Annotated in this window: 34 protein-coding genes; 13 read left to right on the top strand and 21 right to left on the bottom strand. The window is 61.3% G+C overall.

All coding sequences use genetic code 11. The annotated features are described in order from the left end of the window. The first annotated feature begins 239 nt into the window (after positions 1-239). The 4 genes from K1X71_15245 to K1X71_15230 all read left to right on the top strand — a co-directional run bounded on the left by K1X71_15245 (position 240) and on the right by K1X71_15230 (position 8,497). Positions 240-1,574 carry a DUF1501 domain-containing protein gene (locus K1X71_15245; GenBank protein ID MBX7074501.1) on the top strand — a complete coding sequence of 445 codons (1,335 nt, stop codon included), beginning with the start codon at positions 240-242 and terminating at the stop codon, positions 1,572-1,574. Between the two features lie 167 nt (positions 1,575-1,741). After that, positions 1,742-4,264 carry a PPC domain-containing protein gene (locus K1X71_15240; GenBank protein ID MBX7074500.1) on the top strand — a complete coding sequence of 841 codons (2,523 nt, stop codon included), beginning with the start codon at positions 1,742-1,744 and terminating at the stop codon, positions 4,262-4,264. Positions 4,265-4,292: 28 nt separating this feature from the next. After that, positions 4,293-6,749, top strand: a complete 2,457-nt coding sequence (locus tag K1X71_15235) for a DUF1549 domain-containing protein (GenBank protein ID MBX7074499.1) — start codon at positions 4,293-4,295, stop codon at positions 6,747-6,749. A 17-nt stretch (positions 6,750-6,766) separates the two neighbouring features. Next, positions 6,767-8,497 carry a hypothetical protein gene (locus K1X71_15230; protein MBX7074498.1) on the top strand — a complete coding sequence of 577 codons (1,731 nt, stop codon included), beginning with the start codon at positions 6,767-6,769 and terminating at the stop codon, positions 8,495-8,497. Positions 8,498-8,576: 79 nt separating this feature from the next. Here K1X71_15230 and K1X71_15225 read toward each other — a convergent pair whose 3' ends face one another. The 5 genes from K1X71_15225 to K1X71_15205 all read right to left on the bottom strand — a co-directional run bounded on the left by K1X71_15225 (position 8,577) and on the right by K1X71_15205 (position 15,405). Then, positions 8,577-8,792 (bottom strand): hypothetical protein, encoded by a 216-nt coding sequence (locus tag K1X71_15225; GenBank protein MBX7074497.1) that lies wholly within the window; start codon positions 8,790-8,792, stop codon positions 8,577-8,579. 299 nt (positions 8,793-9,091) lie between these two features. Next, positions 9,092-11,341, bottom strand: a complete 2,250-nt coding sequence (locus K1X71_15220; GenBank protein ID MBX7074496.1) for a hypothetical protein — start codon at positions 11,339-11,341, stop codon at positions 9,092-9,094. An 8-nt stretch (positions 11,342-11,349) separates the two neighbouring features. Continuing rightward, complete coding sequence (locus K1X71_15215) at positions 11,350-13,479, bottom strand: BatA domain-containing protein (GenBank protein ID MBX7074495.1); 2,130 nt, start codon at positions 13,477-13,479, stop codon at positions 11,350-11,352. 3 nt (positions 13,480-13,482) lie between these two features. Next, a complete protein-coding gene (locus K1X71_15210) occupies positions 13,483-14,379 on the bottom strand; it encodes a DUF58 domain-containing protein (GenBank protein ID MBX7074494.1) in 897 nt (298 codons plus the stop codon). 69 nt (positions 14,380-14,448) lie between these two features. Continuing rightward, positions 14,449-15,405 (bottom strand): MoxR family ATPase, encoded by a 957-nt coding sequence (locus tag K1X71_15205; protein ID MBX7074493.1) that lies wholly within the window; start codon positions 15,403-15,405, stop codon positions 14,449-14,451. 281 nt (positions 15,406-15,686) lie between these two features. Between K1X71_15205 and K1X71_15200 the strand changes: the two genes are divergently transcribed. The 3 genes from K1X71_15200 to K1X71_15190 all read left to right on the top strand — a co-directional run bounded on the left by K1X71_15200 (position 15,687) and on the right by K1X71_15190 (position 19,812). Further along, on the top strand, positions 15,687-18,005 hold the full coding sequence (locus tag K1X71_15200; protein MBX7074492.1) for a DUF4159 domain-containing protein: 2,319 nt from the start codon (positions 15,687-15,689) through the stop codon (positions 18,003-18,005). Next, positions 17,998-18,681, top strand: coding sequence for a hypothetical protein (locus tag K1X71_15195; GenBank protein MBX7074491.1), 684 nt, complete (start codon positions 17,998-18,000; stop codon positions 18,679-18,681). Before K1X71_15200 ends, K1X71_15195 begins: the two co-directional genes overlap by 8 nt. A gap of 183 nt (positions 18,682-18,864) precedes the next feature. Continuing rightward, positions 18,865-19,812, top strand: a complete 948-nt coding sequence (locus K1X71_15190; GenBank protein ID MBX7074490.1) for a Gfo/Idh/MocA family oxidoreductase — start codon at positions 18,865-18,867, stop codon at positions 19,810-19,812. 10 nt (positions 19,813-19,822) lie between these two features. On the opposite strand, the gene K1X71_15185 is transcribed toward K1X71_15190, so the two are convergent. The 9 genes from K1X71_15185 to K1X71_15145 all read right to left on the bottom strand — a co-directional run bounded on the left by K1X71_15185 (position 19,823) and on the right by K1X71_15145 (position 29,411). Next, entirely contained in the window at positions 19,823-20,509 is a 687-nt protein-coding gene (locus K1X71_15185) for a DUF1080 domain-containing protein (protein MBX7074489.1), read from the bottom strand. Between the two features lie 439 nt (positions 20,510-20,948). Beyond that, a complete protein-coding gene (gene cysK, locus K1X71_15180; protein MBX7074488.1) occupies positions 20,949-21,905 on the bottom strand; it encodes a cysteine synthase A in 957 nt (318 codons plus the stop codon). A 161-nt stretch (positions 21,906-22,066) separates the two neighbouring features. Continuing rightward, entirely contained in the window at positions 22,067-22,351 is a 285-nt protein-coding gene (locus K1X71_15175; GenBank protein ID MBX7074487.1) for an antibiotic biosynthesis monooxygenase, read from the bottom strand. Between the two features lie 170 nt (positions 22,352-22,521). Further along, the gene (locus K1X71_15170; protein ID MBX7074486.1) at positions 22,522-23,565 is read right to left on the bottom strand and encodes a hypothetical protein; all 1,044 of its coding nucleotides are present in this window, start codon (positions 23,563-23,565) and stop codon (positions 22,522-22,524) included. Beyond that, entirely contained in the window at positions 23,565-24,830 is a 1,266-nt protein-coding gene (locus K1X71_15165; GenBank protein MBX7074485.1) for a PQQ-binding-like beta-propeller repeat protein, read from the bottom strand. Before K1X71_15165 ends, K1X71_15170 begins: the two co-directional genes overlap by 1 nt. A gap of 149 nt (positions 24,831-24,979) precedes the next feature. Continuing rightward, a complete protein-coding gene (locus K1X71_15160) occupies positions 24,980-25,387 on the bottom strand; it encodes a GNAT family N-acetyltransferase (GenBank protein MBX7074484.1) in 408 nt (135 codons plus the stop codon). Between the two features lie 12 nt (positions 25,388-25,399). Continuing rightward, positions 25,400-26,623, bottom strand: coding sequence for a hypothetical protein (locus tag K1X71_15155; protein MBX7074483.1), 1,224 nt, complete (start codon positions 26,621-26,623; stop codon positions 25,400-25,402). A gap of 159 nt (positions 26,624-26,782) precedes the next feature. Further along, positions 26,783-28,774 carry a patatin-like phospholipase family protein gene (locus K1X71_15150; GenBank protein ID MBX7074482.1) on the bottom strand — a complete coding sequence of 664 codons (1,992 nt, stop codon included), beginning with the start codon at positions 28,772-28,774 and terminating at the stop codon, positions 26,783-26,785. A 16-nt stretch (positions 28,775-28,790) separates the two neighbouring features. Beyond that, a complete protein-coding gene (locus tag K1X71_15145) occupies positions 28,791-29,411 on the bottom strand; it encodes an HAD family hydrolase (GenBank protein MBX7074481.1) in 621 nt (206 codons plus the stop codon). A gap of 102 nt (positions 29,412-29,513) precedes the next feature. On the opposite strand from K1X71_15145, the gene K1X71_15140 reads away from it, so the two are divergent. Together K1X71_15140 and K1X71_15135 are read left to right on the top strand one after the other, a co-directional pair. Then, positions 29,514-30,704 carry a glycosyltransferase gene (locus K1X71_15140; GenBank protein ID MBX7074480.1) on the top strand — a complete coding sequence of 397 codons (1,191 nt, stop codon included), beginning with the start codon at positions 29,514-29,516 and terminating at the stop codon, positions 30,702-30,704. A 46-nt stretch (positions 30,705-30,750) separates the two neighbouring features. Continuing rightward, positions 30,751-31,746 carry a 2-hydroxyacid dehydrogenase gene (locus K1X71_15135; protein MBX7074479.1) on the top strand — a complete coding sequence of 332 codons (996 nt, stop codon included), beginning with the start codon at positions 30,751-30,753 and terminating at the stop codon, positions 31,744-31,746. A 10-nt stretch (positions 31,747-31,756) separates the two neighbouring features. On the opposite strand, the gene K1X71_15130 is transcribed toward K1X71_15135, so the two are convergent. The 5 genes from K1X71_15130 to K1X71_15110 all read right to left on the bottom strand — a co-directional run bounded on the left by K1X71_15130 (position 31,757) and on the right by K1X71_15110 (position 38,238). Further along, complete coding sequence (locus K1X71_15130) at positions 31,757-32,131, bottom strand: VOC family protein (protein MBX7074478.1); 375 nt, start codon at positions 32,129-32,131, stop codon at positions 31,757-31,759. Positions 32,132-32,164: 33 nt separating this feature from the next. After that, positions 32,165-34,111 (bottom strand): biosynthetic arginine decarboxylase, encoded by a 1,947-nt coding sequence (gene speA / locus K1X71_15125; GenBank protein ID MBX7074477.1) that lies wholly within the window; start codon positions 34,109-34,111, stop codon positions 32,165-32,167. Between the two features lie 208 nt (positions 34,112-34,319). Continuing rightward, positions 34,320-35,018, bottom strand: coding sequence for an HAD family hydrolase (locus K1X71_15120; protein MBX7074476.1), 699 nt, complete (start codon positions 35,016-35,018; stop codon positions 34,320-34,322). Further along, complete coding sequence (locus K1X71_15115) at positions 35,015-37,084, bottom strand: site-2 protease family protein (protein MBX7074475.1); 2,070 nt, start codon at positions 37,082-37,084, stop codon at positions 35,015-35,017. Before K1X71_15115 ends, K1X71_15120 begins: the two co-directional genes overlap by 4 nt. After that, entirely contained in the window at positions 37,075-38,238 is a 1,164-nt protein-coding gene (locus tag K1X71_15110; GenBank protein MBX7074474.1) for a 1-deoxy-D-xylulose-5-phosphate reductoisomerase, read from the bottom strand. The genes K1X71_15115 and K1X71_15110 overlap by 10 nt, the downstream gene beginning before the upstream one ends. Before the next feature lie 212 nt (positions 38,239-38,450). On the opposite strand from K1X71_15110, the gene ftsH reads away from it, so the two are divergent. Further along, on the top strand, positions 38,451-40,637 hold the full coding sequence (gene ftsH, locus K1X71_15105; GenBank protein MBX7074473.1) for an ATP-dependent zinc metalloprotease FtsH: 2,187 nt from the start codon (positions 38,451-38,453) through the stop codon (positions 40,635-40,637). A gap of 14 nt (positions 40,638-40,651) precedes the next feature. Here the strand turns inward: ftsH and K1X71_15100 are convergent, their stop codons facing one another. Further along, positions 40,652-42,373, bottom strand: a complete 1,722-nt coding sequence (locus tag K1X71_15100) for a DUF1598 domain-containing protein (protein MBX7074472.1) — start codon at positions 42,371-42,373, stop codon at positions 40,652-40,654. 389 nt (positions 42,374-42,762) lie between these two features. Continuing rightward, a complete protein-coding gene (locus K1X71_15095; GenBank protein MBX7074471.1) occupies positions 42,763-43,164 on the bottom strand; it encodes a keratin-like protein in 402 nt (133 codons plus the stop codon). A 411-nt stretch (positions 43,165-43,575) separates the two neighbouring features. On the opposite strand from K1X71_15095, the gene K1X71_15090 reads away from it, so the two are divergent. The 3 genes from K1X71_15090 to K1X71_15080 all read left to right on the top strand — a co-directional run. Further along, positions 43,576-46,977, top strand: coding sequence for a fused MFS/spermidine synthase (locus K1X71_15090; GenBank protein MBX7074470.1), 3,402 nt, complete (start codon positions 43,576-43,578; stop codon positions 46,975-46,977). Positions 46,978-47,067: 90 nt separating this feature from the next. Then, positions 47,068-47,904 (top strand): SDR family oxidoreductase, encoded by an 837-nt coding sequence (locus K1X71_15085; GenBank protein ID MBX7074469.1) that lies wholly within the window; start codon positions 47,068-47,070, stop codon positions 47,902-47,904. A 46-nt stretch (positions 47,905-47,950) separates the two neighbouring features. Further along, on the top strand, positions 47,951-48,699 hold a 749-nt coding region (locus K1X71_15080; GenBank protein ID MBX7074468.1), incomplete at its 3' end, for a CoA transferase.

Genomic DNA, 48,699 nt, shown 5'->3' with positions numbered 1-48,699 from the left:
GACCGCACGTAAGTAAATTACGTCCCTCCCCTGGAAAACCAGCCTGGCCCCACCAAAGTATCCGCAGCTCATTGCTCGGGCATCGCGATCATCCGGTTGTGTGATCGCACCCACCATTTCCCGATCTGGGCTGCTGATTTCGAGCCGCGAAGCGCTCACTTAAGTTCCAGTTTGCGAACTCCGGCTTTCATACCAGCACCGAGATAATTGCAAGGAGTACGGTCATGCGCTTGCTCGGCATGCAGAACAAACATGCGCGCCCGGTTGCCAGCCGCTGCGGTGGCAACCGCCTAGGCCGACGCACGCTGTTAACCGTGGGCGCCGCCGCTGGGGCGGGACTTACCTTGGCCGATTTGCTGCGGCTCGAAGCGCGCGGCGAACAGAAGCAATACGACAGCATTCCCGCCAAGGCGAAGAGCATCATTCATATCTTCCTGCCGGGCGGAATTGCCCACCAGGAAACGTTTGATCCCAAGCCATACGCGCCCATCGAGTATCGCGGCGAGCTAGGGGTGACTCAGACCAAAATCCCCGGCGAGCCATTTTGCGACACGTTGCCGCAGACAGCGCAGTTGGCAGACAAGTTGTGCGTGATCCGCTCGATGACGCATGGCGAAGCCGCGCATGAGCGCGGCACGCACAATATGTTCACGGGCTACAAGCCAAGCCCCGCCTTGGTCTTTCCCAGTTTCGGCAGCGTGATCAGTCACGAGTTCGGTCCTCAGAACAATTTGCCGCCATACGTCTGCATACCGAACGTGCCAAACGAATTCGCCAGCACCGGCTACCTCAGCTCGTCATTCGCGCCATTTAGCTTGGGATCCGATCCTGCGGCTGCCGGCTTTCGCGTGCTCGACCTGAATCTCCCCAACGGCGTCGACGAGGCGCGATTTACGCGGCGCCGCAGCGCGCTGGAAGCAGTCAACGACTACTTCCGCACCAAGGAGAAATCGGATTCGCTCAAGGCGATGGACACATTCTATGATCGCGCCTACAGCCTGATCAGTTCGCAACAAGCGCGCGAGGCCTTCAATATCGAGGCTGAGCCGGCCGCGATTCGCGACGAGTATGGCCGCCACGACGCGGGACAACGCATGCTGATGGCCCGCCGCCTGGTGGCTGCCGGCGTCCGCTGCGTGACGTTGACCTATGGTAGTTGGGACATGCACACGGGCATCGCTGGCGGCATGCGCAGTCAAATGCCCGCATTTGATCAAGCATTCGCGACCCTCATTCGAGATCTGGATCGCTCCGGTTTGCTGTCCGAAACACTGGTCATGGTCTCGTCCGAGTTTGGGCGCACCCCCAAAGTCAATCGCGACGCTGGTCGCGATCATTGGCCCAAAGTGTTCAGCGTGGTACTTGCCGGCGGCGGAACCAAACCCGGCATCGTCTTTGGCGCGTCGAACGCCACTGCCAGTGAGCCTGAAAAGGACCCGGTGTTGCCGGCCGATTTGGCGACCACCGCCTATTACTTGCTCGGCATCATCGCCGACAAGGAGCTCATGGCGCCAGGTAATCGACCGATTGAGATTGTTGATGGCGGCAAAACGTTGCCGGGCATCATGGTCTAGCTTGTAGTGAGCTGGCCCGGATGCCGCTCAGTCCGACGGTCCTACCCGCCAGCACGGCGCGCACGAACGACGATGGACGAGCGTTCGCCGCGGCCACTGGCATATTGACGGCAACGGTGCGAACCAACGGTCGCGCCGCCCGATTGCCTACTAATCTGGGACATGTCATGCCTGCAATCGCACGAGTTCTCGTTTACCTCCTAGTTGCGCTCGTGTGCTGCCAGCAAGTGGCGCGAGCGGCTAGTCCCAGTATCGGCATCAGCGCACCGGTAGGAGGGCAGCGCGGAACTGAGATCGAAGTCGCGTTCAATGGCGCCAACCTTGGCGACGGACAGGAGGTGATGTTTTACGAGCCGGGCATCACCATCAAAGACGTTCAGGTCGTCAACGAAAATCAAATCAAGGCAAAGCTGACGATTGCGCCGGAGTGTCGGCTCGGAATCCATGATTATCGTGTCCGCACTGCGACCGGAATCAGCAATCTGCGAACTTTCCATGTCGGCGCGCTGCCAGAAACGGTGGAAGCAGAGCCGAACAGCGATTTCGCCGCGCCGCAAGCGATTGCTTTCAATTCCACCATCAATGGCATCGTCGAAAACGAGGATGTCGACTATTTCGTGATCGAAGTCGCTAAAGGGACGCGGATCAACGCCGAGTTGGAAGGCATCCGGCTAGGCAACTTCTTCTTCGATCCCTATGTGTCGATCATGAACGCCGGGCGATTTGAGTTGGCCGGCTCCGACGACGCCGCGCTGTTGCGACAAGATTGCATCGCGTCGCTTGTCGCGCCGGAAGACGGCAAATACATCATTCAAGTGCGTGAAAGCGCCTTTGGCGGCAATGGTTCGTGCAATTACCGGCTTCATCTGGGCGCATTTCCAAGACCTCGCGCAGTTGTGCCAGCGGGAGGAAAACCGGGATCAACACTCGAAGTTCGCTATCTGGGCGACATCGCCGGAGAACGCGCGGCGACAGTGACGTTGCCGACCGAGCCATCGACCGACTTTGGCCTGTTCGCTCAAGATGAACAAGGTATTGCGCCGTCTGCCAACGTGTTCCGACTGTCAGACCTAGAGAACTTCATAGAGACGGAACCGAACAACGCTCAGGCGCAAGGCAACCCCTTCGCCGCGCCGCTGGCGCTCAACGGCGTAATTGCCGAACCCGGCGATGTGGATTGCTTTAAATTCAAGGCGACCAAGGGGCAAGTGCTGGACATTCAGGTCTACGCGCGGCGAATTCGCACGCCGTTGGACCCCGTGCTGTACGTGTTGGCTTCCAATGGCGGCAACGTGGCGGGCAGCGACGACAGCGCCGGACCAGATAGCTATCTTCGCTTCACGGCGCCGGCCGACGACGAATACACAGTGATGCTGCACGATCACTTGCGCAAGGGGGGCGTTGACTATGCCTATCGTGTGGAGCTGACGGCGGTGCAGCCGGCCTTGACGATGGGACTGCCCGAGCAATCGCAGTTTGTCGATATCGTGGCGCCAGTTCCGCGCGGTAACCGCTTCGCGTTCATCTTGAGCGGATCGCGGGCTGATTTTGGAGGGGAGCTCGCGGTTGAGTTGCGCAACCTGCCTGCCGGCGTGCAGATCGAAACCGTACCGATGGCCGCCAATCAAACAACGGTTCCCGTGCTGCTGACCGCCCCAGCCGACGCGGCCATTGCGGGCTCGCTGGTCGATGTAGTGGGACGCTGGAACGATCCCAATCAGAAGGTGGAAGGACAGTTGTCGCAATTGACCTCGCTGATTCGTGGTCAAAACAACGTGCGCATGTGGGACCGGGAAACTCGCCGCATGGCGGTGTCGGTGGCGGAGGAATCGCCATTCTCAATCGAGGTGATTGAGCCAAAGGTTCCGCTCGTGCGCGGCGGAACCATGAACCTCAAGGTTGTCGCTCATCGCAAAGATGGCTTCACTGCGCCCATCGCGGTGCGCATGTTGTACAACCCGCCCGATGTCGGCTCGGCTGGCACAATCACCATTCCAGAAGGGCAGAACGAAGCGTTGATACCGCTCAACGCGGGCGGCGGTGCGGAAATTCGCCCATGGAGAATTGCTGTGCTGGGAGATGCCGGCACGGCGCGCGGCACGGTCTCGGTGGCGTCGCAACTGGCCACATTGCTCATCTCGGAGCCCTACTTTGGCTTTACTTTCCAGGCCGCCGCGGTGGAGCAGAACCAAGAGACAGACATCGTAATTCAAGTTAGCAAGAGCAAGGACTTCGAAGGGGCGGCCAAGGTGGAGTTGCTTGGTTTGCCTCACGAGGTGACCACAGAGCCGAAGGAAATCACAAAGGATTCGACAGAGTTGGTTTTCCGTTTGAAGACAACCGCCAATTCGCCCGCGGGTAAACATCCCACGCTGATCTGCCGTGCGACGGTGACAGAAAACGGTGAACCAATTACGCACATGTTAGGGACGGGCGAATTGCGCATCGATACGCCGCTCCCTCCCAAAGCTGATGCGCCGGCTGCGCCTGCCGCGGCGGCGCCCATGCCGGAGCAGCCACCCGAAAAGCGGCTGACGCGTCTCGAACAGTTGCGTCTTGATCGAGAAAAGGCAAAAGCCGAACGCGCCGCCGCTAAAGCTGCTGCTGAAGCGGCGCCCGCGACTGATGCGCCACCCGCCGCGGAGTCGCAACCGGCTGCTGCGGCGCCGGCGGAGCCTCCCAAAAGCTAGTTGCCACTGCACCCTTGGCGAATAGGCAATGACGATGAAAAACTTTCGGTTCCACAACTGCCATTGGGGCGGCGCTGTGCTTGGCGCCGTGTTCGCTCTTTGTCCCGTCGTGGCCCTGGCAGCGGAGAAAGCGATCACTCGAATCGACGTGTTTCCACCCGATGTGCAGCTCACCACCAATCGCGATCGTCAATCATTCATCGTGGTTGCGACTCGATCGGACGACGTAACGCTCGATGTGACTAGCGAGGCGAAAGTCGCGGTCGCCAACCCAGCGCTTGTGAAGCTCGAAGGCGCCACCTATTTTCCCCTCGCGGATGGCGCTACCGAGGCGACGATTGAATACGGTGGATTTTTGGCCAAGCAGCCCATCTCGGTCGCCGCCGCAGCGCAAGATCGAGCCGTTAGCTTCAAGCTGGACGTGATGCCGATATTCTTGCGCGCCGGCTGTAATACCGGCAGTTGCCATGGCGCGGCGCGCGGGAAGGACGGCTTCAGACTTTCGCTCTTTGGCTACGATCCTGACGGAGATCATCATCGAATTACGCACGAGAGCAGCACGCGTCGAATCAATCTCGCGAGCATTGAAGAGAGTTTGCTCATCGAGAAGACGATTGGCGCCGTGCCGCATACGGGTGGCAAGCGATTCGAGAAAGACAGCGAATACTGCGAGACGTTGCTGCGCTGGCTGGAAGCCGGCGCCGCCAACGATGCGGGTCCTGTGCCGGCGGTGACTAGCGTGGATATCTATCCGCCGCATGCGGTGTTGGAAGGTGAGGGGACGCAGCAGCGTTTCATCGCGCGGGCAAAATACGCCGATGGCACGGATCGCGATGTGACGCACTTAGCCGTGTTTCTTTCCAACAACGACAACTCGGCCGTCATCGACCAACATGGAATGGTGACCGCTGGCGCGCGAGGCGAGGCCTTTGTAATGGCGCGCTTCTCCACGCACACGGTCGGTAGCCAGGTGCTGACGTTGCCCAAGGACTTGGAGTATTCTCCGCCCAGCGAAGCGCCGGCTAACTACATCGACGAATTAGTGAACGCCAAACTGAACAAGGTTCGTGTATTGCCGAGCGCGATTTGCGGCGACGAAACCTTTTTACGCCGCGCGACGCTCGACATTATTGGCGCCGTGCCGACGGTTGAGGAATATCAAGCGTTTGTCGCCGACGCTGACCCGCAAAAGCGCGCCAAGCTGATTGATCGCTTGCTCGAACGCAAAGAGTTTAGCGAAATTTGGGCAATGAATTGGGCGGAATTGTTGATGATTCGTTCGACGCTGACGGTCAGCAACAAATCCGCGTTTCTGTATTACAACTGGCTGACCGAGCAGATCTCGAACAATGTGCCGCTGAACAAGATGGTGCAGGATCTGATTTCAGCGACCGGTGGCACATTCAAGAATCCGCAAACCAACTTCTATCAAATTGAGACCGACACACTGAAGTTGGCCGAGAATGTGGCGCAAGTGTTCATGGGTATCCGCACGCAATGCGCGCAGTGCCACAACCATCCGTTCGATCGCTGGACCGTGGAAGACTATTATAGCTTCGCGGCCTTTTTCGCTCAGATTGGACGCAAGCCCGGGGAAGACTACCGCGAGATCATGGTCTTCAATTCCGGGGCCGGCGAGGTGAACCATCTGGTGACCGGCAAGCCAATGCCCCCTAAGTTCTTGGGCGGAGCGCAGCCGGATGTAACCGGCAATGATCGGCGCGATGTGCTCGCCGCATGGATTGCTTCACCGGACAATCCCTATTTCGCGACCAGCATCGCGAACCGCGTGTGGGCGCATTTCTTCGGCATCGGCATCGTGGAGCAGGTCGATGACATTCGCATCAGTAATCCAGCGAGCAATCCGGAGTTGTTTCAAAAGCTCGGCGACAAGTTCACGAGCTACAACTACGACTTCAAGCAACTTGTGCGCGATATATGCAACTCGAACGCCTACCAGCGATCAACCGAGAAAAACCCGAGCAATGAAACAGATACGCGCAACTTTGCCAGCGCGCGTTTGCGTCGTATCAAGGCCGAAAACCTCTTGGATTGCATCAGCCAGATCACCGAAACCAAGGATAAATTCACTGGTCTGCCGCTTGGCGCGCGGGCCACGCAAATCGCCGATGGGGCCTCGTCGACCTATTTCTTGACGACCTTTGGACGATCGCCGCGTCAGACGGCGTGTGCATGCGACGTGAAGACCGACCCGACGCTGTCGCAGGCCTTGCATCTGCTCAACGGCGATACCGTTCAGGAAAAGATTCGCTCTGGCGGATTGATCAAGAAAATGATCGATGCCGGCAAGACTCCCCCGCAGATCATAGAGGAGCTTTGCGTGCGCAGCCTGACTCGAAAGCCAACGCCTGCGGAAACGGAAAAACTGTTGGCGGTTGTGACGCAATCGCCCGATCCGCAGCAAGGGTTAGAAGACGTCTTTTGGGCGCTGCTCAACTCACGCGAGTTTATTTTTAACCACTAGGTAATAACGTGACGGACATGAGTTGCAGCCGTGCGATCGCGACTTGGGCCTTGCTAAGTGTGATCCTATCAGTGGGCGCCGCAGCGCAGGCGGATGACGCCGCCAAGGTGACGTACGACGATCACGTCAAGCCGATCCTGCGCGAGCATTGCTTCACCTGTCACAATCAAGGCAATGCCAAGAGCGATCTGTCGCTCGATAGCTATGCCGGGATCATGAAGGGGGGCGCCAGTGGAGAAGTCGTGCTCGGGGGCGATCCCGACAGTTCCCGGTTGTGGGCGCTGGTGAGCCATGCGGAGGAGCCGAAGATGCCTCCTATGCAGGACAAGCTCGCTATGGCCAAGCTCGATGTAATCAAGGCGTGGATTGTCGGCGGCGCGCTTGAGAACTCGGGATCGGTGGCTAAGAAATCGAACAAGCCCAAGATGGATCTGGGAATGTCCGCCGGCGCGGCGCGTCCCGCAGGTCCGCCGATTCTGCCCGAAGGACTATCGCGCCAACCCTTTTTCTATACGCCTCGCGCAAGGGCGTTGACGGCGCTGGCCGCGAGCCCTTGGGCCCCGCTAGTCGCAGTGGCCGGTCATAAGCAGATTGCGCTTTATCACACCGACAACGGACAATTGCTCGGTATCTTGCCATTCCCGGAGGGAGTGCCGCACATTCTGAGGTTCAGCCGCAGTGGCGCCTTGTTGTTGGCCGGCGGCGGGCATGGCGGACAGAGTGGCAAAGTGGTCGTGTTCGACGTCAAGTCTGGCGATCGCGTGTTCGAAGTCGGGGATGAACTCGATGTGGTGCTCGCGGCCGACATCAACGAAGACCATACGCGAATCGCCCTCGGAGGGCCAAACCGAGTGGTGCGCGTTTTCGATACGGCCGATGGATCGCTGGTGACGGAGATTCGCAAGCACAACGAATGGGTGACTTGCATTGAGTACAGCCCTGACGGTGTGCTGCTTGCCACGGGCGATCGCAACGGCGACCTGTATGTGTGGGAAGCAGAAACGGCGCGCGAGTACCAAGCGCTGAAGGGACACTCTGCGGCGATGACCGCTGTTAGTTGGCGAGATGATTCCAACGTTCTCGCCAGCGCCTCGGAAGACGGAACGCTGCGGCTCTGGGAGATGCAAAACGGGCAACAGGTCAAGAGTTGGAATGCGCACGGCGGGGGAGCGTCGTTTGTGTCCTTCGCCCATGACGGGCGTTTGACATCGGCGGGCCGCGACCGCCAGGTGAAATTGTGGGATCAGAATGGAGCGCAGCAGCAAGCTTTTGAAGCGTTTGCGGATTTGGCGTTGCGGTCGGTGTTCACGCACGACGGGGCGCGTGTCATTGGCGGCGATTGGACCGGACAGGTGCGTGTGTGGAACGTTTCGGATCAGAAACAAGCGTTGGCGCTGGCGATGAATCCGCCCACGTTGGAAATGATCGCCCAACAAGCGGCGAGCGACGCGGCCCAAGCACAAGCGGAAGCCGAGAAGGCTGCGGCCGAATTGGCGGCCGTCGAGCAGTCGTTCGTTCAGGCCGATGCAGCGGCTAAAGCTGCCGCCGCCGCGCTTGCTCAAGCTCAAGCAGCGCTAGAACTCGCCAATGCGGAACGCGCCAAGGTGGAGCAAGCAAAGGCGACGGTCGCGCAGAACGTGGCCGCAAAAAACGAGGCCGCCAAGGCGGCTGCGGAGCGAGCCGTAAGCGCCAAAGCGGAAGCTGAGGCATTGAAATCAGCGCCTCAAACGGCTCAAGCTGGCACATGAAGCAAATTCATGGGCGCATGAAAAAGCCGTGCTACGATTGCCGCAGCACGGCTTGAATCGGTCCAATTCAATCCGGCGACTACTCACGTGGGCGAACAACGCCGGTCAGGCCGCTGTAGTCCGAGCGATCTTCCGGATGCCACAGCGGTAGGCCCAGCTCGATGCGGCGAGCCAGGATAGCCAGCTTTTCGGGAGAACCGGCCGGTGCGTCGGTGGCAATGAAATCATTGTCGACGTGGGGCGCGTAATCCTCGTCGTGCCCACATTGCAGGATGGCCTCAAATACGTTCCGCATTTCTCTGTTACCTTTGCGTTGGGAAATGATGGAATGGATCAATCTGTATTTTGTTGCTGTCGCAAGCGCGCACGCTCAGCCTCTGGGCGTTACCAGCCATGGTCGCCTGAGTGCTGAAGCACGCCTGTTCCTAGGTAGGACGTCCGGCCGGAGGAGGGGTTTCCGGCGTGGAACAGACGGGTGCTGAGCGCGGACAAGGTGTGTTTGGTCTGCGGACTTCCTATTTTTGCTGCGGAAAAACCGAAGTCAATAGTTGTCTGGGAAATTTTTCACAATCTCATTGACAATAAAATTGGTCACTAAACCAAACCCCATCGCTTGCGAAGCCACCACTCAACGCACAGCAGGCCAACAAGGCCGAGAAAGTAAGGCCAAGTGTCCCACGGAGTATGTTTAGCAAGGACTTCCACCTCAGCATCCGGCCGATCGGCGCCAAGCCGTTCGAAAAAGTCGAATAGCTCGTCGGGCACCATAGCACGTCCATCGGTCATTGCGGCCAGGCTGGCTAATAGGGACGGATCGGCCGCCGGATTCTCCAATTCCAAGTCTTGCTCATAGACTAAGAACCGCACGCTGGCGGTCCCCAGGTTCTTCGCGCCACGTTGGGCCTGCACTGTCAGGGTATAATCTCCCGCCAGATCGGTTTCGTAGAAGCTGCCGATATATTTCTCGCCTTGCCGCACTAGTCGTACTTGGCGCTTGGCGCCGTCGGGCAGCGTCAATTCGGCGTTAAGTTGCGCGTCGGTAGTCGGTTCACTATCTTTGGCTAGTACGCCGGCCTCAAACTCGACGCGCGCCCCTCTTTGAAATCGTCGCTGGGCGAGTTGAACCCAGACACTGCCGTCTTGCTGCTCCTTTTTGGCGAGCCACAATATGAGTTGTCGCCAGAATCTTTGATGCTGATCCTCAAAGCCCGCCATTGCCCAGTGCCAGGTGGAGTCGCCAGCAAAGGCCAGAACACGGCCATTGCCCGGCGTTTGAGCGACCAGGAGCGGCGCTCGGCTAGCATCAACGGATTCCGCCAGGACATTGGCCAGCGGGCTCAATCCACGAAACCGGTTGGCGCCATCCAGCGGCGGCAGTTTGGCCCATAGAGCATGGTTTTCTTCTCGCTGGCCGAGCAATAACAGTCGCGACGCCTCCCCCTCAGCCGTGGGCCGCATCTTCATTGGTCCCGGCAGGTGCAAGTCGACCGCCACATCTTCACCAAAGTTCTGACGTTCCAGGTTGCTCATTTGAATGGGCAGCACCTCCGCCAGGGGGGTCTTCTGATATCCACCTGGGCCAAAACTGTGCAATCCGCCGAGCATAATCAACCCCGCGCCGGCACGCACCGTTTCGGCGAGCCGGGCCAGTTCGGGCGCTTCGAAGATGGAAGAATCCAAATCGCCGAGAATATAGACATCGTATTTCCCCGGCTCGAAACGACTGGCCAGATCGGACGGCCGAGTGTCCTTGGACTGGGCATCGAGCCACAAATAGTCGATCCGCAGATCAGGGAAGGCTTGTAGCGCGCGGCGCAAGAACTTGGCTTCCACGGGATGCGCGCCTTCCAGGTACAGCACGTTGACTCCACCTTTACGAACTGTGACGAAGGTCGACAGTTCGTTGTTGGCAGGAGCTGCGTCGCCCGAGGGAGGCTGAGCCCGCACCGTGACCTTGTAGTCGCCCGGTGTTTGCGGCAAATACGTCAGCTCGATTGGCAGTGGCTGACCGTCGGCCTGAGCAATAATTTCGCGTTTGGCGACTGTGGTCATCTTGCCGGGCGCCGTTTCAAAGAGCATCTCGATCGGCACTTTTTGATTCGCGAAGCCATGTGTCTTGGCCGAGGCAGTAATGGCCAATTCGTTCTTCACAAAAACATCCGCCGGAGTTTGCAAGCCAGTGAGCGCGACATCGCGGGCCGACGCTTGGCTGCGGGCTTGCCCAAACGCGACGGTGTGCAACGGAAATCCCAAGTCGGCGAGTTGGCGCGCGGGAATCTGCGGAGCCAGATCGTTAGGCGTTAGCGCGCGTTGCGCCCCATCGCTGAGAAGAACGATCCCCGCTAACCGCTTGCCGGCCTCGCGTTTGAGCACCTCGGCCAGCGCGGCGCCGATTGCGCTTTCTGACCCATCTGCCTTGGCCCCCAGGTCGAGTTTGCCGTTATCGATGGCGACCGGGCGGGCGCTGGTGTCGAACGTGTAGAACTTGACCTCAAAATCCTGCTGCAAGCGGGTCAAAGCGGGGGCCGATTTGCCAAGCAGCAACTGCATCGCTTGCCAGCGTGTTTGATTTCCGAAGACGTCGGCGACCTGCATGCTGCGAGAGCGATCGACCAACACCACCAATGTGCTGGCCTGGCGCTTTGTGGTGGTATAGACGATTGTTGGCCGCAGCAGCGCAAGCACAAGCAGGATTAGCGTGCCGACGCGCAAAGCGAGCAGCGTTTTTCGTCGTCGGCCAGTGGCCTTGGAACTTAGCGGAGCAGCGATCAGCAATCCGACCAGCAAGGCCGCCAGCGCCGCCACCAGCCCATATCCGCCAACAGGATAAAAGAAGATTTGCACGCCGCTTGCTACTCCTTTCGGTAGAAGCGGTTGGCGGCCACTTGCTCGGCGCCCAGGCAAAAGGCGACCAGCACGATCAGCCAAGGATAGAGCTCTCGGCCAATGCGGCCGCTGGCGACCGCGCGTTGCATATCAGCCGCGCCGCGCGCGAGCTGGAAATCGTGATCGCCGAAAATCTGCTTTAGCTCGTTAGGATCCACGCGATCGAGCGAAGTGGCGTTGGCGGCAAGATTGACGCTGAATCCCAGATCGAGCCCGTCGTCGCCACCGGCGCGAATCCGATATTGACCAGGCGATTCCGTCGCGGAGAGGACGATGGCCTGTTCGGCGGCGGGCGCGGCGCCTCGGATCTGTTCACCGGTCGGCGTGGAAAGCAGATAATTAGAGACGTGTTGTTCGGAACGCAGATGAATGCGAACTGGCTGGCCGGCGATGAAATTCAGTTGGCTGTCGCCGGCTCCTGCCAGATAAAGAGCCAATTCGTTCGAGAGCATAAAGAAGGGCCAGGGGCGCAATCCTGTGAGCAGGCGGCTCCAAGGCGTGGGCTTTTTGTCCGGACGATCGCTGATCGACGTGTTCAGCGCTACGATGCGTCCACGGCCAAACGGGCGCTCAATTAGCGCCAAATCCTGATTGGCGTACTTAGCGAGCGGCATGGCGCCTTCAGCCAACTCCAACCATTTCCAATAGTGATAGATAGGAAACGCGTCCCAAGGGATTTGATCGCGCAGGGGTTTGAATGCGGCCAGCGCCGGGTGATCGGAGCCATGGAGCGAAAGGTGTGTCGGCCCGGTCGCCATGGGGCCCAACTTACCTGGCAACAGCGTAGCGGCGTTCTGTTGGAACGCGTCGATGGGTTGCGCATTTTCGCCAAGGAACAAGGCCACTCCACCCCCAGTCTGCGCGTAGTCGGTCAGGCGTTGCCAAACTCCGACCGGCAGCGCCGGCGGGTCCAGCACGAACACCGCGGCGTAGTCGGCAAGTTCCAGGCCTTCTAATTCACTGGTGTCGACAAGCCGACATTGAAAGCGGGCCAGTCCGAGCTTGCGGAACCTCTCGGGAGCCAATGCCTCGCTGAGGTAGCCACCGTGCAGCGCCGCTGGCTTGCTCGCGGCAATCAGCACCTTCCAAGCTGGTTGAACTTCCAGCGAAAAATAGCGAGTGTCGTCGGCAGGCAGGCCGTCGCTACCTTGAATTCTCACTTGGCCTTGGTGCGTGCCTGGCGCCAAACCGGCAAGCGTAAACTCCGCGCGCTGGGCTTGCCCCTCAACAAGGTCGACGGTGATCTCGCTGCGCTTTTGAGACTTTCCATCGGCATTGACTAACTCCAGGGACAGCGTCCGGCTGTCGGCAGGGCCGCGCTCGAGGACATCGGTGGTAATGGTCACGCCGCCATTCTGCGAGGCAACTTGCGACGACAAACGCAGTTCGCCCAGCGCCACATTGTTCGGTTTGGCCACTCCAACATCGACGATGTAGACCGCCACATCGCGCCGCGCGGCCAATTTTTTCGCCAACGCGCCGCGCGTGTCTTCGTGCCAGCCGGCGGCAGCCAGGTCGCTAAAGACGTAGATTTCTTTGCGCGGCAATTGCGACTCTCCGAGCAGTCGCAGCGATTCTGTCACGCCAGTCACGATACTGTGCGGCGCAGGCGTCAGATCGAGCCGCACGACACGTTGCCGCGCGGCGCCCAGGTCGACCTGAAATGCCGCGGGCTGGCCGCGACTATCGACGATCGCAATTTGGCTCTCGTTTGGCACATCGGCCAAGACCTCTGCGGCGACTTGCTGAGCGACCTCAAGACGGGTTTGGTTCTCGCTGCGATAGCCCATGCGCGGGGCGGTGTCGAAGACAAGCGCCGCGGCGATCGGACCTTGCACGCCGCCTACCGGCCCAGCGGCGCGCATCGTGGGGCGCGCGAGCGCGAGCGCCAACAGGCAGATTGCCGCGATTCGCAGGGCCAATAACAGCCAGTGCTGTATGCGCATGCGCCGCTGGTTTGCCTCTTTTCGCAGTCGAATGAAACGCAGCGCCGGGAATTCGATGCGTTTGGGCTTTTGTCGCATCAACAGATGAAGCACCAGCGGCACGGCCGCCAGCGCAGCGCCGCCGAGCAAGGCTGGATGGAGGAAATCCATAGCTCAGCCCCTCGACTTCCGGTTGACAAGATACTCTGTCAGCGCGCGATCGAACTGCATGCTGGTATCGAGCGGCACATAGTCGATGCCGCGCTGAAAACATTCCTGCTTATACTGCTGGCGGAACGCATCGACCTCGGCCAGATAGTCGTGCTTGAAACCGGTAGCGTCGATGCAAACCTTGTCGTGCGATTCCGGTTCTTCCAATTCCACCAGTCCGTCAAACGGAAAATGCACCTCCGCTTCGTCCAGCACATGGAATAAGATGACGTCGTGCCCGCGATGCCGCAATTGTCGCAGCGCGCCAAAGATCGGTTCGGGGTCGGCCAATAGATCGCTAAAGATCATCACCAGGCTGCGGTGGCGCAACATGGCGGCAACCTGAGTCAGGCTGTGTGCGACATTGGTCGAGCCGGTGGGTTGCAACTGCGACAAGAGCGACAGGATGTTGCCGAGTTGGGCGCGTTTGGACGCGGGTTTGAGGCTGTGCCGCAGTTCTTCGTCAAAGGCGATGAGTCCCACCGGATCTTGCTGGTGGATCATCAAGTAGCAGAGCGCCGCGGCTAGACAGATCGAATACTCGAACTTGGTGAGTTCCTGCCGGTACGTGTAGCCCATCGAACGGCTGAGGTCCATCACCAGATAGCCGCTGATGTTGGTTTCGGCCTCGAATTTCTTGACGTAGTACTTGTCGGTCTTGGCGTAAACGAGCCAATCGATGTCTTTGGGATCGTCTCCGGCGGCGTATTTGCGGTGTTCGCTGAATTCGACCGAAAAGCCATGGAAGGGGCTGGCGTGCAGGCCTTGCAAGAAGCCTTTGACGATGAACTGAGCGCGCAGATCGAGGCGCGCAATCTGGCGGATGACCTCGGGTCGCAGGTATTGTTCAGCGGTGGTCATGGAAAAGACCCGAACCAGTCGACGTTTCGCTCTCCTATTGTTCGGCGGACGGGGCCGGCGGGGGAGCGGTTACCGCTCGAACTTGGTGATTTCCGGCGCCGGAACCTCCTGCACCAGCCGCTGGACAACCGAATCGGGAGTCATGCCTTGGGCTTGGGCCTGAAAATTGGTGCTGATGCGGTGCCGCAGCACGGGGACGGCGATTTTGCGGACATCGTCGATCGCCACGGAAAAGCGGCCATCCATGGCGGCGATGGCCTTGCCACCTTGAATTAAAAACTGTCCAGCTCGCGGGCCGGCCCCCCAATCGACCAGTTCTTTGACAAACTGCGGGGCCGAGGGGTCGGCCGGGCGGGTCGCTCTGACGAGCCGGGCGGCGTATTTCACGATGTACTCGCTGACGGCCACCGAGCCGACAAGCTTTTGCAGGTTCAAGATGGCTCGGCCCGACAAAACTTTGCGAACTTCTGGCTTTTCGCTACGGGTCGTGGCGGCCAGAATGCGTTCTTCCTCGTCGGCGGTGGGGTAGTCGACCTTGACGTTGAACATAAAGCGGTCGAGCTGGGCCTCGGGCAGCGGATAGGTGCCTTCTTGTTCGATCGGGTTTTGGGTGGCGATGGTGAAGAAAGGCTCCGGTAACGCGTAGGTCGTTTTGCCGACCGTCACCTCGCGTTCTTGCATGGCCTGGAGCAACGCCGCCTGAGTCTTGGGGGGCGTGCGGTTGATTTCGTCGGCCAGCAGGATATTGGTGAAAATCGGTCCTTCGACAAAGCGAAAATTGCGGCGACCCTGATCGTCTTCTTCCAGCACATTGGTGCCGGTGATGTCGGAAGGCATCAGGTCGGGGGTGAACTGGATTCGCTTGAAATTGATGTCTAGGATTCTGGCAAGGGTGCTCACCATCAAGGTCTTGGCCAGCCCGGGCACCCCAACCAATAGACAGTGTCCGCGGGTGAAGATGGCGGCAAAGATCTGCTCCAGCACGTCGTCTTGCCCCACGATCACCTTGTGCAGTTCTTCCTGCATGAGGCGACGGTGATAGCTGAATTCCTGTAGAACGTCGCCGAGGCTGCGCGGCTTGGTGGCCAAGAGGTTTCCTTGCTTATTGGCACACAGGATGAGTTGTCCGGAGGCCGGACGCGACAAAAACTGCCCGGATTGTTGAAATCCGTCGGCAGGAAACAGCGATTCGCCTTGACGGAAACGCGGTGCGCGGCGTCAATGCAATTGTATCGGTGACAGCGCTGCCCAGCAACGAGCGCATTGGGCCAGCCATGGACCGGTTGTGATGAGAGGATGGGTTATTCATGCGTACCGCATACCTGGCCAGAAGCTGCCTGCGGCTGCGCGTTGCCTTGGTGCTTGGATTGGTGTTTGGCGCATGGGGAACGGTGCGGGGCGAGATTGATCCGCAGCAAGCGCGCGAGGCGATTGATCGCGCTGTGTCCTATCTGAAACGCGAACAGGCGGCCGACGGCACCTGGCCCGATTTCGCCGCGAACGAAGGGGGTGTAACTTCGCTGGTGACTTTGGCGTTGCTCAACGCGGGGGTTAGTCCGGACGACCCGGTCATTGAAAAGGCGGTCGAGTCGCTGCGGCCATTGCCTCCGAAATGGACGTACGCTACATCGCTGCAGACCATGGTGTTCTGCGCCGCGTATCCCAAGCGCGACGCCGCGCTCATCTTGCGCAATGCCCAATGGCTGGAAACAATCCAGATCAAGCAGGGGGGCAATCGTGGCTCCTGGTCGTATCCGCGCGCGGGGGGGGACAACTCGAACACGCAGTTCGCGATGCTGGCGTTGTTCGAAGCGGCGCGGGCAGGTGTGCCCGTGAGCGCATCGACCTGGGAGATGGCCCTCAATTATTGGGAACAGACTCAAAACGCCAATGGCTCGTGGGGCTATCAGCCAGGTCAACCAGGGACCGGCAGCATGACGTGCGCCGGAATCGCCTGCGTGGTGATGGCCGAATCGCAATTGTCCGAAGGAGACGCGCGGCTTGAACGTGGCAGGATTCAGTGCTGTGGCAAACAGGACAACAACCAGACCATCGAGCGAGCCTTGGCTTGGCTGGGAGACAGCTTTTCGGTCCATACCAATCCGGGGCGTGGCGACGCCTGGTTGTTCTATTACCTGTATGGCGTGGAGCGCGTGGGGCGGATGACCGCGCAGCGATTCATTGGCGAACACGACTGGTACCGAGAAGGGGCGGATATGTTGGTTCGCCAACAAGACAAGCTGTCGGGCTTTTGGGTAGGCGCAGGGCACGGCGAGAACAATCCGCATATCGGCACCAGCTTGGCGCTGTTGTTTATGGCCAAGGGGCGGCGGCCGATATTGCTGAGCAAGCTGCGCCACAATGGCGATGATTGGCAACGCCACCGCCGCGATGCGGCCAACCTGACCAGCTATGTCGAGGCACGCTGGGAACGCGAGTTGTCCTGGCAAGTCATTGAGCCATCAGCAGCCACGGTTGACGACCTGCTGCAATCGCCAGTGCTGATATTGGTCGGGAGCGAGGCGCCAAGTTTCACCGACGCGGAGATCAAGAATTTGCGGTCGTACATCGATCAAGGCGGGTTCTTGTTTGCCATTGCCTGCTGCGCCGAAGGAGACTTTGACGCTGGTTTTCGCGAATTGGTGAAAAAGATCTTTCCGGAGGCTGACTATGAGTTGAAGTTGCTGCCGCCCGACCACCCGGTGTGGCACGCCGAGCAGCCAATCAAGGCGAATGAATTGCATCCTTTGTATGGAGTGAATGTGGGCTGCCGAACCAGCGTGGTCTACAGTCCGGACGACATTAGCTGTTTGTGGGAGGTCGCGCGGCCGGTGTCGAATCAGAAGCTCGACGAATCGGCGCGGCAGCAAGTGCTGGGCGGCTTGGCGATTGGCATCAACGTGTTGGCATACGCCACCAATCGCGAAGTGAAATACAAGTACGAAATTCCGGCGGTTGTGAATGGCGAGGCGGAGGAAGACAAGTTCGAGCGAGCCAAGTTGCACGTCGCCAAATTGCGACACACGGGGGGGTGGGACTCGGCGCCACGGGCCCTAATCAACTTGCAGGACGCTTTGCACCGCGAGACGGGGCTGCGCGTCAGCACCGATCGAAAGAACGTCTCGCTGGCCGACGACAAGATTTTTCAGTATCCGATCGTCTATATGCACGGCCGCAACAGCTTTCAGCTTGGCGCTGCGGAACGAGAGCGTTTGAAGCAATACGTGGAACGTGGCGGAGTGCTCTTGGCCGACAGCATTTGCGCCAGCCCGCAGTTTACGGAATCGTTTCGGCAGGAGATGACGGCGATTTTCAGCGGCAAGAAGCTGGAGGCGGTGCCGGGCGATCACGCGATGTTCACCGATCGCTTTGGAGGCTTCGACATTCGCTCGGTCAAGCGGCGCGATCCGCAGCGGGGTGGCGGCGAGCGGATGGAGGCGCAGGTACGCGAAGTTCCGCCGGCGATCGAGGGAATCGTGGTTGGGACGGGTTACGGCGTGCTGTTCTCGCCGTATGATTTGAGCTGCGCCCTGGAACGACATGAGTCGCTTGATTGCCAGGGGTATGTCCGCGAGGACGCGGCCAAGATTGCCATTAACCTGATCCTTTTCGCGCTCCATGAATAGTTTGGATCCTCCGCACAGTACGACGGTTGTGTTGCTGGGCATGTGCCTATTGGCCCTGGCAGGCTGTGGGGCGGCAACTGACCCAGCCAAGACGCTGCTCGGCGCCGAGCCGTCGCTGGTGTCGCAGATCGCCGATGTTCGCTCTGGATTGTTAGAAGACATCGAGGTGAACGAGCGGGTAGTGAGCGACGAAGACGTGCGCGGGCTGGCGGGGCTGCGCAACCTACGTTCGATCAAGTTGAGCCAGGGGCATTTGACCGATGTGGGGGTTGGCTACCTGCACGGCCTCACGAATCTGGAAAGCGTAATCATCGGCACCAGCGGAATCACCGACAAAGGTTTTGAAAAGCTGTGCGACTTCACCGATTTGCAGACGCTGAATCTTGGCTCTAGTGAGGTGCACGACGCGGCGCTGTCGCATTTGCGGAGGCTGCGGCGACTGGAACTCTTGCGGTTGGGCTCGCCGCATATCACCGACGCAGGGCTTGCTCATTTAGCGTCGCTGCGGCAATTGCGGTTCTTGATTCTGCGCGACGCCCAGGTAACCGACGCCGGCTTGGCGCGCCTGGCCGCGCTGGAGAACCTGGAGTCGTTGTACCTGGAGCGCACCCAGGTGACCGACGCTGGGGTGGAGCAGCTTAAGCAGGCGCTGCCGCAATTGCACGTTCACTGGTAATTGTGTTTGACCCCGCTGATGGTATTGCCGCTTGATTGGCACTGGCGGTGCGGTAACTTCTTGACTGGCGCCGGCGCGGCGCGCGATCGATGAAACCTGGTTCAAGGCGCTTTCATGGCAAACGATACAACGCAGTGCTGGTCCCTGGTCTTGGCGGCGCTTTGGGCGCTGGGCTTTTTCCCGATGTCGGTTGTCGCGCGAGGAGACGAAGCCAAGCCGCTGAGGGCGGGCATTATCGGGCTCGACACCTCGCACGTGATCGCGTTCACCAAGGTGTTGAACCGCGACGAGCAAACGCCCGAATTTGCCGGCGTGCGCGTGGTGGCGGCGTATCCGGGCGGTAGCCAGGATGTGGAATCGAGCCATACGCGCGTGGAAGGATACACGCGCGAGATGAAGGAAATGGGCGTACAGATCGTCGACTCGATCGACCAGTTACTGAAGCTGGTCGACGTGGTGCTGTTGGAAAGTGTCGATGGCCGACCGCATCTGAAGCAGGCCGAACCGGTGATTCAGGCGGGCAAGCCGCTGTTTATCGATAAGCCAGCGGCGGGTTCACTGGCCGACGTGATCGCCATTTTTCGTCTTGCCGCGGAGCATAAGGTTCCTTGCTTTTCGAGTAGTTCGCTACGTTTCAGCCCGGGCATCCTTGGTATGCGCGATAACGAAGAGGTGGGAGACGTGCTGGGCTGCGCGGTGTATAGCCCCTGTCATTTGGAGCCGCACCATCCCGACCTGTTTTGGTATGGCGTGCATGGCGTGGAGATGTTGTTCACCATCATGGGGACCGGTTGCGAGAGCGTAGTGCGCACCCACGCCGACGGCGCCGACGTGGTGACGGGCGTTTGGAAGGGTGGCCGCATCGGCAGTTACCGCGGCTTGCGCGACGGCGCGGCCGACTACGGCGGTGTGGTATTCGGCAGCAAGAAGATCGCGCCCACTGGCAGTTACGCCGGCTACGAACCGCTGGTGGCGGAGATTGTGAAGTTCTTTAAGACCGGCAATCCGCCCGTGAGCGCGGACGAGACGATTGAGATTTTTGCCTTCATGGAGGCTGCTGACGAAAGCAAGCGCCAAGGGGGCAAACCGGTGACGATCGCCAGCGTGCTGGAGAAGGCCGGCCAGAAGTAGTCTGTGGCGACTACTTCAGCTCCTTGATGTAAATGTTCTTGAACCAGAGCGTGGAGCCGTGGTTTTGCAGTTCGATCTGTCCGGTGGGATAGATCGGCTTACCGCGCTCCCAGTAGTTTTCCAGCGGCACCTCGTCGACGACTTGCTGATCGTTGAGGTAAACGGTCACCTTGTCGCCAACCATGCGGATCTTGAAGGTGTTCCACTCGCCCGCCGGTTTGTCGGCGACGGCGGTCGGCTTGGATGGGTGCTTCTCGTTGTTGTAGAGACCGCCCGATCCGATGCCTTTGCCGACACCGCTATCTTTGTCCCAGATTTGCACTTGCGGCGCGCCACGGAGATAGATGCCGCTATCCCCGCCTGGCTCGATTTTCCAATCGACCAGCAGTTCAAAGTCGCCGTAGTCCTTGGCGGTGCAGAGGGCGTCGCCATGACCATCGAACTCGAGCATGTCGCCGACTACCTTCCAGTGGGCACGCATCCGCTCGTCGGCCGCTTGTTGCGCCTTGGCTAGTTCGTCGGCCGACATCTTGGCCCGGGCCGGCGGGTCTTTGACGAGTCCCTTCCAACCGGAGAGATCCTTGCCGTTGAAGAGCGGGACAAAGCCGTCTGGCGGAACGTCCTTGGCCACGGCGCTTGTGGAGAGGAGGGCCAGGCCGAGCAGCGCGGCACAAAACGGCAAGGTGCGAAAGATCATGGTGATGGCTCTCGAAGGATTTTCAATTGGGCGCACCAAGCGGAAAAACTCGATGCGGGATCATCGTAGGAGCGCAGGCGCCGATTCGCAACCAGTCAATTAGTGAACATAGGTATATTAATCGAAACGTGGCTCAAAAAGCAATAGAGTTTGTTTGGTGGTGCAAAACTTGGGTGGCCAGTGATTGTGTGGAGGGAGCCACTCCGAGCGGAATTGAATTGCGCTGAAATCGCAAAAACAGGGGGGGTAAACTCCGATAACTCCGATTTCCGACTACCGGTTCCGACTATGCGAATGGCGCATAAGTGACGGTCTGCCAATTACTTGCAATACGAGGCTAGTCGCCAATAGTGAGCGGGGGTTTTCGGAGTTTTCGGAATGGCGTTCCGAATTCCCAGCGACCCATTGCGATGCCGAATGGACTAGCGGCTTTACCAGATCATTCCGGGAAAAGCTTGGTCGAGAGGTAGCGTTCTCCCAGGTCGGGGAGGATGGTGACGACCAGCTTGCCTTTGTTCTCCTTGCGCTTGGCGACCTCGATGGCTGCCCAGGCGGCGGCGCCGCAACTGATGCCGCACATGAGTCCTTCGAGCTTGGCGAGCTGGCGGGAGGTTTCCATGGCGTCTTCGTCCTGCACCAGCACGACGTCGTCGACGATATCGAGATTCAGCACATCGGGAATAAAGCCGGCGCCGAGCCCCTGAATGGTGTGTCGGCCGGGCTTGAGCGGCTCGCCGCGCTTGGTTTGCAGAATCACGGGGCTATTGGTGGGCTCGACGGCGACCATTTGCACCGATGGTTTGCGCTTTTTGAGCACCTCGCCGACTCCGGTGATGGTGCCGCCCGTGCCGACCCCGGAAATGACGATGTCGACCTGGCCGTCGGTGTCGCGCCAGATTTCTTCGGCGGTGGTCTTGCGGTGAACCTCGGGGTTGGCCGGATTCTTGAACTGCTGCGGCATGAAGTAGTTGCGATTTTCGCGGAGCAATTCATCGGCCTTGCGCATGGCGCCGGGCATACCTTCGGCGGCCGGGGTGAGTACCAGGTCGGCGCCGAGCGCCTTGAGCATGCGGCGGCGCTCGAGGCTCATGCTCTCGGGCATGGTGACCACCAGTTTGTAGCCGCGGGCGGCGCAAACATAGGCCAGGCCGATGCCGGTGTTGCCACTGGTGGGCTCGATAATCACCGTGTCTTTTTTGATGTGGCCGTCACGCTCGGCGGCGTCGATCATGGCTCGGGCGATACGATCCTTGACGCTCCAGAGCGGGTTCATGTTCTCCATCTTGCCGACCACCGTGGCGACACAGCCTTCGGCGATGCGTCGAAACCGGACCAGCGGGGTATTGCCGATGCATTGAGTGATGTCGTCGTGGATTCCGCTAGCGGTAGTCGACATGAGAAAGACCTTCCTGCTGGAATGAACGCGCCCGCACTCTGGCGGAAACGGAAAACGACCCGGCGCGCCGGAGCGCGCCGTGGCCAACAGCGCACGCAAGTATAAGAGTCTGCGTGTTTTAGCGTCAACGCCGATCGCGAAATCGCAAGCTACCGGCGCGACTACAGCAAATCGCAGGGATGCCCTTCGCGCGTGACCAGCGGCAAGATGCGCGGCTGGTAGATCTGCGTGTAGGCGTGCGCCTTGCGATGCTGGTCAAGCGCGGCCTGCGACTCCCAATGTTCGTTGAGTAGAAAGCGCGTGGCGTCGTTCTTCGATTGGTAGACCTCGAAGCGGGCGCAGCCCGGCTCTTGACGAGAGGATTGCGCCGCCTCGGTCAATAGTTGGCGGACCTGCGCCACGTTGGCGGGATCGGTGACGCTGAGCCAGACGTTGAGATGGAGCATGGAGGGGAGCGTATCGGGGTGATGGAGGTCAATCGCCTATCTTACAGAAATTTGTGCGATTGCGGATGGGCCATGTACGGGGAGTCGACTTTGGGGGCGCTACCGCGGCATGGAGCAGTAGAAAGGGATATGGCGCTGGTCAGAGAGTGACGTGCGATCCGTAAGAGGCGTCAATCGCTGCTTGTCGCTCTGGGCAAAAGCTCAGCGCGGAGCACATCCAGCGCGGCCGAGCGCTCGTCAACACTGGCCCGCGGATCGAAATCGAGCGGGCGCCCAAGCAGCACTGCTAGATGGTCGGCCGCGCGGTGACGCAGCGACTCGTCGCTTCGCGAGAGCAGCGCCAGCCAGGCCGCCCGGTCGGCAACGAAGCGCTGCGCGACGACTAATGGAATGTCTTCCTGCCTCGCCCGTTCGGCGGCGCCAACGATGCGGCGCAGTCGAAACCGCTGTTCGGCGTCGAGCGTTCGCTGATCAATCGTTTGTAGATAAGCAATCAGCGTCGCGGGAGATTCGCGGAGACCGTCCTCGGCTTGTTCGCGCCGGCCAAAGTTCTCGTCGGCAAGCTGCGCGACGAGCCGCGCGACCTGGTCGAAATTGGGTGGCGTATACGAGCCTGCAAATTCGAGCAGCTTGCGCTGAATCTCGTTGGCCTGTTGAGACAAGTTCCAATCGGGCCGCACGACGTGGAACACTGGTAGCAGGTGATCCTCGCATCGCTTGGGCTCCGCCAAGAGCAGGTGCCAAAGTGTGGAGGCCTGCCAGGTTTGTTGCTCGCCGTCCGCGCCGAGGGTGAGCCGAACAGGCTCGCCCGGCTGTTGCACAAATTCCAGCGGCACGACAGAGCTTTTTGAGCCTTGTGGATGAGCAGTGGCGCGGACTTGCGCGCCGGCGGCCAGAATGATGTTGACTCGTGACTTGCGAGTGACGACGGTGTATTCGAGTTCCGGATAAATCCCAGTGAGGTCGATGGAGAGCTTTTCGTCTCGGCCGAGGCTACGGGCAGCAAAGGTGGTGCGGCCGCCGGGCACGTCGTTGGAGGCGACGATGCGGCCATCCTCGACGCGGATGCGAAACCGTTCGAGTTGGGCGGCCACACCTGGCGCCACGCGGACGAGTTGTTGCGCCGCTGTGGGAAGCGGGCCAGTGAGCGTCAACATTCCTGCCACTGCCAGCCAGCGGGCGCCGCGTGCCAAGATGTGACGGGCCGAGGCCATTAGGGATTCGCAAAGCAGTAGAGGTGTTTTTCGCCACGAATGTATACCGCATCGCCGGCGACGACCGGGGTGGCCATGATGAGCTCGCCAAGTTCGTTCTCGCCGAGTTTCTTGAACTCGCGACCGGCCGCCAGGACGACCACAGCCCCTCCCTCGCTGGCCAGATAGACCTTGCCATCGGCCACGACGGGGGAGGGGCTGAAAGCTCCGGCGCGGCTGGCGACGCGCTCATGGTAGGCGGGCTCGCCGGTGGTGGCGTCGAGCACGGTCATCACGCCGGTTTCGCGGAGCATATACACCAAGCCGTCGTGCATGGCGGGCGTGGGAACGTCTGGCGTGTCTTTGTTGCAGGTCCAGAGATGCGGCTTGCCACTGGTCACGTCGCCTTTGGCGCCGGCGGCGATGGCATGCACCGGCCCTCCCTTGGCGCTTGAGACGACAATCCGCTGGCCATCGGTGACCGGCGAGACGACGATCCGCAGCGTCTTGTTGTCCTTGGGATTGATGTCTCCGTGGCGCCAGACCTCCTTGCCGGTTTGCGCATCGTAGGCGTTGGCCAGATCGGCGCCGCAGATGACGATCTCGGCACGGTCGGGATACTCCACGACACAGGCGGTGGAGTAGGCGTCTTTTGATTCTTCCTCGGCGTCGGTGACGCGCGGCGACTTCCATTTCAGGTCGCCGGACTTGGCGTCGAGCGCCAGGATGAAGCTTTCTTTCTGATGCAGAAAGGGAATGTACAGGGCGCCTTGATAGAGCAGCGGGCTGAAACCGACGCCAAAGCCGGTCTCGTAGGCGCCAAACTCCTCGAACAGATTTTTGTGCCACACCTCCTTGCCGGCGAAATCGAAGCACCATAGATCGCCAGAACCGGCGAGCGCCCAGACGTGCTGGCCGTCGGTGGCAGGGCTGGGAGTCGTCAGGTTGTTCTTGCCGTTCCAGCCGAGTTTTTGATTGCCGCCGCCCAGTTGGCGACGCCACTGCTCTTTGCCGTTGGCGTCGAGCTCGAGGAGATAGATGTCTCCGCCATCGGGCGCCATCAAAAAGATACGGTCGCCCCAAATAGCGGGCGTGGCCGCGCTATGACCAGGGAGCGCGACTTTCCAGCGGAGCGTTTTTTCGGGGTTGAGCTCGGTGGGGAGATTCTTGGCCTCGGCGGTTCCATTGCCGTGCGGGCCGCGCAATTGCGGCCAATTGCCAGCCAAAAGCGACGATGGCGCCAGTACGGCCAGCGAGAGCATCAGTAAGCAAATTGTGAATCGCATGTTGTATGTCGATCAGTGGTTTCGATGAGGAGCTTGCCCGGAGCGATTGTAAGCGATGGGCGCGGGAGGCTCAAAATGGAGCGACTGGACGGCGCAGGCGGGCGTGTAGCAGGCGAAGTAAAATCGATGCGGTCTACCCTGCTGGTCTGCTAGCGGGGCATTTGCATCGCGGGGCTATCGGTGGGGCGAATGGCAAAGCCAAAACGCTCATAAAAGGGCGCGACATCCTTGGCCGCGAAAAGCCGCACATAGGCGTCGGTGGGGGCGTTGTCGCGCAGGTGCTCCATCAACCGCTCGACCAGCGCCGTGCCGAGACCGCGCCGCTGAAATCGCGGCGAGACGATGATGTCTTGCAGATAAAAGCAGAGAGCGCCATCTCCCACGATGCGACCCATGCCCGCCAGTTCGTGGTCATGCCGAGCGCAAACGCAATAGAGCGAGGCGCGCAGGCCGATCTCGCATTGCGTGATGGCAAACGGTTTCCAGCCGACGGCCTCGCGCAGCCGGTTGTACTCTTGTGGCGATGGCAGTTCTTGCTGAATGACAAAATCAGTCATGCGGCGTAATGGTTACTTGGGAAACATCGTGTTTCGGACTTGATTGAGATCGACGCCGAGCGCGGACCTGGCGATCGCGGCCAACGGCTGGAAATCGCCTTGCAGATGGAAGGTGCGGTGCGTGTGGGTCAGAGTTTCGCCGGTGGCCAGTTCCAAGGTGGGGGACAGGGTTTCCAGCTCGTAGAAGCCGCCGAGCGTTTCGGCGCCGGGCGCAGCGGGGCCATCGTTGTAGCTGTTGAACGCGTCGCCCTGATATGGCTTGTCGAGCGGCAGTTGCCAGAGGTTGTTGATGTACATGCGCCGCGCCGCATCGGCCGGCAAGGTATAGGAGACGATGGTCAGCACATTGTTGTCGAAGTCGAACGAGCCGGCGATGGGTTTGGCGCGGCGGGCCGCGATGCCAAATTTGGCTCGGAATTTTCCATCGCCGAGGAAGTAAACGGCGCCGTCGACGATCTTGAGTCGAGCGTCGGGCACGGGGCCGAAGTAGTCGGAAGTTACGGCGGAGGCGCCATCTCCGGATTGAAATGGAGCGATAATGACGGTGTGCCGACCGGGCTTGAATTGTCCCAGCGACCAGATGGAGAGCAGCCCTGTTTCTCGTTTCATGGCGGGACCACGATTGATTACGGCGTTCTCGGTGGCAAAGCCAACCAGATGCGGCGCGCCAGAACCAATTAGCATGGCGCGGTCGATACCGCAAAGTTCGGCGAATTGCGTCGCGCCAAGCAACCTGAAGTTGCGAACGATGTCGAGTTGGAAATTCGTTTTTGAGTAGTTAGTCAGGTTGATCCGCTTGGTGAGTTGCACGCCATCGCGGCGGAAAGTTCTTGAGCCGAGTTCGGCGGGGCTGCCGAACTCCTGGGCTACTTCAAACGCCCCTTCGTTGAGGCCGGGGGGAGTGATCGCGTTAGTGACGATTTGTTCGGCGCCGGGTGCGAAGAAGAAACCGAACTGTCCTGCCTCGGGAGAGATCCAAAAACGGTCCTCGCCACCGTAGTTGTTGAACTCCTTGGAGGACTTGCCGGCGGCGATGAAGTCGCGGTTGATCCAACCAAAACTGGCGCCTAGCGGGCCGTCGCAGGTGGAGGTCATCACGCGCCCTTGCCACTGGGGACAAACGGCGACGTGGGCCCCATTGCCATCGTCGAATTCCAGCACATTTGTATGCTGCGCGAGCAGTCGTACGTCGTCTTGGTAGCTGGGCTGAGGATCGGCGGCACGAGTCGAGGTCATGGAGTGGACCAACGTTATTGACAGCAGCAACACGAGCGGTGCGCGTCGGCGCAATTGTCTCATCGTACTCACCTCAAGGCCCCAGAAAGCCGCGTTGACCAAGGCCCTTGGTTTAACCGGCGGGGGCGCCACGCTCAAGTGGCGCAGCGGGTTGGCGGCTCAGTCGGAATCCACTTCGGCCAGGAGTTGCTTGAGCTGCGGAATGGCCTCTCGGGCAGCGGCAGCGCCGCGCTGCGCCAATTCGGCGCCGCGAGTGAAGTCGGAGAAAGGGAACTCGGCGGCGTCGGGGGCGATCACCAGATCGAGATTGCTGCTGCGCAGGGCGGAAATTCCCTTGTCTTGAACCTCGTTGACGCGGAGCAGGCAGTCGAGCGGTCCCGACAGCCGCATTTGCTCGGTGGGAGTATCGGGGGTGTTGCCGGCGAATGACCTGGAGAGCCGGGCCATGACATCGACGCCGACCACCAGATTGGCGCCGCGCCGCACCAATACGTCGCCCGGTAGGTTGTTGAGCACGCCGCCATCGACCAGGGCCATACCGTCGCGGAGGATTGGCTTGGAGACGAGCGGGATGTTAATGCTTTCGCGGACGGCGTTGACGATGTCGCCGCGATCGCGCACCACTTCGCTGCCCGACACCAGATCGACGGTGACGATCGAGAGGGGCAATTGTAATTGTTCCAGGCAGTGGTCGCCCATGTAGCGGCGGAGCATGCTGTCCCAGGCGCCCATGTGGAACATTGTCCAGAGATACCACTGGCCGCCGCGCGGAATATGACGCCAAAACCAATGCGGCTTGAGATCCTCGGTGAAGTGTCGCAAGGCGTCGGTTGGGGTGAATCCCGCCGCGTAGCTTGCCGCCATCAAGGCGCCGCTAGAGGTTCCGGCCAGGAGGTCGAAATCGATGCCCGCCTCATCAAAAGCGGCCAGCACGCCCAGATGAGCCAGCCCGCGCGCGCCGCCGCCGCTCAGCGCCAAGCCCAGCTTGATGCCAGAGAGATTGCGCACAATGCGGGCAATGCCTTGCTGCAGACGGGCGCTGCCGACAGCGCTTGTGCCGACAGCGACCTTGAAGTCTGGATCGGCGAGCTTGAGATCGCTGGGGATCAACGGGGCGAAACGCTCGCCGGCGCCGAGCGCCCAGACCCAATGGACTCGGGCGGCGAAGGCGGCATCGTGCGTGAGCAGGGCGCGGAGCGTCTCGGCGGACGTATCGACGTGATTGGGCTCGCAGAGCCAATAGATGACTTCGCAGTCGGCCAGTATCTCGACGAGCGTCAAATCGACCTGCTGGCGGAGATCGAGAATCACGCGGTCGTTGGATTCCGAAAGTCGCACGACGCGGGCGCGCAGGTGCCGGAGCCGATCGTCGCCTGCCAGTTCGGGGTTGATGCGTTCGATGGCGTAGTCGCCATCGGCGACCGGACCATGTGGTCGATCGGTAAGGACCACGACCGACTCATCGCGGCGCGCCAGAGCCTCGGCCAAGGGACGCAGTAGCCGTTGGGTTTGCAAAGTCGAATGCGCGATGGCGACCAGCTTGGGCCGATAATGGTGCGTTCGGCCTGAGGTTTCCCAACGCAGTTGAAAGCCGAGCGAACGGCTGATGTTGGCCGCGAACAGGGGGGCGGTAGTGAGCAGGTGTTGAAAGTGCGGGCGGTCGATGGTCACTAGTTGCGTGTCGACCATGGCGGTGGCGGTGGCGCTGTAGCGGCCATCGGTGAGCAGCGCCAGTTCTCCGAAATGATCGCCCTTGCCGACATAGTTGAGCATGCGAAAGGCGCCTTTGCGCTGCACGCTAAGCTGCACACGGCCGCCGGCGACGACGTACAAGCAGACGCCGGAATCGCCTTGATGGCAGATGGTTTGTCCGGCGTTGAAGGTGGTGTAGGTGGCGCCGTCGGCAACTTGTTCCAGTTGCCGCGCGTCGATGCCACGGCAGAGCCGGCTGCGGCGCAGCGCTTGCAAGACCGCGGTGGCCATGCCGGCGGGCAGGTGCTGCGCCGGCGGCAGAGGGAGGCTCGCATCAGTCCAGGTTGGATCGTAGCTGTCGCGCACGGGAGATGTTTGGAAAATGCATGGCGCCGCCGTCTGGCCGCCCGTCGTGAGCGGCGCGTTGATGACGGGTGGTCGGGGAGGGTCGCAAGCCATGCGACTAGCGTCAAGGTCAGTGCGACGAAGGATCGACCGGCGCGACAAGTCGGGCGATGAGGAGTTGCGCTTCGGCCAGAGAATGGACGACAAAATCGGCCAGGTCGGCGAAGGGAAAATCTTCGAGTGGGCGGCCTTGGGTGAACAACACGCCGCGAGCGCCGGCGCCGCGAGCCGCCAGAAGATCGTATTTGTAGTCGCCAATCACCACGACCTGGGGCGGCGAGAGTCGCCACTTGGCGCAGAGCGCCCAAACCCCCGCGGAGTCGGGCTTGGCGGCGGCATCCTCGCGGGCGATGACGTGCTGACTGTCGATGTCCAAGCGTGACAGGGTGAGGCGCGTCACCTGGCGGCTGTTGCGGGTGAGAATGCCCCACGGGAGGCCGAGCGCCTCGATGGCGGCGAGCAGTTCGCGCGCGCCGTCGAAGAGGGTTGCCCGCTGGGCGCCGGCTCGTTCGTGCCGATCGACAATGGCCAAGCAATGGCTGAGCCGAGGTTCGCTGATCTCGGCCAAGGCTTCGAGGATGGTGTGGCCCGGTTCGATGCCCATCTCGCGGCGCATGGCGTCGAAGTCGAGGCCGGAGTCGACGAGCGTGCCATCAAGATCGAAGATGACGCCGCGCAGTGGTGGTTGCATGCCGTGCCAGCGGTGAATGCGTCTTGACCAAAGTTTGTCGCGCGTGGGACGATACCAGCGCACGTGACGGCATGATTCTATCCGCCCAACGGATGGTGGCGAATGGACCGAGTGGTCAAGGAAATGGCCGAATTGAAGCTGGTGCTAGCGCACGACTGGCTGACGGGGATGCGCGGCGGGGAAAAGTGCCTGGAGCCGTTGTGCCGGCAATTTCCCGGGGCGCAATTGTTGACCCTGCTACACGAGCCAAATAGCACGTCGCCGGCTATCGAACGGATGGCGATACGGGCGAGCTTTTTACAGCGCATACCGGGCGCGACGCGTGGCTATCGCAAGTTGCTGCCGCTGTTGCCGCTGGCGGCCGAATCGCTTTCCGCCGGCGCCGATTGCGACCTGGTGCTGAGCTTCAGTCATGCAGTGGCCAAGAACGTGCGTGTGCCGGAGGGTGTGCCGCATGTGTGTTATTGCTTCACGCCGATGCGTTACGCCTGGGAGACTCGCGAACAGTATTTTGCTGGTTCGCCGACCAGTGGCGACGGGGCGCTGACCGCGCGCGTGCGCGGATCGGTGGCTGCCGCGCGCAACGCAGCTTTGGACTTGTTGGCGGCTTGGGATCGACGCACCAGCGCGCGGGTAACCGAGTTTGTGGCTTGCAGCCAGACGATCGCAAGGCGAATTGAGCGCTGCTACGGCCGGACAAGCCGTGTCATTTTTCCGCCCGTGGACACCGATTTTTATACGCCAAATCGCGCGGCGCGCGAGGACTTTTATCTTTGCGTGTCGGCGCTGGTCCCGTACAAGCGCACCGAACTGGCCATCGCGGCGGCGAACCGGTTGCGACGCCGGTTGGTCATCATTGGTCGCGGACCAGAGCGGGCGCGATTGGAGGCGCTGGCCGGGCCGACGATCGAGTTTTTGGGCTGGCAGTCGAATGAGGTGATTCGCGAGCGGATGCGGCGGTGCCGGGCGCTGTTGTTTCCGGGGGAGGAGGATTTTGGCATTGTGCCGGTGGAGGCACAGGCTTGCGGCGCGCCGGTGATCGCATACGGCGCCGGCGGCGCGACCGAAACAGTGCTGGCGTCCGATGGGGCGGCGCCTGGTTCGGGGATGTTTTTCGAGGAGCAATCGAGCGACGCGCTGGCGGCGGCAATGTTGCGACTGGAGCAAACGCCGGAGTATTGCTGCGCGGAGCTAGCGCGCGCCAGCGCGGAGCGTTTTTGCGGGCCGCGCTATGAGCGCGAGATGCTCGCCGTGGTGGACGAGTTCGCTTGTCGGAGCAAGGCGGCGGGATAGATTAGACGTCAATCGATACGGCACAATTTCACGCGAGCCATCAATCGTGCGAGTCGCGGTATTCAGCGCGAAATCTTACGACCGCGAATATTTGTCGCGCGCGAACGAGTCGCATGGCCACGAGTTGACGTTCATGGAGCCGCGCTTGACTAGTGGCACGGCGCGGCTGGCGAGCGGTTTTCCGGCGGCGTGCGTCTTTGTCAACGATCGCGCCGTAGCCGAGGTTGTCGCAGAGTTGGCCGCCGGCGGCACGCGACTGTTGGCGTTGCGCTCCGCGGGCTTCAATCACGTCGATCTGGCGGCGGCCGCGCGGCATGCAGTGCGCGTCGCGCGGGTGCCAGCTTATTCGCCGTATGCGGTGGCAGAGCATACGGTGGGGCTGATGCTGGCCTTGAATCGTAAATTCCATCGGGCCTATTCTCGGGTGCGCGAGGGGAACTTTTCTCTCGAGGGGTTGCTCGGCTTTGACATGCACGGACGCGCCGTGGGCATCGTGGGGACCGGCAAGATTGGCGAGTGCGTCGCCCGAATTTTGCACGGTATGGGATGCCGCATATTGCTGAACGACGTGACGCGGAATCCTGAACTGGCGGCGATGGGCGACTATGTGCCGCTCGATCGGTTGCTGCAAGAGGCGGAGATCATCTCGTTGCACTGCCCACTCTTGCCGGCAACGCGCCATTTGATTGGCGACGAGGCGATCGCGCGAATGCGACCGGGGGTGATGTTGATCAACACCAGTCGAGGCGCGCTAGTCGACACGCCAGCAGTGATTGAAGGATTGAAGAGCCAACGGATTGGCTATCTGGGGCTGGACGTGTACGAAGAGGAAGAAGACTTGTTCTTCGAGGATCAATCGGAGCAGATCTTGCGCGACGACGTGTTCGCCCGACTGCTCACGTTTCCCAATGTGTTGATTACCGGGCACCAGGCGTTTTTTACGCGCGAGGCGTTGACGCGAATCGGCGAAGTGACGCTGGCGAACATCACGGCGTTTGAGCGCGGCGAGGAGTTAGTGAACGAAGTTCGCTGGGCGGGTTGAGCCGGCTGGGCTACGCGGCGGGTTCGCTGAGCCGGAGGCGGTTGCCGAACGGGTCGAGCAGTTCCAGACATTTGCCGCCGTCTTCCTCGCAGCCGAGGCCGGGTCGCAGGTAGCGGTACTGTTTGGCGCTTAGCTCCTGGTGCAGTTCCGCAGCGCCGCGCATCTCGACATACACCGTGGCGCCGGGTGAGCCGTCGCCATAATGCTCGCTAAGATGCAGCACCAAACCTGCCCGCGACACTTGCATGTAGAGCGGCGCGTTGTCGTCGAAGCGGTGCTCCCAGTCGACCGTGCAGCCGAAATAGTCGACGTAGAACTCGCGGGCCTTGGCCACGTCGAAGATGCGCAGAATCGGGATAACTTTGAGAAACGTGGGGGAGGACATGGCAAATCCCCTCGCCAATGCGCCGCGTGGCGGCTAGTGGTCGTGCGGTTCTTCCAGATAGGTGTAGCCGCCGAGACCGTCTTCGTAAAAGCGCCAAAGTTGGCCGGCCTGCTGGTAGTCGAGGCGTCCCTCGCGCACGGCGCGCTCGACATCGGTGCGGAGGCTACGGACCAGGTGGTTGGGGTCGAACTCAACGTATTCCAGCACCTCGCGGACCGTGTCCCCCTTGATAACCGCTTCGAGCACGACGCTGCTATTGGCGTCGACGCTGACATGCACCGCGTTGGTGTCGCCAAACAGGTTGTGCAGGTCGCCCAGAATTTCCTGGTAGGCGCCGACGAGGAACACCGCGAGATAGTACGGATCGCCGTTGAAGTTGTGCAGCGGCAAGGTGCGCTTCACGTCGCGCAGGTCGATGAACTGGTCGATCTTGCCGTCGGAGTCGCAGGTGATGTCGCCCAGCACGGCATGCCGCGAGGGGCGCTCGTTGAGCCGGTGAATCGGCATCACAGGAAACAATTGTTTGATCGCCCAGCTATCAGGTATCGATTGAAAAAGCGAGAAGTTGCAGAAGTAGGTGTCGGAGAGCAACAGGTCGAGGCCCTGCAGTTCTTCGGGTACGTAGTCGAGCTGGCGGACGAGTCGCTGCAACTTGCGGCAGATGGCCCAAAAGAAACGCTCGGCGACGCAGCGCTGCTCGAGCGGCATATAGCCGCTGGTGAACATGTTCATGCTCATGTCGAGCGCTTGCTGCGCGTCGTGATACGATTCGAGCGCGTTGCGGACGGTGATGTTCTTGTAGGTGTCGAGCAGGTCGGCGACGGGCTTCTCGACGTCGGACGGCAACTCTTGTGGCGTGTCTTCCTCGCCCAGGGCGACCACGCCGAGGACATTGAACACCAGCACGGTGTGATAGGCGACGACGGCGCGGCCGCTTTCGGAGACGATGGTGGGATGGGGCACGCCCGCCTCATCGCAGATGCTTTGCACGTGGTAGACAACGTCGTTGGCGTATTCCTCCAGCGTGTAGTTGACGCTCGATTCGAAGTTGGTTTGCGAGCCGTCGTAATCGATGCCCAGCCCGCCGCCGACATCGAGGTACTTCATGCCGGCGCCCGCCTTGGCCAGTTCGGTGTAGACGCGAGCGGCCTCAACCAGCGCCTCTTTGATGTAGCGGATGTTCGGCACCTGGCTGCCTAGGTGGAAGTGCAAGAGCTGCAGGCAATCTTCCATGCCCAGCGACTTGAGCAGCGAGAGGGCCTCTAACACCTCGGTGACGGTTAGCCCGAACTTGGAGCGGTACCCGCCAGATGATTGCCAGCGTCCCGAGCCGCGGGCGGCGAGCTTGACGCGGACGCCGATGGTGGGGCGCACGCCTACCTTTTTGGCGTAGTCGAGGATGAGCTGCAGCTCCGTGAACTTTTCGACCACCGGGATGATCTTGCGCCCCATCTTGTGGGCGAGCATCGCCATCTCGATGAATTCGGCGTCTTTGAAGCCGTTGCAAATGATCGGCGTTTCGTTGGAGGCGATTGCCACCACCGCCAAGAGCTCTGGCTTGGAGCCGGCCTCGAGCCCGAACTGATAGGGCCGGCCAAACTCCAGGACTTCTTCCACCACTTGGCGCTGCTGATTGACCTTGATGGGATAGACGCAGAAGTAATTGCCGCCGTAGCCATGTTGCGAAATGGCCGAGGCGAAGGCGTCGTGAATCTCTCCCAGCCGGTGCTTGAGGATGTCGACGAAGCGAATGAGGATCGGCAACTCGATGCCGCGCAGTTGCAGATCGTCGATGAGTTGCTTGAGGTCGATCTGCCGCCCGGGTTCCTTGGTGGGATGGACCAGCAAATTGCCGTGGTCGCCAACCGAAAAGTAGCCCTTGCCCCAACGAGCAACGTCGTACAACTCGCTGGCGTCGACCGGGGTCCAGACTTTGACGGCGTCGGTCAGGCTGGAGTTACGGCTGGTGATGGTGCTCATCGGCAGGTAACCCTTCTTCCTCAAAGAGGCGCAAGGAGGGAGGAAAGCGTGCCGGCCCGGCGAGGCCGAATCAATGAGTTTGCGTGTTTTCTCCAGAAACGACAAGACGGCGCCACAGATTTTATTCCTGTCGGCGCCCGGAGGGAACCAACGAACCGTGCAAACTTCGGCGTGCTGGCCATTGGCCGATGGAACCAGTGCAGCGGCGCTATCGGCCGGCGAGTTCGATCCACTCCGGAAGCTCGTCAAGGCGAGTCAGACAATCGGCGGCCGAACGCGGCGCGGAGCGATCAATCAGCACGGCGCGCCAACCGGCTGCGCGGGCGCCTTGGAAGTCGTTTTCAGAGTCGTCGCCGACCATCAAGATGGCGCCCGGCGGAAGCGACAGGGCCTGCTGGATGGCCGCGAAAAACGCAGGGTGTGGCTTGCGAGCGCCTAGCCGCGACGAGACGAACACGCGGAAAGCGCGAAGTTCTGGAATGCCCTGACAGATCGGGATGAGTCGCTCGTCGAAATTCGAGCCGATGGCCAGCCGTGGCCCACTGCCGCTCAGTGCGGCGAGCGCGGCGGAGGCGTCGTCGAAGAGCGCCCAGCTATCTGGCTTGGCGAAGTGGTTCCAAAGCTCCTGAAACAGACCTTGCGGATTCGTCGCGTCCGGGAACACGTCGGCGACGATTGCCCGCCAGCGGGCAAGCTCGCGTTGCTCATCGAGTACGACTTGCGAACGGGCATCGACCGCCTCTTGCCGGGCGAAAGCGGCGCGGAAGCGAGCCAGCGTCTCAGACTCGTTCAGTTCACAGCCATGCCGCCGGCCGGCGGCCGCATATGCGGCCGCCACCGAGGGACGCGGCTGGATCAGTGTGCCTACCGCGTCGAAGACGACGGCCTGGATTGCGTGGTGGCTCAAAACAGTCGACGGAAATCGAGAAAGAACACGAAGCACATGAGCGTGACGAGGAACAGGAAGCCGGCATAGTGGAAGGCGAGCACCACCTTCTCGCTGACGGGTTTGCGTCGGATGCCTTCCAAAATGAGGAAGACCATGTGTCCGCCATCGAGCATCGGAATTGGCAGGAAGTTGAGTACCGCCAGATTGGTGCTGAGCATGACCAGGAAGATCAGGAACTGGGTAAAGCCAACGCCGGCCGCCGCGCCGGCCACGCGTGCGATGGAGATCGGGCCGCCGATTTCGGTGACGGAGATCTGATGACCGAGCTTTTGCAGGAAGCGGTAGACCTGCAAGGTGGACTCAAGCGTTTCGCGCGAGCCGAGCATGACCGCCTCGCGGAGGTCGGTCGCCTTGCGCTGGGCCAAGAGAGGATCGAGGATCAGCCCGCGATCGGGATTGTACCAATCGGTCGACTCGACCGGGGTGATCTTAGCGGTGCGGCCCCCTTTGAGTGTCAGTTCGACCACCGTGCCTTGCGGCATGTCTTGCAGGCCGCCGAGCAGCGTAGGCCAGTTGTGGGTGGCTTCGTCGAACTCGACAGTGATCTCTTGCAGCGAGAAGTCGGCGTATTGCTCCTTGGTCTTTGCGTCGGACGGCGGAATGATACGCGCGCCGACGACAATATCGCCAACCGTCACGCCCGCCTTTCCGGCTGGACTACCAGGATCGAGCGCGGCTACGCGATTGAGCACATGGTAGGCGATGCCGAGGCCGGAGATTTCGCGGGGGAGATTGTCGGTCGGCAGCCGGGGCCACTCGTAGCTGATCGGGGCGGGCATGGTGATTTTCACCTCGCGCGGGGCATCGTCGCCGTGGCGCAGCTCGAAAGTGATCTCTTCGCCGGTGCGGCGGCGCAGGCGATCGGGCAGGGTCATCGGGTCGCCGACGGGCGCGCCGTCGATGCTTACGATGCGGTCGCCCGGTTGGAAGCCAGCAGTTTCGGCGAGCGAACCTCTTTGCACCGCCATAATCGCCGCCATGTCCATTTGCACGCCAAGGTGGCGGACAGGCTGGGCGGCGATGGTGACCGTGCGCTCGCCGCTGGCCTTGGCGGTCTGGTCGGGGTTCGATTCGTCGCTGTGTGGGGGTTCTCCTTGAACGGTGAACGTGAGGGGTTGATCGGGGCTCTGCGCGAGCGCTCGTGTCAGATCGGCGTAGGACTCCAGCGATTGGCCATCGACCGTCAGCAGCCGATCGCCCCCTTGCAAGGCGGGCTGGGCCGCGGCGGCTGGCGTTTGTGGAAAGGCGGGATTATCGCGCAGCTTGAGACTGAGCGGCGAAAGGACGCCGATCATGGGAATGTTGGTGTCAGCGTCGGGTTTGAGCACCACGGAAAATGGGGGCTGACCAGCGCGGTCGATGGTCATGTGAACGCCGTTTTCCAAATCGCCGAGGACGACGCCACTTTGCAAGTCGCGATAGCGCGGGTTCTCCACGTCGCCGATGCGAATGACCTCGTCTCCCACCTGTAGGCCGGCGCGCCAGGCCGCCTGGCCGGGCACCACGCCCGAGATGATGCAGGGCTGATATTCGACGCCCAGCGAGTAGGCGAGCGCGGCGAGGAAGACGGCGAAGATCAGGTTCATCACCACGCCGGCGGAGATGATTGCCATGCGCTTGGGAACGCTTTGGGCGAGATAGCTGCGCGGATCGAGAGCCTGCGATTCGTTTTCCAGTGTGCGCTCGGAGGCCCAGCCTTCAACCGCTGGTGTCTCCGTTTGTGGCAGCTTGGCGCGCTGCGCCTCTTCATAAGCGCGGGCTGGGTTATCGTCCTGGCCCAACATTTTGACGTAGCCGCCCAGCGGCAAGGCGCCGATGCCGTACTCGGTTTCGCCCCATTGGAACTTGAACAGCTTGAGCCCGTAGACATCGAAGCCGAGATAGAACTTTTCGCATTTCACGCCGCAGAGCTTGGCTACGGCGAAGTGCCCTAACTCGTGAACAAAGATGACGAGTCCTAGCCCAATGGCCACTTCGGTCCATTTGAGCACCGTGGCGGCGTCGATAGCGGCGATTAAGTACATAGACAGCGTGAGACCTCCTGACGCGCCCAGGCATCGAGCTTAAGTAGCTCGGCGAGATCGGGGCGCGGACTAAAATCGTGTTGTTCCAGCACTCGCCGGCAGGTGGGGACAATCTCTAAAAAGGGTAGCTCACCGGCCAAGAAGTTGGCCACGGCCGCTTCATTGGCGGCATTGAGCACGGCGCCGGCCGTTCCGCCTGAGCGCGCAACCTCCAGCCCCAGCGTGATCGCGGGAAAGCGATCGAGGTCGGGGGGCTCGAATTCCAAGGCATGTGCCTTGGTCCAATCGAGCTTGGCGGCGGGTGACGCACAGCGATCGGGAAAGGTAAGCGCGTATTGAATCGGCAATTTCATGTCGGGGGGGCTGAGTTGCGCGACCACGGAGCCGTCGACAAACTCAACGAACGAATGAATGATCGACTGTGGATGGACGACAATCTCGATTTGATCAACGTCGAGCCCGAACAACCAGCGGGCCTCGATGATCTCGAGCGCCTTGTTCATCATGGTGGCGGAGTCGATCGTGATCTTGGCGCCCATGGCCCAGGTGGGGTGCCGCAGCGCTTGCTCCACGGTGACTTCGGCCAGTTGCTCGTGCGTGTATTTGCGGAAGGGCCCCCCGCTGGCGGTGAGCACGATGCGGCGCAAGTCCTCGCGCCGACCGCTGCGCAGCGCCTGATAGACAGCGCTATGCTCGCTATCAACCGGCAAAATTTGCGCGCCATGCCGGCTGGCAAGCTCCATCACCAAGGGGCCGGCGACGACGAGCGTTTCTTTGTTGGCCAAGGCGACGATCTTGCCCGCCTCGAGCGCGGCGAATGTGCCGCGCAGGCCGGCACTGCCAACAATCGCCGATAGCACGATGTCGACCGCGGGGTCGGCGGCGATGGCGACAATGGCGTCGGGGCCGGTCAGAAGTTGGGTGGCGGGAGGGAGGCCCGACCAGTCGGCGGCGGCGGCGGCGACCGCATCGCACAGCACGGCGACGGCAGGGCAAAACTCGATTGCTTGCCGCTTGAGCAATGCCGCGCTGGAATGCGCGGAGAGGGCAGTGGCCTTGAGCCGACCGCCGCTTGCGGCAACGACCTCCAAACTCGACCGGCCAATACTGCCCGTCGAGCCGAGAATGGCGACGTTCTTGACGCGGTTGTCCATGGAGTTGGAGTCGTGCTCCGGGCGCGAGCGTGGCGGATCGAGGAGAAGGGCGCCAAAGCGAGTCGGTTCGCCAGCAATCAGTACGCAGCCGCAGCCAGGTTAGTTGCTTCGCGGTGGGGCGGCGGCGTATTCGCCTGACGGCGCAGCCCGGCGAGTGGCTGGGTGCATTCTATGGGGGGCATGAAAAACCGACAACCCGGCGCAAGTATCCGATGGCGCAAGCAATTGCGCTGATTGTGCCGGTGCGGCGGTCGTTGTTTCGTGGCCCCGATGGTCCTAAGATACGGAAGACCTTTCTTTCTTGGGCCTCAACGCCGGTCGAGGCCCGTTTTTTATTGGTTCACGAGCGATTCATGTCTAAACCGCACGACCCCAATCGTAAGCCAGGGAGCAACAAGCCCGAGCGCCGCGCGCCGCAGATCGCCGGCAATTTGCTGTGGTTCTTGGTGGCGATGGGGCTGGTCACGATGTTCATCGTGATGCTGATGTCGTATCGCAACCCCAAGCAAATTCGCTACAGCGACTTGATTTCGCTAATCGAATCGGGGAACGAACTGACGGTTCAGGAAACGGTGGCCGGCAAGTCGCGCACGATCAAGCTGAGCGGGCTGAAGGATCTGGTGATTGGCGCGGGGGAGGTGAGCGGCAAGGTCATCGTGAAGCAGTTGAAGCCGGCCAGCAAGGAGCCGCCGACGGAAATGACGTTCTACTCGCCGATTCCCGGCTCTGGAATCAACAGCGCGGCGCACGATCAATTGCTGACCTTGGTCCGGGAGAAGCAGTTGACCTACGAAGGGGTGGAACCGCCGAGCCTGTGGCGACAGTACACGCCGATGATCGTGTTCAGCATTGGCTTTCTCTTGCTGATTTTCTTCATGATGCGGCGATTGGGGGGCGCGGGTTCGCCGATGGCGTTTGGTCGCAGTCGCGGCAAGATGTACGCGCAAGAGGACATTGGCGTCACGTTTGAAGATGTGGCGGGCATCGACGAGGCAGTTGACGAACTGCGGGAAGTGGTCGAGTTTTTGAAGACGCCGGAGAAATACCAGGTGCTCGGCGGTCGGATCCCCAAGGGAGTCTTGCTCGTTGGTCCGCCGGGCACCGGCAAGACGCTGCTAGCCAAGGCGATCGCGGGGGAGGCGGGGGTGCCGTTCTTTAGCCTGTCGGGGTCGGACTTTGTGGAGATGTTCGTGGGGGTGGGCGCCGCCCGCGTGCGCGACATGTTCCAGCAGGCAGAAGGCAAAGCGCCGTGCATCATCTTCATCGACGAGCTCGACGCGCTTGGTAAGACACGCGGCTCGAGCGTGGTGGGCGGGCATGACGAGCGCGAGCAGACGTTGAACGCGCTGTTGGTGGAGATGGACGGTTTTGACTCCAACAGCGGCGTGATTGTGATGGCCGCGACCAACCGGCCGGAGACGCTCGATCCGGCCTTGTTGCGGCCCGGCCGCTTCGACCGACATGTGCTGGTCGACCGACCCGATGTGCGTGGTCGCGAGCAAATTTTGAAGGTCCATGTGCAGAACGTGAAGTTGTCCGACGAGATCGCATTGCGCGAGGTGGCGGCTATCACGTCGGGATTTGTGGGCGCCGACCTGGCGAATTTGGTCAACGAAGCGGCGCTATTGGCCGCGCGCAAGGGAAAGACGTCGGTCGGGATGGCCGAGTTCAACGAAGGGGTCGAGCGCGTCACCGCCGGACTGGAAAAGAAGCAGCGCATCATTCACGACGACGAAAAGCAGCGGGTGGCGTATCACGAGAGCGGGCATGCGCTGGTGGCCTACAGCCTGCCCAACACCGATCCGGTGCATAAGGTGTCGATCATCCCGCGTGGACTGGCGGCCTTGGGATACATGCTGCAGCGTCCCGAGGGGGATCGGTACCTGATGACGCAGGCGGAACTGGAAAGCCGCATTCAGGTGCTGTTGGCGGGCACGGTGGCGGAGGAGATCGTGTTTGAAGACGTCTCCACCGGCGCCTCAAACGACCTGGAACGCGCCACCGAGATGGCCCGCAGCATGGTGATGGAGTACGGCATGAGCCGCCTGGGTCGCGTGAACTATCGAGAGAGTTCGCGGGCCGCCTTTTTGACCGGAGGCTATGAGCCGCGAGAGCGCTATCACAGCGAGCAGACGGCGCGAGAAATCGACCAAGAAGTGCAGCGGATCGTCAACGAGTCGCTGGAGAAGGTGCGGCGAATTCTCGCCGCGCGGCGCACCGCGCTGGAGGCCTTGGCTGCGCGATTGATCGAAAAGGAAGTGATCGACGCCGTGGAGCTCAAGGAGATCATCGACGCCAACAGCACCAGTCCGGTGATCGTGCCGGGCACGGCCACCACCGCCAAGCGGGTATTTGGCGCGGAACCAACCTCGGAATTGGGGCAGGCTGAGGGTGGCTGATCCCTGCCGGACGGTTAATCCCACCACCACTGGTCGCGAGGTAGTTCGGCCAGCGGGGCGCCACGCAAGTGGTCGCTATCGAGTTCTTTGTCTTCGCGCATCTGGCGAACCACGGCGCGGGGATCGGCGTGGACCCCGCCGCTGACGCCGGCAATGATATGCCTGCCCGCCAGCTTGCGATGGTTGACCACGGTGTCGACCTTGGCGGGCGCCGCGCCCTGCGGCACACCGCAATCGCCTTCGACCCCGAAATAGGCGCGATCCCAGCCACAGCGGTCGGCCAGTCCATCGGTTTCGATCAGCGTGCCGACCAGGGCGAGATCGAACAGATTTTGCAGCTCGGCGTAAATGGGGTACTTTTCGGCGAGTTTGGCGTAGTTGTGGGTGAAGTTTTCGGCAAACTGGCGATTGAGCGGCTCTGACTGATTGGTGTGCACGCGCTGGCCGCGATCGGTGAGCATTTCGTTCTCGCTTTGCAAGCGCACCGCCTGCCCGCGGATGTGGAAAGCATCGCGAGCGGGACTGGCCTCCAGGGCGTCGTACTGCATGGTGAACCACCAGCGGAGCACGTCGATCGGCGGGGGCGCTTGCCCTTTTTCCACGCGCACCATCTCCAGGTAGTTGGGCATGCCGATCACAGCAGGCTCTAACCCCAGTCCGACGAGCTTCATGTGATAGTCGGCCTCGACCAGCACGCGGGCGACGTGCGTGTGTGGGTCGATGCCAAAGATTTCAACATCTTGCTGGCCGACGTGACTGCGAATCTCATCCAGCCAGCGGCCGGCTGTGCCGGGCTTGAGGGGCTTTTTTTGCGACTCATCGAGAAAGGACTTGGCGGCGGCCAGATTGGCCTCGACGGGATTGATGGAGCAGCCCATCGCCACGCGACCGCCCGACGCCGTATGGCGCCAAACGGTGATCAGGTCGTCGAGGCGCACAACGGGGCGTCCCGTGTGCGCGCTGATGGTGCGCCCCTCGTGGTCGTAGGTCCAGTCGCCAGCGGGGCCGGCGATGACCAGATCGCCCGTTTCGGGATAGAGCATCACATATTCGATGCGCTCCAGGCCGGCGAGGACGAGCATTTCGCGATCGACCGGCTTGCCCAGCGCGCGGCGTAGCGAGACGGCGCGCTCGAGTCTGGTGAGCGAGATTTTTCGCAGCGCGGATTGGCGCTTGGCGCTTTCCGCTTTGGGGCGTGCCGCGGCATCGCGTTTGAGCTGGGTAAGCCAGTCACCGGCGTCTTCGCGTTTGATGCGTTTCAGCACGCCTTCGGAATCGACGATGATGCCGGCGCGATACGATTCGATGGCGCCTTCGCCGCCATTGTCGTCCCAACTGTCGGGCGCAATCGTTGATGTAATGAGGTTGATCAGGCTGTTGAAGTCAACGGCTGCGCCACCCCCCTGGGCATCCGCCCGCGACTTGGCCACTTGACGCAGCGCGGTGGTGCGGGCGAGATCGTCTTGCATCAGCGCGGCGGTGTCGACCGCGGCGGTGAAGGCCGACGACTCGATTTGCGCCGCGGCAACACGGGCCAGCAGTTGATCGCGGAGCGCGCTGTCTTGTTCCGCGCGAGCCAGTTCGATGGCGCCCGCCAAGTCGCCGGCAGAGAGCTTAGCCTCCAGCGCCGGCATCTTGGCGTTTGGGTCGCCGGCAACGGCTTGTGTGTCATTTAGCCAACCAGCGATGGCCCCCACGAGCAATAGGGAGAGCGCCCAAACGGCGATGCGACGCATGACGTGCCTCTGATACCGAGCAAAAGCGAGAGTTGGACTTCCCGCTGGCTATGCTCGCATCGTGGCCCAGGCGACGCAAGGAAAAACTACACCGCCGAGGTGGATCGAATGCGCAAGCGGCCGATGAACTACCGCGCCTGATGAAGCACGTCATTCATTCGCTTGGCCGCGTGAATTGGCGAGAGCGCACGACAAATTTCGAGAAGGAATGATGTTCGCGGCGGCAGGAAATTTCTCGGCGCAGAACGGAGAGGTCGTGGCAGCTTGCTAATTCGTAATGTTGGCGCGGGCGACCAAAACGCCAAGCGGCCCCGGAGGCATGCGCCTCGGGGCCGCTGGTGGTGACTCCACGGTCGATCGGCCCTGTTGGCCGAACGCCTTAGCGAACACTAGTAACCGCAGCCGCAGGCGGGCTCGGCACAAGCGGGCTCGCAGCACACCGGCTCGCAGCAGGTCGGTTCGCAGCACGAACGGCGGCAGCAATTCTGCAGCCAGTTGCAGAGCTTCTTGAACGGACGGCAACGAGGACGGCAGCACGGAGCGGGCTCGCAGCAGGAGGGCTCGCAGCACACCGGCTCACAGCAGGCGGGCTCGGCACAGGCCGGTTCGGCACAAGCGGGCTCGCAGCACACCGGCTCACAGCAGGTGGGTTCGCAGCAAGTGGGTTCGCAGCAGGTCGGCTCGCAGCAGCCACGACCCAGCATACGGTCCAACAGGTGGAACGCCTTGGCTTCGCCAGCGCTGGTACACAGCGCCAAGGCGAAGGCGGCAAGAATCAAACGACGCTTCATGGGGAGGGCTCCTTCAAACGAAAAACAGGCACACTGTTCGCAAACGGCGAGAACATCCCGCCGGGAACATTCGTGTCATGCGCACGATTTCTTGCTCTTCGTATCGACTGCCCCCATCGGCGCAATTAGCCCACCATCTCCAATTCCACAGGCAAGAGTTCTGCTGGCGACTCGGGTGATAGCTAGCACTCGCTTTGTCGCGGTTCTAGGGGGGATTGCCGTGGTCGGACCGGCCGATCAGCCGGCGAACTCGGCAAAAGCGGCACATCCGTCAGCCGGCACACGCCGCATGTCGACAGCGTTATTCTCGGCGAATACGATAAATGCTTTCACCGCTGGCGCGTTGGCAGGGCATGGCGCGGATCGGGCTGGCGGCTCTTCTTGGCACTCGCTGCATCTGGAACTTATCGCATGAAGTCGGCTTCGCGTCGGCCCGTTTCGCAGGGATTGTTCTGGCTCGCGTCCATCCTATTCTTCACGTCCGGCGCCACCGGCTTGGCCTATCAAGTCATTTGGTTCAAGCGCTTTGCGCACGTGTGGGGAAGTTCGAGTCTGGCTTTCGCTTCGGTGGGCGCGTCGTTTTTGTTTGGACTGGGCCTTGGCGCCTACTTGATTGGCCGATACGCCGATTATTTCGACCGCCCACTGCGCTGGTACGGCGTCTGCGAATTGGCGATTGGCGCGCTTGCGCTCGTCATACCGTTTGAGATTCAGTTCCTTATCGAGGCGTCGGCCAACTTCTATTCGCAACTGCCGGACGATCCCTTGTGGCGTTATCTGGTGCAGTTCGCCGTGACGCTCCTGGTGGTGGGGCCGCCTTGCATTTTGATGGGCGGCACGTTGCCGCTGCTGATTCGGCAACTCACGGCCCGCGATGGCTCGATCGATCAGGCGACCGGCTGGCTGTATGCGATCAACACATTTGGCGCCGCGTTTGGCTGCTACATCACGGGCTTTCACTTGCTGGCCGCGTTTGGCCTGTTTTGGACGAACATCGGCACGGCCGTCGTGAACCTGCTGATCGGCGTGGTGGCGGTGGCGTACAGCATGCGGATAGCGGTTCACCGTCAGGAGAAGCCGACGTCGTTGGCCGATTCGCCAGCCAATGCCGCCTTGGGGGTGAATTGGTCGATGGTGGGTTTGTATCTGGCAGTGGCATTATCGGGGCTGGGCGCTCTAGTGCTGGAAATGACCTGGAGCCGACAACTGGCGCTGGCGATGGGTGGCTCGACCTATGCCTACAGCTCCACGCTATTCGTGGTGCTGGTGGGGATCGCGCTGGGAAGCCTGATCTTTCACGTCGCGCTGCGGCCGGCGGCCTCGCGGCCGTGGCTGCCGGTGGCGGTGATCGGCATGTTGGCGGTCTCTTGCCTGGCGGGGCATTGGTCGCTGCCGGCGCTGTCGGTCATGATGGGCGAAAACGTCAAGCTGCGAACGACGCCAGCGGGCAACGCGCTGCTTTGCAGCGGCGCGGCGATGTGGCTTGAGCTATTGCCGTCGATCGCGATGGGGATTTTGTTTCCGCTGTTCGTGCATCTGACGCGTGAGAGCGCCGCCGCGGTGGGGCGCACCGTCGGCGATGTGTATGCCTGGAACACGCTGGGTTCGATTGCCGGGGCTTCGCTGACCGCCGTGCTGCTGTTTCCAATCCTTGGCACGGCGGGCGCCGTGGCCTTGGCGGTGGCGCTGTACGTGCTCGCGCTGTTGCTAGTGCTGCCGATCGGCAGTTGGGCGGAGCGGGGCCTGGCGCTGGGCTGCCTCGCGGTCGGCGCGGTGATCGTGTTTTGCATTCAGTTGCCGCAAGACCCCATGCTCACCAACATCGGCATGTATATGTACGGCGTTCAGGAGGAGCGGATGCAGGCGATGAAAGGGGTTTACTTTGCAGAGGGAGCGTCGAGCAATGTGTTCGTCACTCGGGTGGGTTCAAAGCAGGCCAGCCTGCGGGTGAACGGCAAGGTCGACGCCAGCGACGGTCTCGATATGCAGACGCAACTCGGATTGGCGTATTTTCCGCGGTTGCTGAATCCCACCGCCAAGGAAGTGCTGGTGATCGGTTTTGGCTCGGGCACCACGTCGGGAACGAGTTTGTTGTTTCCTGATACGCAAGTGACTTGTTGCGAGATTGAGCCGGCCGTGTATCGAGCATCGGAGCAGGGCATCTTTGATCACATCAACCATCGCCCCTACACCAAAACGCTGAGTTACCTGCTCAAGGAGTTTGAGAAAAACAATCCGGGCAAGGCGCCTAGCGCGGAAGAACGCGCCGAGATGGAGCGACAGGCGCGGTTTCGCGTGATCTTTGGCGACGGCCGCAGCACGCTGCAAGGCTCGAACAAGAAGTATGACCTGGTGATTTCGGAGCCATCGAATCCTTGGTTGGCGGGGGTCTCGAACCTGTTCACCAAGGAGTTTTTTGCGGCGGCCCGCAAACATTTGAATCCGGGGGGCGTGTTGGCCCAATGGATTCAGACTTACAACTTCACGCGCGACGATTACATGATGATCGTCCGCACGCTACTCACCGAGTTCAAACATTGCGGCATGGTCAAGTTGGCCAACGGCGCCGACACCATTCTGCTGGCGTCGAATGAGCCGCTGACGCCGACACAGGAAGGGATCGCCGCGCTGCAAAAGTTGGTCGACGCGAACCCCGAGATTTCGCAGGACTTGAAAGCGTGGTTCACGACCACTGATCTGCGGCTATTGCTGCTCCGTTTCTACACGGGAGACGAGCGTACGCTGGTGGCGGCGATCGAGGACGCGCCGTCGCAAGTGATCAACGAAGACCTGAACTTGCGGTTGGAGTTCGATGCGCCAACGCACCTGTTTCAACAATTGCCGCCAGAAAACGCCGCTCGCGAGTGGGTGAGCAAAGAGATTCAAAGCGACGCCTGGACGCAACAGTTGGCCAGTTCGGTGGGCATTGAAACGAACTCGCCGGAATATCACATCCTGCAGGCCGAGCAGGAGGTACGCGGCACACAGGACGCCAAGCTGTCGGTCGACGCGAAACGCGCGCTGGTGGACAAGGCGATACGGCACTACCAGGACGCGATCTCGCTCAAGCCCGATCACAGCGAGGCGTATCGCGGCATCGCGCAGATGTACTCCGCCAAGCGGGAGCACGACAAGGCGGTTGCGGTGCTGCGCGACTTATTGAAGAAGCGTCCACGCGATACGGCGGCCCTGGCGCTAATGGCCGAGCAACTGGTGTTGGCAAAACAGCCGCAGGAGGCGATCGACGCGCTCACAGAGTTGGTGAAGATCGAGCCCAAGCGGCGAGAAACGCTGGCGCGCCTGAGCAATTTATTGGTCGAACAGAAGCAGCAAGGCAAGGCCATCGCGCCCTTACAGGAATTGGTGGAACTGGAACCGCAGAATGCCGAAGCGCAGGGACAATTGGCGGACGTGCTCCTGACCCAAAAACGGGCCACGGAAGCGATTCCGCACTTGCGCAAGGCGCTGGAGCTGCGCCCCTTGAGCCAGAACGACCCAACCAAACCGGCGCCCCCCAATATTGTCTGGGCCAACAACCTGGCCTGGGTGCTGGCCACCCATCCCGACGCCGCCCAGCGCAACGGCGCCGAGGCGTTGCGCTGGGCCGAGGAGGCGTGCAAGGCGACCGGCTACAAGCTGGAATTCCTTGATACTTTGGCGGCCGCGCACGCCGAGGCGGGGCAATGGGATCAGGCGATCAAGTACTGCGAGCAATTCCTGAGCCAAGCGCAGATCTCGCGGCCTGACCTGGTCGACGCGGCGCGCTCGCGCCTGAAGCTATATCAAGCGCATCAGCCGTACCGCGAAAGCTGATCGCCGACTTGGTATCTTGATGGCACAGGCGACCACGCCGCACGGAGCGGCGACAGTCCGCTTTTGTCACTCGAAGAGTTGTGCCGCAGCATGTCGCCCGCGTCGCCTCCTCAAATCATGTTTGTGACCGGCGCGGCCAGCGGCATCGGCCGCTGCCTGGCAGGGCGGTTGCTGGCGGCCGGTCATGCGCTGGTGCTGACGGGCCAAGACTTGCCGACTTTGGAGGCCATTGCCGCTGCGGACCGCTGGCCAGCGAATCGTGCGCACCTGCGCGAGTTGGATGTTCGCGACGTGGAACGCTGGCGCGCGTTGATCGACGAGACGCTGGCTCGGTTCGGGAGGCTGGATGTGCTCTGGAACGTCGCGGGCGTGATTCAGCCCGGCTACGTGCATGAGTCGAATCCCGAAGCTGTGTCGCTGCATATCGATGTGAACGCCAAGGGGGCCATGTTCGGCAGTCAGATCGCCGCTTCGCGGATGGTGCAACAGGGATACGGGCACATCGTGAACATTGCCTCGCTGGCCGCCTTAGCGCCGGTGCCGGGGATCGCGCTATATACGGCGTCGAAGTTCGCGCTGCGAGGGTTTTCGCTCGCGCTGGCCGAGGAATTGCGGCCGCATGGCGTGGCGGTGACCACCGTTTGCCCCGACGCAGTGCAGACACCGATGCTCGACTTGCAGATCGATTATCGCGAGGCGGCCTTGACCTTTTCCGGTAGTCGGCAGCTAACCGTCGACGAAGTGTGCGACGTGTTGACCGGTCGGGTGCTGAGCCAGCGGCCGCTGGAAGTGACGCTGCCGCGTTATCGAGGCTGGATGGCGAAGCTCACCAGTCTGTGGCCCGGCATTGCGCGGCGCGTGGGATCGCGTCTGGACCGGCAGGGGCTGGCGCGACAGGCGAAGTACAAAGCGCATCGCGACAGTTAACCAACTATCAACGAACGAAACTACTACGACCTGGCGACGAGTGACAATGCTTCCATTAGATGGTGTGCGCGTTCTTGATCTCTCGATGCTCTTGCCGGGACCGCTCTGCGCGCAGATTTTGCGCGACTTCGGCGCGACGGTGACAAAGATCGAACCACCCTATCCGGGCGATTACATGGCGCTGTGGCCGCCCATGGCGGGCCCGGTATCGGCCACTTATCTGGCGGTGAATCGCGGCAAGCAGATCATGTCGCTCAACCTGAAAGACGCCGAAGAGCGAGAGCGCTTTTACGAGTTGGCGCGCGGCGCCGATGTGGTGGTCGAAGGGTTTCGGCCGGGAGTTATCGACAAGCTGGGCATTGGCTACGCGCGACTGGCGGAGTTGAACCCCGGCATCATCGTATGCAGCATCTCGGGCTATGGCCAAAGCGGGCCGTACGCGCAGCGCGGCGGGCACGATCTGAACTATCAGGCGCTGGCCGGGGTGCTCTCCATCGCGGGCGATCAGGCGCTCCGCCCGCCGAATCCACGGCTGCAAACGGCGGACACCGCGGCCGGATCGTACGCGGCGGCGATGCTGATCTTGGCGGCGCTGCTGGAACGGCAAAAGACGGGGCGGGGACGGCATTTGGATGTGAGCATGTCGGAGCAGTTGTTGCCGCTGGCGACGACGCTGCATGCCGCGGCGCAGGCCGAGCAGCGCGATCCGGCCAGCGACGCCGAGTTGCTCAGCGGCGGCGCGCCGTGCTACCGCATCTATCGCACGAAAGATGGCGGGCAAATCAGCGTGGGGGC

Source organism: Pirellulales bacterium, assembly GCA_019694455.1.
Classification (GTDB): Bacteria; Planctomycetota; Planctomycetia; order Pirellulales; family JAEUIK01; genus JAIBBY01.
This window is presented reverse-complemented; position numbering and strand designations above follow the sequence as displayed.

What these genes read in the sequence shown, in the direction of transcription:
- K1X71_15245 (MBX7074501.1), top strand. Translation starts at nt 240, where the DNA reads ATGCAGAACAAACATGCGCGCCCGGTTGCCAGCCGCTGCGGTGGCAAC.
- K1X71_15240 (MBX7074500.1), top strand. Translation starts at nt 1,742, where the DNA reads ATGCCTGCAATCGCACGAGTTCTCGTTTACCTCCTAGTTGCGCTCGTG.
- K1X71_15235 (MBX7074499.1), top strand. Translation starts at nt 4,293, where the DNA reads ATGACGATGAAAAACTTTCGGTTCCACAACTGCCATTGGGGCGGCGCT.
- K1X71_15230 (MBX7074498.1), top strand. Translation starts at nt 6,767, where the DNA reads ATGAGTTGCAGCCGTGCGATCGCGACTTGGGCCTTGCTAAGTGTGATC.
- K1X71_15225 (MBX7074497.1), bottom strand. Translation starts at nt 8,792, where the DNA reads ATGCGGAACGTATTTGAGGCCATCCTGCAATGTGGGCACGACGAGGAT.
- K1X71_15215 (MBX7074495.1), bottom strand. Translation starts at nt 13,479, where the DNA reads ATGGATTTCCTCCATCCAGCCTTGCTCGGCGGCGCTGCGCTGGCGGCC.
- K1X71_15210 (MBX7074494.1), bottom strand. Translation starts at nt 14,379, where the DNA reads ATGACCACCGCTGAACAATACCTGCGACCCGAGGTCATCCGCCAGATT.
- K1X71_15205 (MBX7074493.1), bottom strand. Translation starts at nt 15,405, where the DNA reads ATGCAGGAAGAACTGCACAAGGTGATCGTGGGGCAAGACGACGTGCTG.
- K1X71_15200 (MBX7074492.1), top strand. Translation starts at nt 15,687, where the DNA reads ATGCGTACCGCATACCTGGCCAGAAGCTGCCTGCGGCTGCGCGTTGCC.
- K1X71_15195 (MBX7074491.1), top strand. Translation starts at nt 17,998, where the DNA reads ATGAATAGTTTGGATCCTCCGCACAGTACGACGGTTGTGTTGCTGGGC.
- K1X71_15190 (MBX7074490.1), top strand. Translation starts at nt 18,865, where the DNA reads ATGTCGGTTGTCGCGCGAGGAGACGAAGCCAAGCCGCTGAGGGCGGGC.
- K1X71_15185 (MBX7074489.1), bottom strand. Translation starts at nt 20,509, where the DNA reads ATGATCTTTCGCACCTTGCCGTTTTGTGCCGCGCTGCTCGGCCTGGCC.
- cysK (MBX7074488.1), bottom strand. Translation starts at nt 21,905, where the DNA reads ATGTCGACTACCGCTAGCGGAATCCACGACGACATCACTCAATGCATC.
- K1X71_15175 (MBX7074487.1), bottom strand. Translation starts at nt 22,351, where the DNA reads ATGCTCCATCTCAACGTCTGGCTCAGCGTCACCGATCCCGCCAACGTG.
- K1X71_15170 (MBX7074486.1), bottom strand. Translation starts at nt 23,565, where the DNA reads ATGGCCTCGGCCCGTCACATCTTGGCACGCGGCGCCCGCTGGCTGGCA.
- K1X71_15165 (MBX7074485.1), bottom strand. Translation starts at nt 24,830, where the DNA reads ATGCGATTCACAATTTGCTTACTGATGCTCTCGCTGGCCGTACTGGCG.
- K1X71_15160 (MBX7074484.1), bottom strand. Translation starts at nt 25,387, where the DNA reads ATGACTGATTTTGTCATTCAGCAAGAACTGCCATCGCCACAAGAGTAC.
- K1X71_15155 (MBX7074483.1), bottom strand. Translation starts at nt 26,623, where the DNA reads ATGACCTCGACTCGTGCCGCCGATCCTCAGCCCAGCTACCAAGACGAC.
- K1X71_15150 (MBX7074482.1), bottom strand. Translation starts at nt 28,774, where the DNA reads ATGGCTTGCGACCCTCCCCGACCACCCGTCATCAACGCGCCGCTCACG.
- K1X71_15145 (MBX7074481.1), bottom strand. Translation starts at nt 29,411, where the DNA reads ATGCAACCACCACTGCGCGGCGTCATCTTCGATCTTGATGGCACGCTC.
- K1X71_15140 (MBX7074480.1), top strand. Translation starts at nt 29,514, where the DNA reads ATGGACCGAGTGGTCAAGGAAATGGCCGAATTGAAGCTGGTGCTAGCG.
- K1X71_15130 (MBX7074478.1), bottom strand. Translation starts at nt 32,131, where the DNA reads ATGTCCTCCCCCACGTTTCTCAAAGTTATCCCGATTCTGCGCATCTTC.
- speA (MBX7074477.1), bottom strand. Translation starts at nt 34,111, where the DNA reads ATGAGCACCATCACCAGCCGTAACTCCAGCCTGACCGACGCCGTCAAA.
- K1X71_15115 (MBX7074475.1), bottom strand. Translation starts at nt 37,084, where the DNA reads ATGTACTTAATCGCCGCTATCGACGCCGCCACGGTGCTCAAATGGACC.
- K1X71_15110 (MBX7074474.1), bottom strand. Translation starts at nt 38,238, where the DNA reads ATGGACAACCGCGTCAAGAACGTCGCCATTCTCGGCTCGACGGGCAGT.
- ftsH (MBX7074473.1), top strand. Translation starts at nt 38,451, where the DNA reads ATGGCGCAAGCAATTGCGCTGATTGTGCCGGTGCGGCGGTCGTTGTTT.
- K1X71_15100 (MBX7074472.1), bottom strand. Translation starts at nt 42,373, where the DNA reads ATGCGTCGCATCGCCGTTTGGGCGCTCTCCCTATTGCTCGTGGGGGCC.
- K1X71_15095 (MBX7074471.1), bottom strand. Translation starts at nt 43,164, where the DNA reads ATGAAGCGTCGTTTGATTCTTGCCGCCTTCGCCTTGGCGCTGTGTACC.
- K1X71_15090 (MBX7074470.1), top strand. Translation starts at nt 43,576, where the DNA reads ATGAAGTCGGCTTCGCGTCGGCCCGTTTCGCAGGGATTGTTCTGGCTC.
- K1X71_15085 (MBX7074469.1), top strand. Translation starts at nt 47,068, where the DNA reads ATGTCGCCCGCGTCGCCTCCTCAAATCATGTTTGTGACCGGCGCGGCC.